Source organism: Clostridia bacterium (genome assembly GCA_024653205.1).
Taxonomy (GTDB): Bacteria; Bacillota; DSM-521; order Neomoorellales; family SLTJ01; genus JANLFO01.
On the sequence record JANLFO010000017.1, the window covers coordinates 1 to 56595 of the forward strand.

The window sequence follows — 56595 nt, forward strand, 5'->3', positions numbered from 1 at the left end:
CGGCCGCAGCGGCGCGGCGCCATGGACGGCGCCTGCGCCGGGAGCCCGCCGGAGCCCGTGGCCCGAGCCCTAGTTCGGTCGGCGAAGCGACCGGTACGAGGGGGAACCGGGCCTGCCGCCGGCGACCCGGGACTGTAGGGCGGTTGGGGTTGACAGGCACCCCGAATTGGCGGCAATATAGAATGGTCTGGGGTAGAAGTCGGGCCCGGCAGACGCCGGGCCCGGCGAGTCCGTACCCGGCAAAGGAGGGAAGCGGTCCGGCTCGCCCCGGCGGGCGGGGCAGGCCTGGATGACAAGCGGCGATGAAGGTTCTAATCTCTACCGAGCAACTCGCCCGGCGGGTGGAGGAACTGGCGCGCCAGATTGAGGCGGATTACCGCGGCCGGGAGCTGCTGGTGGTGGGCATTCTCAAGGGCTCGGTGGTGTTTCTGGCCGATCTCATCCGGCACCTGAACCTGCCTCTGGAAGTGGACTTCATGGCCGTGGCCAGCTACGGCTCGGCCACCACCAGTTCCGGGGTGGTAAGGGTGTTGAAGGATCTGGAAGGGCCGGTGCTCGGCCGCCACCTCCTGCTGGTAGAGGATATCGTGGACACGGGCCTGACCCTCCGCTACCTGCGGGATCTGCTGATCGGGCGGGGCCCGGCCACCCTCCGCACCTGCGTTTTGCTGGACAAGCGGGAGCAGCGCCGGGTGGAGGTAGCGGTGGAATACTGCGGCTTTGTCATCCCCAGCCTTTTCGTGGTGGGATACGGCCTGGACTACGCGGAGAAGTACCGGCATCTGCCCTACATTGCCGTGCTGGACTCGGAGGTAAACTCCCGGGAGGAATCCCGCCCTTAAAGGCGAACTACACTGCGGAAGGCAAGCCTTAAACGGCCGGGCAACCCGCCCGAGGGGAATGGACGGCGGGCAGGGTGAACCCGGGTGGACCCAGGCAGGGGAGAGGGAGAGATGGGCGTTGAAGGTGCGAACGCGGGAAACGGTGGTGCTGCTGGATTTTGGTGCCCAGTATAACCAGCTTATTGCCCGACGGGTTCGGGAGTGCCGGGTCTTCTGCGAGGTGCTCCCCTATAACACTTCCTGGGAAGAGATCGCCCAGCGCCAGCCGCGGGGCCTTATTTTTTCCGGGGGACCGGCCAGTGTGTACCGGCCGGATGCTCCGCGCTGCGACCCGCGGGTTTTCCAAAGCGGTCTCCCCATCCTGGGAATCTGTTACGGGATGCAGTTGATGACCCAGGAGTTGGGCGGGCAGGTTTCCCCCGCCCCCGGCCGGGAATTCGGACGGGCCCGGCTTAAGGTGCTGGTTCCGGACGATCCCTTGTTTTCCGGCCTGCCCGAGGAGCAGGAGGTGTGGATGAGCCACGGTGACCAGATCCACTCTCCTCCCCCGGGGTTCATCGTCACGGCCAGCACCGAATACGCGCCGGTGGCGGCCATGAGCCACCCCGAACGCCGCTGGTACGGGCTGCAGTTTCACCCCGAGGTGAAGCATACCCCCCTGGGCACGGAGATACTCAGGCGGTTTCTTTACGACGTCTGCGGCTGTCAGGGTACCTGGACCATGCGCTCCTTCATCGAGGAGCAGGTGAAGCAGATCCGGACGGCCGTGGGCGACGGCCGGGTGATTTGCGCCCTGAGCGGCGGGGTAGACTCCACGGTAGCGGCGGTGCTGGTGCACCGGGCGGTGGGGGACCGGCTGACCTGCGTGTTCGTGGATCACGGTCTTCTGCGCCAGGGCGAGGGCGAGGCGGTTTACCGCCGGCTCACCGCCCGGGGCCTAAAGGTGGTCTACGTACAGGCGGCGGAGCGCTTCCTTTCCAAGCTGGCCGGAGTTGCCGATCCCGAAACCAAGCGGCGCATAATCGGCCACGAGTTCATCCGGGTCTTCGAGGAGGAGGCGCGTAAGCTGGGGCGGGTGGACTACCTGGTGCAGGGAACCCTCTACCCGGACGTGATCGAATCCGGCACGGGAGCGGCGGCCCTCATCAAGAGCCACCACAACGTGGGCGGCCTGCCCCCGGACATGGAGCTCAAGCTCATCGAGCCCCTGCGCCTGCTATTCAAGGACGAGGTGCGCCAGGTGGGGCTGGAGCTGGGGTTGCCGGAAGAGGCGGTGTGGCGCCACCCCTTCCCCGGACCGGGCCTGGCGGTGCGCATCCTGGGCGAGGTAACTCAGGAGAAGCTGGAAATCCTGCGGCGGGCCGATGCCATCGTGATCGAAGAGATCCGGCGGGCCGGGCTGTACCGGCAGCTGTGGCAGGCCTTCGCCGTGCTGCCTTCGATCCGCAGCGTGGGGGTCATGGGCGACGAGCGCACCTACGCCTACCCCGTTATCCTTCGGGCGGTCACCAGCGAGGATGCCATGACCGCCGACTGGGCCCGCCTTCCCTATGAGGTACTGGAGAGGATCGCCTCCCGGGTGGTGAACGAAGTGCCCCATGTGAACCGGGTGGTCTACGATATAACCTCCAAACCGCCGGCCACCATTGAGTGGGAGTGAGGAGGCCGATCATGCCGAGCCCGGCCAAGGTAGCCCTAATCGTGGGCAGTCCCAACGACCTGCCCAAAGTACGGGCGGCCACCGAGGTGCTGGCCGAACTGGAAGTCGGCTACGAGGTGGTGGTGGCCAGCGCCCACCGCACCCCGGAGAAAGCGGCCGTCTTTGCTTCTGGCGCTGCCGAGCAGGGCATAGAGGTGATAATCGCCGGTGCGGGTCTGGCCGCCCACCTGCCCGGGGTGATCGCCGCCCGCACCACCCTGCCGGTGATCGGCGTGCCCTTAAGCGGGGGCAGCCTCGGGGGGCTGGATGCCTTGCTGTCGGTAGTGCAGATGCCTTCCGGCGTTCCGGTGGCCACGGTGGGCATCGACGCCTTTAAGAATGCCGCCCTGTTGGCCGCCTCCATCCTGGCCCTGAAAGACCGGGAACTCGCGGACCGCCTGCGGGATTACCGGCGGCGGACGGCGGAGAACGCGGAAGCGGAGGCGGAGCGCAAGATTCGGGAACTGTGGGGGGCTGAATCGTGATCTCCCGCTATACCTTGCCGGAGATGGGCCGGATATGGTCGGACAAGAACAAGTTCGACCTCTGGCTCACCATCGAGATTTACGCCTGCGAGGCGCAGGCCGAACTGGGTAACATTCCCCGGGAAGCCCTGGAGGAAATCAAGGCCCGGGCCGGGTACGAGATCGAGCGCGTGGCGGCTCTGGAGGAGACCACCCGGCACGATGTGCTGGCCTTCCTCACCGCGGTGGCGGAAAAGGTGGGCGAGGCCTCCAAGTACATCCACCTGGGCATGACCTCTTCCGATCTCCTGGATACCACCCTGGCGGTGCAGATGCGCCAGGCGGCGGATCTTATTCTGGCCAAGCTTCGTCGGCTGCGGGAAGTGGTGGCGGACCTGGCCCGCAAGCACAAGTACACGCCCATGATCGGCCGCACCCACGGTATTCACGCCGAGCCCGTAACCTTCGGCTTCAAGCTGGCCCTGTGGGTAAAGGAGATCGAGCGGCACATGGGGCGGCTGGAGAGGGCCAGGGAAGAAATCAGCGTGGGCAAGATCTCCGGAGCGGTAGGCACCTTTGCCCACGTGGACCCGCGGGTGGAAGCCTACGTGTGCGAAAAGCTGAGGCTCAAACCCGCCCCGGTTTCCAGCCAGATCATCCAGCGGGACCGTCACGCCCACTACCTGTGCGTGCTGGCCGGCATCGCCAGCTCCCTGGAGAAGTTTGCCACCGAGATCCGCAACCTCCAGCGCACCGACATCCTGGAGGTGGAGGAGCCATTCGCCAAGGGGCAGAAGGGGTCCTCGGCCATGCCCCACAAGCGGAACCCCATCCTCTGCGAGCGGGTGGCCGGGCTGGCCCGGGTGGTGCGGGCCAACGCCCTGGCGGGGCTGGAGAACGTGGCCCTGTGGCACGAGCGCGACCTGACCCATTCCTCGGTGGAACGGGTGATCATCCCGGACAGCACCATCCTGCTGGACTACATGCTGGCCAAGTTCATCCCCATCCTGGAGAACCTCCGGGTATATCCCGGGCGCATGCGGGCCAATCTGGACCGGACCGGCGGTCTCATCTACTCCCAGCGGCTGCTCCTGGCCCTGGTGGGCAAGGGAGTGGTCCGGGAGGAGGCCTACGCCTGGGTGCAGCGCCAGGCCATGCGCGCCTGGGAAGAAGGGCTCAACTTCCGGGAGCTGGTGGCCGCCGACCCGGACATCGGCCGCCACCTTACCCGGGAGGAACTGGACCAGCTTTTCGATTACGGCTATTACCTGCGCCGGATTGACGAGATTTTCGCCCGGGCGGGGCTATAGGGCCGGTGACCGGGGGGAAGGAGGCAGATATGGCAATCAAGGGCGAGCTGCTCTACGAGGGCAAGGCCAAGAAGATCTACCGCACCGAGGACCCCGACCTCTTCTGGATGGAGTTCAAAGACGATGCCACCGCCTTCGACGGCACCAAGAGGGCGGTCATCGCCGGCAAGGGGTACTACAACGCCCAGATCAGCGCCTTCTTCTTCCGCCTGCTGGCGCAAAAGGGCGTGCCCTCGCACTTCGTGGAAATGGCCGGGGAAAGGGAGATGCTGGTGCGGGCCGGGGAGATCATCCCGGTGGAGGTAATAGTGCGCAACCTTGCCGCCGGGAGCATGTCGCAGAGGCTGGGGGTGGAGGAAGGCACGGAGCTCAGGCAGCCGGTGCTGGAGTTCTGCTACAAGTCCGACCCCCTGCACGACCCCCAGGTGAACGAATACCACATCCTGGCCCTGGGCTGGGCCACCGCCGAAGAAGTGGCGGCCATGAAGGAGCAGGCCCTCGAGGTCAACCGGGTGCTTTCCGCCTTCCTGCGCGAGGTGGGCATTATCCTGGTGGACTTCAAGCTGGAGTTCGCCCGTCACCGGGGCGGGGTGCTGCTGGCGGACGAGATTTCCCCGGACACCTGCCGCTTCTGGGACGCGCAGACGCGGGACCGGCTGGACAAGGACCGCTTCCGCCGGGACCTGGGCGACCTGGTGGAGGGCTACGCCGAGGTCTGGCGGCGCCTGCAGCGGCGCTAGGGTTGGGTCGACATCCGGCCAGTTGCCGGTCATTTGGTATTAGGGGCATAAGGATCAACGTTGTAGGGCGGTTCCGGGTCTCCCCTGAGTACATTGGCACCTCGCCGGGCGCCGAACTTGGCGAGAGCGAGCACGGAGGCGGGCCGGAGGCCACGGACGGCCGAAGCGGCGGGGCGCCACGGACGGCGCCTCCGCCGGGTGCCCGCCGGAGCGCGAAGCTCGAGCCCCAGCTTGGCCGGCGAGGTGACGGTACGAACGGGGAGCACCCGGAACCGCCCGAAGAGAACCAGGATCCGCCAGAAACGGAAAGAGTGGGTGAAAATGTACCTGGTCAAAGTGCAGATCATGCTCAAGCCGGGCGTGCTCGATCCCCAGGGAAACACCGTGCGCGAGGCCCTGCACAGCCTGAACTACTCCGGGGTGGAAGAGGTGCGCCTGGGCAAGTACCTGGAGATCCGGCTGGCGGCGGACGGCGAGGAGGCGGCCCGGGAGCAGGTGGAAGAGATGTGCCGCCGTCTCCTGGCCAACCCGGTAATCGAGGAGTACCGGCTGCTGGAAGTGTCCGCGACAGGGGGCCGGTAAGGTGCGCTTCGGAGTAGTGGTCTTCCCCGGCTCCAACTGTGACGCCGACGTCTATCACGTACTGGGGCAGGTGCTGGGCCAGGAGGCAGCCTACGTGTGGCACCGGGAGGAGAGGCTCTCCGGCTTCGACTGCGTGGTGCTGCCGGGCGGGTTTTCCTACGGCGACTACCTGCGCACGGGCGCCATCGCCCGCTTCTCGCCGGTAATGCAGGCGGTAACCGAGTTCGCCGAACAGGGCGGGCTGGTGCTGGGCATCTGCAACGGCTTCCAGATTCTCCTGGAGGCGGGCCTCCTGCCCGGAGCCATGCGGGTGAACAAGACCGTGCAGTTCATCTGCCGGGACGTCTGGGTGCGGGTGGAGAACGCCGGCACTCCTTACACGTGTCTCGCCCGACCGGGACAGGTGCTGCGGCTGCCCATCGCCCACAAGGAGGGCAACTACTACTGCGACCCCCAAACCCTGGGGGAGCTGGAGGCCAACGGGCAGATAGCGTTCCGCTACTGCGAGCCCTCGGGGGGGATTACCGAGGAGGCCAACCCCAACGGCTCCCTGGCCAACATCGCCGGCATTGTCAACCGCCGGGGCAACGTACTGGGCCTCATGCCCCATCCCGAGCGCTGCGCCGAAGCGGTGCTGGGCAACCGGGACGGGCTGGTTATCTGGCAGTCAATCCTGGAGTGGTGGAAGAGCGGCAAGGCCCCGGCCGTGTGAGCCGGGCCGGCGTTCATCACCGGAATAGGCGTCGGTGGCCCTGGTTGCTCCGAGTACCTAAAGCGTGCCGGGTACCGAACTTGGTGAGAGCGAGCGTGCAGGCGGGCCGGAGGCCACGGATGGCCGAAGCGGCGGGGCGCCACGGACGGCGCCTCCGCCGGGTGCCCGCCGGAACGCGAAGCTCGAACCCTAGTTGGGTCGGCTAAGCGACCGGTACGAGGGGGAATCAGGGCCACCGTAAGCGCCCGGCAGGATGAAACTAGCTAGCAGGAGAATGCCTCGTTTGGAGGTCAGTGCAGGTGGCTACTCAAGGAGCTCCGTGGCGCGAAATGGCTCTTAGCGACGAAGAGTACGAGCGGATCTGTCAGCTTCTGGGCCGGGAGCCCACCTACGTGGAACTGGGCATGTTCGCGGTCATGTGGTCGGAGCACTGCGGCTACAAGAACTCGCGGCCGGTGTTGCGCCAGTTTCCCACCCGGGCGCCCTGGGTCCTCCAGGGGCCGGGGGAGAACGCCGGGGTGGTGGATATCGGCGACGGCCTGGCCGTGGCCTTCAAAATGGAGAGCCATAACCATCCCTCGGCGGTAGAGCCCTTCCAGGGCGCGGCCACCGGGGTGGGAGGCATTGTGCGCGACATCTTCGCCATGGGCGCGCGGCCCATAGCCCTGCTGGATTCTCTGCGGTTCGGCGAGCTTGCCTCCCCCCGCAACCGCTACCTGTTCAGCGGCGTGGTGGCCGGCATTGCCTGGTACGGCAACTGCATCGGCGTGCCCACCGTGGGCGGCGAAGTCTACTTCGACGAATCGTACTCCGGCAATCCCCTGGTGAACGTCATGTGCGTGGGCCTGCTCCCCCGGGAGCACCTGCAGCGGGGAGCGGCCGCCGGTCCGGGCAACGCGGTGATGCTGGTGGGAGCGCGCACCGGCCGGGACGGCATCCACGGCGCTACCTTTGCCTCTGAGGAGCTGAGCGAGGCCTCGGAGCAGCGCCGGCCCTCGGTGCAGGTGGGCGACCCCTTCAAGGAGAAGCTGCTCATCGAGGCCTGCCTGGAGCTGGTGCAGCGGGATCTCCTGGTGGGCATCCAGGACCTGGGAGCGGCCGGTATCACCGGCGCCACCTCGGAGACCGCCGGCCGCGCGGGTACGGGCATGGAGCTGGACCTGGACCGGGTGCTGTTGCGGGAAACCGGTATGACGCCGTACGAGATCATGATTTCCGAGTCGCAGGAGCGGATGCTGGTGGTGCCCCGGCCGGGGCGGGAGGCAGAAGTGCGGGCGGTGCTGGAGAAGTGGGGCCTGGAGGCCAGCGTCATCGGCCGGGTCACGAACGACGGCATCCTGCGGGTGCGCCACCGGGGTGAGACGGTGGCCGAGGTGCCGGTGTCCGCGCTCATCGACGAGTGCCCCGTGTACTACCCGCCCTCGCGGGTGCCCGACTACCTCGTAGAACTCTGGGAGCGGGAGGCCGGGCCGGTTCCCGAACCCCGCGACTACCGGGAGGTTTTCGCCCGGCTGCTGTCCCGTCCCACCATTGCCAGTAAGCAGTGGGTATACCGGCAGTACGACCACATGGTGCAGATCAACACCGTGGTACCCCCCGGGCTGGGCGCGGCCGTGCTGCGGGTAAAGGGCACCTGCAAAGGCCTTGCGCTCACTACCGACGGTAACGGCCGCTACTGCTACCTGGACCCCTACCGCGGCGGGGCTATTGCCGTGGCCGAGGCGGCGCGCAACGCGGCCTGCGTGGGCGCCAGGCCCCTGGCCATAACCGATTGCCTCAACTTCGGCAATCCCCAGAAGCCGGAGGTCTTCTGGCAGTTCACCCAGGCGGTGACCGGCATGGCCGAAGCCTGCCGGATCCTGGGCATACCGGTGGTCAGCGGGAACGTAAGCTTCTATAACGAGAGCAAGGCCGACGGCACCGCCGTGTATCCCACGCCGGTGGTGGGCCTGGTGGGCCTGCTGGAGGACGTGGAAAGGCGGGTGGTGCCGGGCTGGCGTATGGAGGGAGAGGTAGTGGCCCTGGTGGGCCCGCCGGCGGGAGAGCTTAACGCCAGCGAATACCTCTGGGTGTGCCACCGCCGGCTGGGGCTGTCGGCGCCGCAAGTGGATCTGGAGCTGGAATCCCGCCTCGTCCGCTTCCTGCTGGAGGCCGCGGCTTCCGGATTGCTATCGTCTGCCCACGATTGCTCCGAAGGAGGGCTGGCCGTGACCCTGGCCGAGTGCTGCCTGGCCGCCGGTCTGGGGGCCGCGGTGGATCTGGCCCCGGACGACCGGCCCGACGTGCTGCTCTTCGGCGAGAGCCAGGGCCGGGTGGTGATTTCCTTCCCCGAGGAAAAGCGGCAGAGGGTAGAAGAACTGGCGGCCTCCCTGAACCTGCCCCTGGCGGTGCTGGGTCGTACCGGCGGTGCAGGCCTGGAGGTGAGGATCGGCGGCCGCACCTGCCTGGGGGTTTCCGTAGACGAGATGGAGCGGTGGTGGCGGGGAGGTCTGGTCAGGGCGCTTACGGCGTAGTACAATGCAGGTGGCGACCGGGAAAGCGAGGAACCGTCTCATGCATCTGTTTGAGGACAAACCGCGGGAAGAGTGCGGGCTCTTCGGCATTTACGCTCCCGGGCAGGAGGTGGCGCGTCTCACCTTTTTCGGCCTTTTTGCCCTGCAGCACCGGGGAGAGGAGAGCGCGGGCATTGCCGTGGCCGACGGCCGGGAGGTGAGCCACTACAAGAACCTGGGGCTGGTCACCGAGGTGTTTAGCGACGAATTGCTGGCCCGCTACCAGGGGCACGCGGCGGTGGGACACGTCCGCTATTCTACCATGGGTTCTTCTACCGTGGTCAACGCCCAGCCCCTGGTTTTCCGGTACTTTCACGGCACGGTGGCCCTGGCCCACAACGGCAGCCTCACCAATGCCCTGGCGCTGCGGCAGATGCTGGCGGCCACGGGCTCGGTCTTTCAGTCCACTACCGACAGCGAGATAATTGTCAACCTCCTGGCCCGCTACGGTCAGAGTCCGCTGGAAGAGGCCTTGATGAAGTGCCTCATCGATCTCAAAGGCGCCTACTCGCTGTTGCTCATGACCGAGGATAAGCTGATCGGCCTCCGGGATCCCCACGGCATCCGTCCCCTGTGCCTGGGAGAGATCGCCGGCGGATACGTCCTGGCCTCGGAGTCCTGCGCCCTGGACACGGTGGGAGCCAGGATGGTGCGGGAGCTGGAGCCGGGAGAAATCGTTATAATCGACCGGGACGGCCTGCGCAGCATAAAGTCTCTGGCCGCACCCGAGCCGGCGTTTTGCATTTTCGAGTTCGTATATTTTGCCCGGCCGGACAGCGTGCTCTGCGGCCGCACCGTGAACCTGGTACGCTGGGAGATGGGCCGGCAGCTCGCGCGGGAGGCGGCGGCGGAGGCCGACATAGTCATGCCGGTCCCGGATTCGGGCACCGCCGCCGCCCTGGGCTACGCCGAGGCCAGCGGCGTCCCCTTTCAGCAGGCCCTGATCAAGAACCGCTACGTGGGCCGGACCTTCATCCAGCCCTCCCAGTCCCTGCGCGACCTGGGGGTTAGGCTCAAGCTCAACCCCCTGCCGCAGGTGCTGACCGGCAAGAGCGTGGTCCTGGTGGACGATTCTATCGTGAGAGGCACCACCAGCCGGGCCATTGTGCAGATGCTTCGGGGAGCAGGGGCCAGGGAAGTCCATTTCCGGGTGAGCTCGCCGCCCGTACTCTATCCCTGCTTCTACGGCATCGACACCTCCAACCGGGGAGAGTTGATCGCCGCCAGCCACGAGATTGAGGAGATCCGGCGCTACATTGGTGCCGACACCCTCCATTACCTGAGCCTGGAAGGCCTGCTGGCGGCGGTGGGGGGGCAGCAGGGGTTCTGTACCGCCTGCTTCAGCGGTTCGTATCCCACCCCCATTCCTAACGGCGAGGAAGGCTCGAAGGACATCCTGGAACGGGCGACGGGTTCGTGGTAAGAGGGAGCGGGCGCGGCCCGGCCGTCGGGGGGTGGAGTGGTGGAGGGCCCGGAAGTTGTGGGGCTGGGGTCCCTTAACCTGGACCGGTTTTACCGTGTCTCCGATCCCCGCCTGCTGGTAGAAGCGGGATGGCCGGTGGTGCCGGGCGGAGAAGTTTTCCTGCCCGACGATAAGATGCCGGAGCTGGAGGAATTCCTGCGGCGGCACGGCGAGTATCTGGGCGCCAGCGGCGGAGGTTCCGCGGCCAATACCCTGTACGCCCTCGCGCGCCTGGGGTTTCGCTCTGCCCTCCTGGGGGTGGTGGGCGAGGACGAGACCGGCGACTGCCTGCGGCGTACCCTTGCCCCCGTTGACACGCGGGGAATCAGAACCGTTGCCGGCCGCAGCGGTACGGCCTTCATCCTGCTGGACGAGGCCGGGGATAGGACCATCCTGGTTTTTCCCCAGGCCAACGCCCGCGTGGCCGAGGCCGGTCTAGACCGGGAATTGCCGGGCCTGGGGCCGGGCGGGGGTTACCGGCCGCGCTTCCTGCACCTCTCCTCCTTTGTCTGCGCCGAGGCCCGGGCGGTCCAGGAACGGATGGTGGCCTCCCTGCCGGCCGGGGTAGAGGTGAGCCTGGACCCCGGAGAAATCTACGCCCGGGAAGGCCCGGCCGCCCTGGAAAGACTGCTCCGGCGCTCCCGGATAGTCTTTCTCACCCGGGCCGAGCTCGAGCTGCTCTTCCCGAGGGAACGCAGCGCGGTCGCGGCGCGAAGGCTCCTGGACCTGGGCCCGGAAGTGGTAGTGGTGAAGCGCGGAGCCCGGGGATCGGCAGTTTTTGCCGCCGAGCAGGAAATAGAGGTGCCGGCGGTGCCGGTCAGGGCGCTGGACACCACCGGTGCCGGGGACGTATACGATGCCGGCTTTCTGGCCGGGCTGCTGCTGGGACTTCCCTTGGAGGCCTGCGGCCGCCTGGCCTCGGCGGCGGCGGCGCAGAGCATCACCGGCCGGGGGCGGGAGGCCTACCCGGACGTGAGTTTCCTGCGCCGCTGGCTGGCCGGGGAAGGAGTGGGTTAGGCTTGCTGGATCTGGGCTGGTTTTCCACCGGCCGCGACCGGGCGGCGGCGGACCTTCTGGAGGTGGTGGCCGGCGAGATCGAGTCCGGCCGGCTGGCCTGCCGCCTGCGCTACGTATTCTGCAACCGGGCGCCGGGGGAAAGCCCGCCTAGCGACGCCTTCCAGGCCCTGGTACACCGCCTGGGACTTCCCCTGCTTACCCTGAGTTCCCGTGCCTTTGCCCCGGAGTTGTGGGACGAGGGCCGCCGTGAGCCCGAGGCGCGGCGGCGCTGGCGTCTGGCCTACGACCGCGAGGTGGAGCGTCTGATCGCTCCCTTTTCCTGCCCGGTGGTGGTGCTGGCCGGCTACATGCTGGTCCTGGGGGAGGAGCTGTGCCGGAGTCATCACTTCCTCAACCTCCACCCCGCCATGCCGGGCGGCCCGGTGGGCACCTGGCAGGAGGTGATCTGGGAGCTTCTCCTGACCCGGGCGGAGGAGGCCGGCGCCATGATGCATCTGGTCACGCCCGAGCTTGACCGGGGCCCGGCGGTGAGCTACTTCTCCTTCTCCCTCCGCGGCCCCGAGTGGGACGGGCTCTGGCGGGAATGGGAAGCGGACGAGGAGCGTACCCGGGCCTGGCTTGCCGTCCACGGTCGCGGGGCCACGCCGGGGCCGGAAGAGAGACTCTTCTGGGCGGTGCGGGAGCACCAGACCCGGCGGGAACTGCCCCTGCTGGTCCTCACGCTGGATTCCCTTGCCCGGGGAGAAGTGCGGCTGGAGAACGGCCGGGTGCTGGATCGCGGCGGCCGGGAACTCGCGCGGGGACGCTGCCTCAACCGGGAAGTGGAGGCCTGGCTGGCGCAGAGGGCTCCGACGGCGAGGCCCGAGCCGTAGCGCGGCCAGTATGAGGGCAAAACCGGGAGTGGCCCGGGGGTAAACTCAGGCGGCGGAACCGGGCGGGAAGTTCGCAGTAGGTGAAACCAGGAGGTGAAACCGGTGCCTAAATGGTGGCTGGCCACGGATTGCGAAGGCCCCCTTGCCCTGAACGACAACGCCTTTGAGCTCTGTACCGCCTACCTTCCCGCCGGGGAGCGGATTTTCAGGGTCCTGAGCCGGTACGACGACTACCTGGTAGAGGTGGAGCGGCGGGCCGGTCACCCCGCGGGTTCCACCCTGCGGTGGGTGGCCCCGTTTCTCAGGGCCTTCGGCCTCACCGAGGCCAGGGCCCGGGACTTTGCCGCCCGCACCCTGCTCTTCCTGCCCGAGGTGCCGCCCGTCCTCCGGGCGGTCAAGGACTTGCTGCCGGCCTTCGTGATCAGCACCAGCTATCGCCCTTACATAGAGGCCCTCTGCGACCGAGTCGGGCTTCCCGCCGACTGCACCTTTTCCACCCCCTTCCCTCTGGACGCCCACTCCCTGGCGCCTGGGGAGGCGGAGCGGCTTGCCGCCCTGGCCGCGGACCTGGCCGGGCTCTCTCCGCCGGAGTGGCCGGAGGGGGCGGCCGGGCCGGAGGACCTCGAGCCGGAGCACCGGGCAACCATCCGGGTGCTGGCGCGGGCCGTGGCCGAGCTGGAGGGACTTTCCCTTGCGCCCCTGCTGCGGGCGGTTGCGGTGGTGGGCGGGCCGGCCAAGGCCCGGGCACTGCGCGAGGCGGCGCAGCGCCTCTCCGCCTTGGTAGGCGAAGCCCTGTACCTGGGAGACAGCATCACCGACGCGGAGGCGCTCTCCCTGGTGCGGACGGCCGGTGGGGTGGCGGTGGCCTTCAACGGCAACCGTTACGCCCTGGCGGCGGCGGAAATAGCCGTTCTTTCCCCTCACGCCGGCCCCATCCTGGCCCTGGCCGCCGTGCACGCCCGGGGCGGGCCCCAGGCGGTGCGGGATCTGGTGGCCTCCTGGCCGGAAGCGGCCCGGGATCGAAATTTCGCTCCCGGGTGGAAACCGGAATACGCCCGGGCGGAAATGCTGTTTGTAGAGGAGCAGGATTTTGAAACCCTGGTAGCCCGCAGCGAAGCCGTGCGCCGCCGGGTGCGGGGCGAGGCCGTGGGCAGCCTGGGCTGAGCCCATTGGGTCTCTATCCCAGCTCGGGCCGGCTGTCCTGGTTTCCGCGAGTACCTAAAGCGTGCCGGGTACCGAACTCCGCCAACCCCAGTTCGGTCGGCTAAGCGACCGGTACGAGGGGGAACCAGGACAGCCGGCGCCGGCCGGGACAAACCCGAGGTGAATCGAATCGATTAAGGAAGGGGAGAACAAAGTGGCCAGACGAGCTCTGATCAGCGTTTCGGACAAGCGGGGCCTGGACGTTTTCGCCCGGGGATTAAAGGAGCTGGGATTCGAGATCATCTCCACCGGCGGCACGGCCAGGTCCCTGGAAGGCTGGGGAGTCGCGGTTACGCCGGTAAGCCGGGTCACCGGTTTCCCCGAAATCCTCGAGGGCCGGCTCAAGACCCTTCATCCCCTGATCCACGGCGGCATTCTGGCCAAACGGGTGCCGGAGCACCTGGAGCAACTCGCGGTCCAGGGCATCGAGCTTATCGACCTGGTGGTGGTGAACCTCTATCCCTTCCGCGAGACGGTAAGCCGGCCGGGGGTAACCCTGGAGGAGGCCATAGAGAACATCGACATCGGCGGGCCCAGCCTGGTCCGCGCCGCGGCCAAGAACCACGCCTACGTTACCGTGGTGGTAAACCCGGAGCGCTATCCCCTGGTGCTGGAGCAGTTACGCAGCAAGGGCGAGGTGGATGCCGAGACCCGTTTCGCGCTGGCGGTGGAGGCCTTTGCCCACACCGCCGCCTACGACGCCGCCATCGCCCAGTACCTCTCCAACGTCCGGGTGGGCTCTCCCTTCCCGCCCGTGGTGGCCCTGGTGGGCGAGAAGGTGCAGGATCTGCGGTACGGCGAGAACCCCCACCAGCGGGCGGCCTTCTACCGCGAGGTGGGCGCCACCGGAGGGCTGGCCTTTGCCCGGCAGCTTCAGGGCAAGGAGCTGTCCTTCAACAACCTGATGGATACCCAGGCCGCCTGGGCCCTGGTGCGCGAGCTTCCCGCTCCGGCCGCGGTGGTGATCAAACACAACAATCCCTGCGGGGCGGCCGTGGCCGGCTCCCTGAGCGAGGCCTACCGCAAGGCCTTCGAGGCCGATCCCACCTCGGCCTTCGGCGGCATCGTGGGGCTGAACGCGCCCGTAGATGAGGCCACGGCCCGGGAACTGGCCAAGATCTTCCTGGAAGTGGTGGTGGCTCCGGGTTACAGCCCCGAGGCCCTGGAGGTGCTCCGCCAGAAGGAGGCGCTGCGGCTGCTGGAAATCCCGGCCGCGCCCGAAGGCCGGCAGTGGGACGTAAAGGCCCTGGGCGGAGGCTTCCTGGTACAGGAGGCCGACGTGGTAGACGCCGCTCCGGAAGAGTGGCGGGTGGTAACCAGGCGGGCCCCCACCGAGGCGGAAAAGCAGGAGCTGGCCTTTGCCTGGAAGGTGGTCAAGCACGTCAAGTCCAACGCCATCGTGGTCACCAAGAACCGGGTCACCCTGGGTGTGGGTGCCGGCCAGATGAACCGGGTGGGCGCGGCCAAGATCGCCCTGGAGCAGGCGGGAGAGGCGGCCAGGGGCGCGGTGCTGGGCTCGGACGCCTTCTTCCCCTTCCCGGACACGGTGGAAGTGGCGGCCAAGGCGGGAATCACGGCCATCATCCAGCCCGGCGGTTCGGTGCGGGACCAGGAGTCCATCGACGCCTGCGACCGCTACGGCCTGGCCATGGTTTTCACCGGCAAGCGCCATTTCAAGCACTAAAAGAAAGATCGAGGTGCCGAGCGTGGAGGAGCCTAAACCGGCCTGGACCTATCGCGACGCCGGCGTGGACATCGACGCCGGCGAGCGGGCGGTGGAACTGATGCGGCCGGCGGTGGAGAGCACCCGGCGGCCGGAGGTGCTGGGAGGTATCGGCGGGTTCGGCGGCTTCTTCGCCCTGGAGATCGGCCGCTACCGGCGGCCGGTGCTGGTGGCCGGAACGGACGGGGTGGGCACCAAGCTGCGCCTGGCCATTGAACTCGGCCGGCACCGCAGCGTGGGCGTAGACGTGGTGGCCATGTGCGTCAACGACATCCTGGTGCACGGCGCCGAACCCCTGTTCTTCCTCGATTATTTGGCCATGGGCCGGCTGGTGCCCGAGAAGGCGGCGGAGATCGTGGCCGGGGTGGCCGAAGGCTGCCGCCTGGCCGGGTGTGCCCTTCTGGGCGGGGAGACGGCGGAGATGCCCGGCTTCTACCCGGCCGAGGACTACGACCTGGCCGGCTTTGCCGTGGGCATCGTGGAGCGGGAGGCTCTGATCGACGGCTCGGCCATCCGGCCGGGTGACCGGCTGCTGGGCCTGGCCTCCAGCGGCCTGCATTCCAACGGGTTCTCCCTGGCCCGCAAGGTGCTGCTGGAGGTGGCCGGATACTCCCTGCGGGACCGCGTGCCCGCCCTGGGGTGCGAGCTGGGCGAGGAACTGCTGCGGCCCACCCGCATCTACGTGCGCTCCGTGCTGCCCCTGGCCCGGGAAGGCCGCCTCCGGGGGATGGCCCACATTACCGGCGGCGGCCTGCTGGACAACCTGGCCCGCATCCTTCCGCCCGGAACCAAGGCGGTGCTGGAGCCGGGAAGCTGGCCGGTGCCGCCCATCTTCGAGCTCATCCGGGAGGCGGGCAACGTGCCGCCTCGGGAAATGGCCCGCACCTTTAACCTGGGCCTGGGCCTGGTGCTGGCAGTGGCTCCCGAGGAGGCGGAGACCGTACGCCAGAGGCTCATGGCCGCCGGCGAGCAGTGCTACCTGGTGGGCCGGGTCGAGGCGGGCAACCGCGAAGTAGAGGTGGTTACGGCTCGGTAGCGCACCGGGCCGCTTCAGGCCATATTTCCTTGGTCCCGGGCGGTCGCGGGTTCTTCCCGTTCGTACTGTCACCTCGCCGGCCTAACTAAGGCTTGGGCTTCGCGCTCCGGCGGGCTGCCGGCGCAGGCGCCATCCATGGCGCCGCGCCGCTCCGGCCGTCCTGAGGCCTGGCGCCCGCCTCCGCGCTCGCCCTCGCCAAGTTCGGCGCCCGGCGAGGTGCCAATGTACTCAGGGAAGAACTCGCGACCGCCCGCCAACTACTTGTATTGACGCGGGAGCGGAGGATAGATTATGAAGGTACTGGTAGTAGGAAGCGGCGGCCGGGAGCACGCCCTGGCCTGGAAACTGGCTCAGAGCCCGGAGGTTACGGAGCTCTTCTGCGCCCCGGGCAACGCCGGCATCGCCGAGATCGCCCGCTGCGTGCCCCTCAAGGCCGAGGACGTGGAAGGTCTGGCGGCCTTCGTGCGGCAGGAGGCAATCGACTTAACCGTGGTGGGCCCGGAGGCACCCCTGGTGGCCGGGCTGGCGGATGCCCTATCGGCGGCCGGCAAGGCGGTATTCGGCCCCACCCGGGCGGCCGCGGCGATCGAGGGGAGCAAGGTCTGGGCCAAGCGCCTCATGGCCAGGCACGGCCTGCCCACCGCCCGCTTTGAGGTCTTTTCGGACCTGGCGGCGGCGCGGGGCTACCTGTCCGCCACTTCCGGGCCCTGGGTGATCAAGGCCGACGGGCTGGCCGCCGGCAAGGGAGTGGTGGTGGCCGAGGAAAGGGACGAGGCGGAGCGGGCGCTGGTGTCCCTCATGTCCGAGCGGGTCTTCGGGTCCGCGGGAGAGCGGGTGGTGATCGAGGAAAGGCTCGAGGGCGAGGAGGTAAGCGTGCTGGCCGTAACCGACGGCCGGGAGCTGCTGGTACTTCCCTCCGCCCAGGACCACAAGCGCGCCTTCGACGGTGATGCCGGCCCCAACACCGGCGGCATGGGCGCCTACGCCCCCTGTCCCTTCCTCACCCCCGAGGCGGCCCGTCAGGTAGAAGAGAGAATCCTGCGGCCGCTTCTGGCCGGCCTGGAGGCGGAAGGCATCACCTACCGGGGCGTTATCTACGCCGGGCTGATGCTCACCTCCCGGGGGCCGCAGGTGCTGGAGTTCAACTGCCGCTTCGGCGACCCCGAGGCCCAGCCCCTGCTGCTGGGCCTGGAAGGCGATTTCCTGGGGGCGCTTTACGGCGCGGCCCGGGGCCGGCTGGAACGAGTGAACTTGCGCTGGCGCGGAGGCAGCGCCGCCTGCGTGGTGCTGGCCTCGGAGGGCTATCCCGGGTCGTACCGGACCGGCGAGGAGATCACGCTGCCCTCCGGGTTGCCCCCGGAAACGGTCATCTTTCACGCCGGGACCGCCCGGCGGGACGGGAAGCTGGTTACCTCGGGCGGACGGGTCATGGGAGTTACCGCCCGGGGGGAGACCCTGCCGGCCGCCCTGGAAAAGTGCTACCGGGTGGCGGAGGAAGTGCGTTTTTCCGGCAAGTTCTACCGCCGGGACATCGGCCGCCGGGCCCTGGCCCGCAGCGAGGCGTTAAGAACCTCTTGTCATGGGAGCCAAAAGGCACTAGAATAATACCCAGAATTGACCACAACCGAACAGGGCAGTCGAGCAGAGACGAGGGGAGTTCGAGCCAGAAGAGCTGAGACGAGGCTGGTCATTGCCGGCGCTCGGTCTGGGCGCCGGTTTAATTTTTCCGGGAAGGGGAAGCAGGACGTGAAAGAAGTCCTCCGCAAGCTTAGCCAGAGGCAGGAACTGAGCCAGGAAGATATCGACGGGGTGGTTGACGGCCTTCTGGAAGACCGTTTCACCTCCGCGCAGGTGGCGGGCTTTCTCATGGGTCTGCTCATGAAGGGGCCGACCACGGCGGAAATAGCCGCCATTGCCCGGGCCATGCGGCGGGTGTGCGTGGTGATCCGGCCCCGGGTGGAGGGAGAACTGACCGACACCTGCGGGACCGGCGGCGGGCTCACCACCTTCAACGTGAGCACGGCCAACGCCCTGCTCTCGGCCGCCGCCGGGGTGAGAATTGCCAAGCACGGCTCGCGATCCATATCCGCCTCCTCGGGAAGCGCCGACGTTCTGGAAGCCCTGGGCATACCGGTGGAGCTAGAACCGCACCAGGCGGAACGGCTCATCGAAGACGTGGGCTTTTCCTTTCTCTACGCTCCCAACTTTCACCCGGTAATGATGAAGGTCTTCGGGCCCGAGAGCGACCTGGGGATCAAGACCGTGTTCTTCACCGTCATCGGCCCTCTGATCAACCCGGCCGGGGCCAGGTGTCACGTGCTGGGCGTGTACCGGCCGGATCTGGTGGAGCAGGTGGCAGAGGTGGCGCTGGAGGTGGGACTGAGCCACGCCATGGTGGTGCACGGCCTGGACGGGGTGGACGAGATTTCGCTGCTGGGCGAAACCCGGGTGGCGGAGGTCAGGAACGGGCGGATAGAGCACTATACCGTGTGCCCCGAGGACTTCGGGTTCTCCCGCTGCCACCTGGATGAAGTTCGCGGCGGCCCGCCGGAGTACAACGCCCGGGTTATCCTGGACGTGTTCACCGGCCGGGATTCCGGTCCCAGGCGGGACATGATACTGCTCAACGCCGCCGCCACCCTGGTGGTGGCGGGCAAGGCGGAATCCCTGGAGAAAGGCGTGGCCCTGGCGCGCCGGACGCTGGAGTCGGGCGAGGCCCTGGCCAAGCTGGAGGAGATAAGAGCCCGGGCCCAGGAACTGAGGAGAGATGCGGCTTGAACCTGCCCGACGCCATTCTGCGTACCCGGGGACGGGGAGCGGTGCCGGTAATCGCCGAGGTCAAGCGGCTGATACCCAAGCTGGCCGCCGAGGCCGGGCGGGGCCCGGACGGGCGGGACGCCGGCCGTCTTGCGGAATGTTACCGCCGGGGCGGGGCCTGCGGGATCTCCCTGGTCACCGAGCGCCGCCACTTCGGAGGCCGGCCGGAAGAGGACGTTCCTTTGGTTCTCCGGTCCACGCCCCTGCCGCTCCTGATTAAGGACTTCATCTCCGAAGCCGCGCAGGTAGACTGCTATGCCCGCCTGGTGACCTCGGTCGACCCGGCCTGCCTGGGCCGGGTGAGCCTGCTGCTCATAGCCCACCGGGTGGGAGACGATTTGCCGGAACTGCTGGAGCGCGTCCACTCCTGGGGCATGCTGGCCCTGGTGGAAACCAGGGGGCCGGAAGACCTGCCCCTGATTGCCGGCGCCGAACCGTGGCTGGTGGGGATAAACAACAAGGACATAGACCGGTTGGAGGTGGGAGAAGACGGGGTGCGGATCGACAGGGAGATGCTGGCTCCCTACCGGGAACTCCTGCCTCGAAGTTTGATCGTGAGCGAGAGCGGTCACCGCACTCCGGAGGACGTGCGGTGCTCCCTGAAAGCCGGGGCGGATGCGGTGCTGGCCGGCACCGCCTTCATGCTGGCCGAAGACCCGGCGGAGGCGGTGGCCGCCTTTGTGACCGCCGGGGAGGTGGCGCCGTGGTCCGGGTGATGGTGTGCGGCCCGCGCACCGAGGCCGAAATAGACATGCTGGCGGAGGCCGGGGTAGACGCCGTGGGGCTGATCACCGAGGTGTGGCAGCCCCTGGCCTGTAACCTGAGCCGGGAGGAGGCCCGCCGGCTGGCTGCGCGCCTGCCGCCTTTTGTGGCCGCGATCCTGGTCCTTACCGAGGAGCGGCCGGACGAGGTATGCCGGCTGGTGGAGCGCGTGCGCCCCGCCGCGGTCCAGCTCCACGGGTTCAATTCGCCCTCCCAGGTGGCGTTGCTCCGCGAGAGGCTGCCGGTGAAGATCATCAAGACCCTGCACCTCGACGGAGACCGCCTGCTGGGCGACAAGCCTCCGGAGCAGGCGGCGGCCGAGTACCTGGAGGCCGGTGCGGATGCCCTGCTCCTGGACCGCTTTCACCGGGGAAAGGTCGGCGCCACGGGTTTGGTGGTGGATTTCGTCCTGGCCCGGCGGCTGCGGCAGGCGGCGCAGCCCCGGCCCCTCATTCTCGCCGGAGGCCTGAACGCCGCCAACGTCGCCCGCGCCGTCCGCACCGTGCGCCCCTTTGGCGTAGACGTCTTCAGCGGCGTCACCACCGCGGGCCGGCTCAATCCGCGCAAGGTGCGTGCCTTCCTGCAGGCTGCCCGGCGCGCCTGATGCCCGCCCGGCCGGCAGAGCCATCGGCACGAGGGGGAACCGGAAGCCGAACGGCGCCGGAGCGAGCCATGGCCGCCGCTAGTCAAGGGTTTTTCGGAAGCGCAGTGCGGCCAGGAGGAGGGTGCCGCAGCCGAAGACCACCAGCACGGTCGCCTGGGTAAGGAGCAAGTCCAGGCCGGCGCCCTTGAGGATGATGCCGCGCAGGATCTCAAGGAAATAGGTTAGCGGTATGAGATTGCCCAGCCATCGGATCACCGCAGGCATGGCCTCCCGGGGAAAGACAAAGCCCGAGAGGAGCACGCTGGGCAGGACCAGAGCCATGGTGGCCTGCATTGCCTGGAGTTGGGTGCGCGCCACCGTGGAAATGAGCAGGCCCAACCCCAAGGCCCCCAGGAGAAAGAAAAGTGATAGTGCGGCCAGGAGGCTGACGCTGCCGGCCATTCCCATTCCGAACCAAAAGGCGCCCACCAGAAAGATCAGGGTGACGTCCACGAAGGCTATGACCACGTAGGGGATGAGCTTGCCGATCACCAGCTCCGCGGGCCGCACCGGGGTCACGATCAGCTGCTCGAGCGTGCCCCGCTCCCGCTCGCGCACCATGGCGAAGGCGGTCAGCATCACGGTAATGTTCTGCATGATCAGGCCGATGAGCCCGGGAATGAAGAACCGGGCGCTCTCCATGTTCGGGTTGTACCAGACCTGAGGCCGCAACTCCAGGCCGCCGAGGGGGAGGCTCTTCCCGCTCCGCTCGAGCGCGGCCGCTATCGCCTTGGTCGAATGGACTCGGGCAATGAGTTCTCCGGCCTGCAGCGCGGCGCGCGCGGTGGTGGGGTCGGTTCCGTCCACGATGAACTGCACGACCGCCGTCTCCCCTCTGGCCAGGGCGCGGCCGTAGCCGGGCGGAACGACCAGGGCCGCCTTGACCTCTCCGCCGATAATCAGCCGCTCCAGTTCCGGCCGGCTTAGAGGATAGGCGGTAAAATGGAAGTACCCGGAGGCCGCGAAGGCAGAGACCAGTTCCCGGCTGGCCCGGGTCCGGTCGCCGTCCAGTACCGCGGTTTGAATCTCGTCCACGTCCATGGTCACGGTGTAGCCGAAGACAAGGAGCATCAACAGCGGGAGGGCAAAGCTGATCACCAGGCTCGGGCGGTCCCTTCTGATGTGCAGGACCTCTTTTTTGATCACCGCCCACAGTCGCGTGACCCGCATTATTCTCCGCCTCCGTGGGTCCCGAGCTCCATGGCCCTGCCCCGCCGGGTCAGTGCGATGAAAACGTCTTCCAGCAACAGTACGCCTTCGGCGGCCTTGAGTTCCCGGGGAGGCCCCGCGGCCAGGAATCGCCCGCGGTACATGAAGGCCACCCGGCTACATTGTTCCGCCTCGTCCATGTAGTGGGTGGTCACCACTACCGTAACCCCTTGCGCCGCCAGGCCGTGAAGGATTGCCCAGAACTCGCGCCTGGAAACCGGATCTACACCCGCGGTCGGTTCGTCCAGAAAGAGCAGCGGCGGGCGGTGCACCAGCGCGCAGGCCAGGGCCACCCGCTGTTTCCAGCCGCCGGAAAGAGTATGGACCGGGGTGCGGGTTTGCGGTTCCAGACCGGTGGCGGTGACGGCCGAGGCAATCGCCTCCCCCCGCGCCTTTACGGGAACACCGTAAGCGGCGGCGTAGAACTCCAGATTCTCCCTTACCGTTAGGTCCTCATAAAGGCTGAAACGCTGTGAGACGTACCCGATGCTTTCCTTTATGCGCTCCGGCTCCCGGGCAATGTCGTAGCCCAGTACCTCGCCCCTTCCGGCGGAGGGGCGGAGGAGGCCGCACAGCATCCTGACGGTGGTGGACTTGCCCGAGCCGTTCGGCCCGAGAAGGCCGAATATCTCGCCCTCGTCCACCCGGAAGCTGATGTTATCTACCGCCGTCAAGTTGCCGAACCGCCGCGTCAGGCCCTCAACTACAATGGCCGCCATATCCGCTACTCCTCGAGCCTCACGTCTGCGGGCATGCCCGGCTTCAGCAGGCCCGCGCCTTCCTCCACCGCCACCCGCACGGCGAAGACGGTCTCGGCCCTCCCCTCGGGAGTCTGGACGTTGCGGGGGGTGAACTCCGCCTCCGCCGCGATGTGCACCACCCGTCCGGAAAACTCCTTGTCCGGGAAGGAGTCAACGGCGATTGCCGCACGTTGGTCCAGGCGGACCCGGCCGATATCCGGCTCGGGCACAAAGATCCTGACCCACAGGTCGTCCAGCCGGGAAATGGTGAAGGCCGGAGTTCCCTGGGCCACCGTTTCGCCCTGCTCAACCAGTCGTCCGGTTACCGTGCCCTCAACCGGCGCCCGGAGCACCGTTCGGTCCAGGTTAAGCTGCGCCAGATCCCGCGCCGCCCTCGCCTGGGCCACGGCGGCTTCCAGACTGCGTATGGTTTCTCCGGTCGTGCCGGCCCTTATCAGGTCAAGGTTGGCGCGGGCGGCTTCCGTGGCCGCCTGCCGCGCCGCCAGTTGCTCGGCCGCGCCGTCCCGCGCGTCTCGGGCGGTGTCAACCTGCTGCTGCGGAACCGCTCCCTGGGCGTGAAGCTCTTCCAGGCGCCTCAACTCCCGTTCCGCCGCGGCCAGCGCCACTTCCGCCTGCTTCTCCGCCGCCTCTGCCTGCTTCACGGCGGCCTCCGCCGCCCGAATCTGCTGCTCGCGCGATCCGGCCCGCGCCTCCGCCAGTCGGGCCTCGGCCGCCTTCAGCGCGGCCTCGGCCTGGGCCAGTTGCAGGCGGGCAGTGGAAGCGTCCAGCCGTGCCAGCACCGTACCGGGCTTTACGCGCTCCCCCTCCGCCACCGCGACGTGCTCCACCCGGCCTGCCGCCTCAAAGGCTACCCGGACCTCGGTGGCCTCAATGTAGCCCGAAAACGTCAGCTGCCGGTGGTCGCGGCCGCCGATCGAACGGTAAAAATGGCCGAGGGCGGCGACCGCCGCCAGTACCAGGACGATCAGGACCGTCCGCGTTACCTTCCTACCGGCCACGGTTTCTCACCCCGTCCAGGAAGATGGTGGTGATGGTCTCCAGCACTTCCTCTTCATCAAATCGGACGTATCTATCCCCGTCCAGAAACTCTTTCCAGATGACGAAAATGCCCAGCATGCCCACCAGACACCGCACGGCAATCTGGGGGTTCAGGGGACGCAGGCGGCCCTGTTCCTGCTGCTGACGGTAGAAGGCCTCGGCCTGGGCCGTGGCCCGCAGAATTATCTCCCTGATGAACTGGTCGCGCAGGTCGTCCCGAAAAAGCGCCTCGGCGAGGAAGACCTTCAGAAGCGGCGCGCTCTTCTTGATTACGTCCAGACGGTCGCGAAGGGCGTCCTTGAGGGCGTCCTCCTGGCTTTTGCCTTCGATACGCTCCAGAAGTGGGGGCAGCGTCTCCATTACCAGGGAGACGACGAGATTGAGCAGCAGCTCCTTCTTGGTGGGAAAGTAGCGGAAGATCGTGCCCTCGGCCACCCCCGCCTCCCGGGCGATTTCTGCGGTAGTGCTTCGCTCAAAACCCTTGCGGGCAAAGACCCGCCCCGCCGCAGCCAGGATTTCCGCACGGCGATCGGTGGACGGCTTCCTGGGGACCACCATTATACCCTCTTTCAAGTGAGTACTCACTCATCAATACTATAGAGCACTCCTCCCGGCCCGTCAAGACCGATTCGGGTCGAATCGGGATCCACGTCGCATTCTACGCGCTGGCAATAGCATTGTTACTGTCTTCCCTTTTTGTATCAGCTGGTACGCATTTCCGGCTTCTTCAATGGTATTGGTCTTGCCGGGTATTGGTCTGCTGCTGTTTCTAATACTGAACATGCGCCGCCTGCTTGGGCCTGACACCGACCCGGTTGCCGTAGGCCTTGCGGTGAGCGCCGGCTTGGTGTTATCATAAGTAAGAATTCCTACGAGAGGAAGCCGTTTCTGCCATGAGCACGGAGCTCTTCTGTCGCCTGCCGGCCGGCATGAGGGACTGCCTCCCTCCCGAGGCGGAGCGGCGCCGCCGCCTTACCCAGCTTCTGGCCGACCTCTTCGACCGCTGGGCCTATCAGGAGATACTTACCCCCACTCTCGAGCGCCAGGAAGTGTTCGCCGAGGAAGGGAGACGGGTTTTCCAATTCGCCGACGAGGGCGAGCTGGTGGTCCTGCGGCCGGAGATAACCGCCGCCGTGGCCCGGGTAGTGGCCACCTATTACCGCGATGCACCCAGACCCCTGCGCTTTTTTTATGCCGGCAACGTTTTTCGCCGGGACCCGCCCCAGGCGGGCCGCCTGCGGGAATTCGGTCAGGCCGGAGTGGAACTCCTGGGAGTGCGCAACCCCTGGGCCGACGCCGAGGTCATAGCCCTGGCCATCGAGGCCCTGCGGGAGAGCGGGCTTAAGGAATTCCGGCTGGGCATGGGTCAGGTTCAGGTTACCCTGGGAATGCTGAAGGAGTTGGGCCTGAGCCCCGAAGCGGAGGAGGAGCTGAAGCAGGCCCTGGCCGCACGGGACTATGTGGCTCTGGAGACCTCGGCCTCCCGCTACCGTGTCGTGGATAAGGTGGAAGCTCTGATGGCCCTGCGCGGGGGCCGCGAGGTGCTGGAGCGGGCGCGCTCCCTGGCCGCGAGTTCCGAGGCGAGGTTTGGCCTGGAGGGCCTGGCCCAGGTGTGGGAGGCCCTGGAGGCCGCCGGGCTGGCCGAGTATCTCTTCCTGGACCTGGCACTGCTCCGGGACTTCCAGTATTATACGGGTGTGGTCTTCGAAGGCTACGCCGCCGGTCTGGGCTTCCCGGTTCTGGGCGGGGGCCGCTACGACCAGCTCCTGTACCGCTACGGGCTGGACCTGCCGGCCACGGGTTTTGCCCTGGGGCTGGAACGGCTGCTGAGCGCCCTGCCCGAAGCGGCCGGACCCGGCCCCCAGGATCAAGCGGTGCTGGTGGCGGGCCGGAGGCTGGACCTGGTTCTGGCCCGGGCGCAGGAACTGCGCCGGGAGGGCCGGCGGGTGGAGATGGACCTGGAGCACCGCACCCGGGAAGAGGCGGAGGCTTACGCCGCCGGCCGGGGACGGTTGCCGCTTGAATGGGTAGGATGAAGCCGGCCGGGGTGCCGAATACCCTGGCATGTGGGAAGGGATGATATTGCTTACCATTGCTCTATCCAAGGGCCGCCTGGCCCCGGAAACCCTGGCGCTTCTGGCCCGGGCCGGGCTGCCGGTGGGGGACCTCTCGGAGGACGACCGCCGGCTGCTCATCGAGTACCCGGGCGCCGGCATCCGCTATCTCTGGTGCCGGCCGACGGACGTGCCGGTTTACGTGGAGTACGGGGCCGCCGACCTGGGCGTCGCCGGAAAGGACAGTCTCCTGGAAAGCGGAGCGGAGGTAGTGGAACTGGCCGACCTGCGGTTCGGCTTCTGCCGCCTGGTGGTGGCCGTGCCGCGGCGGCTGTGGGAAGAAGCCGGGGGAGAAGAGGGGTTCAGCCTGCGCCTGCTGCAGGGGCGGCGGGCGGCCACCAAGTTCCCGCGGGTGGCGGAAACCTACTTTCGTTCTCTGGGCCTGCAGGTAGAGATCATACGGCTGCACGGCAACATAGAGCTGGCTCCCCAGGTGGGCCTGGCGGACCTGATCGTGGATCTGGTATCCTCGGGCAAGACCCTGGCCGCCAACGACCTCCTGGCCGTGGCCGAGATAGCCGCCTGCACGGCCAGGCTGGTGGCCAACCGGGCCAGCTTCCACCTGCAGCACGAGCAGCTTCGGCAGGTGGTGGCCGGCCTCAAGGCGAGTACCCAAACAGGGTAACCGGTCCGCAGTTCTTGAAGGGTGTGCTGGTTTTCCCCGAGTTTAAGGTTGCACCTCGCGGCCAGGAGCAGGGAGGAAGCGGCGTCATGAAGATAATCGAGGCCGGGGCCAGAGAGGCGCTGCAGGAAGTGGCGGCGGGCCGCCGTCTGGTTCTGGAGCAGTACGAAGATGAGGTCAGGCCTATATTGGCCGCGGTCCGGACCGAGGGAGACGCGGCCCTGTGCCGCTTCACCGCCCGCTTCGACGGGGTGGAGCTCGAGCCCTCGCGCCTGCGGGTCACGGAGGAAGAGGTTCGGCAGGCCTGCGAGCGGGTCGACGAGGGCTTTCTGGCCGCGCTGCTCGAAGCCAAGAAGAACATAGAAACGTACCAGCGCGCCCGCCTGCCCCGGGGAGGGCTGGAGGTAGTGGGCGCCGGCAACCTGGTGGGCCACCTGGTACGGCCCCTGTCGCGGGTGGGCATCTACGTGCCCGGCGGAACCGCCGCCTACCCCTCTTCGGTGCTCATGAACGCCCTGCCGGCGCGGGTGGCCGGGGTAAGGGAGGTCGCCATGGTGACCCCCCCGGCCCCGGACGGAAGCGTCAATCCCTACACCCTGGTGGCCGCGGCCGAAGCCGGGGTCACGGAGATCTACCGGGTGGGCGGGGCCCAGGCCGTGGCCGCCCTGGCCTACGGGACCGAAACGGTGCCGGCGGTGAACAAGATCACCGGGCCGGGCAACGCCTACGTGGCCGCGGCCAAGCGGCTGGTATACGGCCGGGTGGACATCGACATGGTGGCCGGCCCCAGTGAGATCGTCGTAATAGCCGACGGCTCGGCACCGGCGGCGTACGTGGCGGCCGACCTCCTGTCACAGGCCGAGCACGACGCCCGGGCTCTGGCGGTGCTGCTGACTCCCGAGCCGGATCTGGCCCGGGCCGTAGCCCGCGAGGTCGAGGTCCAGTTGGCCGAACTGCCGCGGGAGGCCATCGCCCGGCGGGCGGTGGAGGAGAACGGCTGGCTCATGGTCACCGCCGACCTGGAAGAAGCCCTGGAGCTGGCCAACCTCCTGGCGCCCGAGCACCTGGAACTCCTGGTGGCCGAACCGTGGCGCTGGCTGGACCGGGTGCAGAACGCCGGCGCCGTATTCCTGGGCCCTTACAGCCCCGAACCGGTGGGGGACTACTGGGCCGGCCCCAATCATGTGCTGCCCACGGGCGGAGCCGCCCGGTACGCCTCGGCGCTGGGGGTGGAGGACTTCGTGAAGCGGATCAGCGTCATCGGCTACTCGGCGGCGGGACTGGCGCAGGCCGGGCCGGGGATAGTGAGGCTGGCCGAGGCCGAGGGCTTGGGCGCCCACGCGCGGGCGGTGAGAAAGCGGTTGGAGGGAGGAGACCGATGGAACGCCGGGCCACGGTGAGCCGCACCACGGCCGAAACCGACATCGCCGTTACCCTGAACCTGGACGGTCAGGGCAGATTTCAGGGCACCAGTTCCCTGGGCTTTCTCGATCACATGCTCCACCTCTGGACGGTGCACGGCGGCTTCGATCTGGAGCTCTTTGTGCAGGGAGACCTGAAGGTGGACGCCCACCACACGGTGGAGGATCTGGGCCTCTGCCTGGGCCGGGCCTGGCGGCAGGCTCTGGGCGAAGCCCGGGGAATCCGGCGCTACGGAAGCATCGTGCTGCCCATGGACGAAGCCCTGGTACTGGCGGCGGTGGATCTCAGCGGCCGCCCCTACCTGGCCTACGAGGTGGACGTGCCTGCCTGCCGCCTGGGAGACCTGGACGCCGAGCTGATCCCCGAGTTCCTCCGCGCCTTCGTGCAGGAGGCGGGTCTCACCCTGCACCTGCGCCGGCTGGCGGGGAAAAACGGGCACCACCTGATCGAGGCGGTGTTCAAGGGCCTGGCCCGGGCCCTGGCCGAGGCCGCCGAACCGGACCCGCGCCGAACGGACGTGCCCTCTACTAAAGGCCGGCTGGGGTGGTAGGAGTGCTGGCGGTAGTCGACTACGGCATGGGCAACCTGCGCAGCGTACATAAGGCTCTGGAGAAGCTGGGCTACGCCGCGGCCGTCACTTCCGATCCCCGCACCGTTGAGCGGGCGCAGGGTATTGTGCTTCCCGGCGTGGGGGCCTTCGCCGACGCCGCCCGCCGTCTGCGAGAACTGGGCCTGGACGAGGTTATCCGCCGGGCGGTGGCCGCGGGCCGGCCCTTCCTGGGCATCTGCCTGGGCCTCCAGCTTCTGTTTGAGGTCAGCGAGGAAAACGGCCCGCATCAGGGCCTGGGGATCTTCCCCGGCCGGGTGCGGCGGCTGGGCCCGGAGCTCAAGGTGCCCCACATGGGCTGGAACCAGGTGGAGCGGGTGCGGCCCTCGCCCCTGTTTTCCGGCGTTCCCGACGGCGTGCCCTTCTACTTCGTTCACTCCTACTACGCCGATCCCGCCGACCCGGAGCTGGTGCTGGCCGCCACCGATTACGGCCGGTCCTTTCCCTGCGTGGTGGGCAGGGGAGTGGTTTTCGGCGTGCAGTTCCACCCTGAAAAAAGCAGCCGCTGGGGGCTGAAGCTCCTATCTAACTTCGGGGAGATGGTGGCCCGATGCTGGTGATACCGGCCATCGACCTGCGTTCCGGCCGCTGCGTGCGCCTGTTTCAGGGCCGTGCCGACCGGGAAACCGTATACTCGGACGACCCCGTGGCCGTGGCCCGGCGCTGGGAGGCTCTGGGCGCGGCCTGGCTCCACGTGGTGGATCTGGACGGTGCCTTTGCCGGCCGGCCGCAGAACCGGGAGATAGTGCGCCGAATCGTAGGGGCGGTAAGCATTCCGGTGCAGCTCGGCGGTGGCATCCGCACCTGGGAGGACCTGGAGTCGACCCTGGACCTGGGAGTGAAGCGGGTCATCCTGGGCACGGCGGCGGTCACCCGGCCGGATCTGGTCAGGCGGGCCTGCGCGGTTTTCGGCGAGGCCGTGGCGGTGAGCCTGGACGCCAGGGAAGGCCGGGCGGCGGTTGCCGGGTGGGAAGCGGCCGCCGAAGCCTCGGTGTTGGACCTGGCCGCCTCCCTGCGGGAGTGGGGCCTGGCCCGCATAATCTATACCGACGTGTGGCGGGACGGCACCCTGGCCGGTCCCAATCTGGAGGCCACCCGCGAGGTGGCCCGGGCCAGCGGCCTCAAGGTAATCGCCGCGGGCGGGGTATCTTCTCTAGAGGACATCCAGGCCCTCAAGGAGCTCGAGCCCTTGGGCGTGGAGGGCGTGATCGTGGGCCAGGCCCTGTACACCGGGGCGGTGGATCTAAAGGCGGCCTTGACCCTGGCCGCCGGCTAAGCGAGCAACCTACGCCTGAGCTATCCTCAGTCGCCGGCGGCAGTCACGGTTGGGCCGAGTAACTAAAGCGTGCCGGGCACCGAACTCCCCTTTCCTTAGTTCGGTCGGCTAAGCGGTCGGTACGAGGGGGAACCGGGACTGCCGGCGTGAAAGTGAAGACCCGTCATACCTGACGTGAGAGGAGGCCTGCCCGGGCCATGCTTACCAAGCGTATAATCCCCTGCCTCGACGTGCACCGCGGCCGGGTGGTGAAGGGTACCCGGTTTGTGAACCTCCGGGACGCCGGCGACCCGGTAGAGCTGGCCGCCTACTACGACCGCGAAGGCGCGGACGAGCTGGTGTTCCTGGACATCAGCGCCTCCGCCGAAGACCGGCCCATCTTGCGGGACCTGGTGTGGCGCACCGCCGGAGAGGTGTTCATCCCCTTCACCGTGGGCGGAGGCCTGCGGAGCCTGGAGGACATCCGCATGATCCTGGAGGCGGGAGCGGACAAGGTTTCCCTTAACACCGCCGCGGTGCAGAACCCCGACCTGGTGGCCGAGGCGGCGCGCCGCTTCGGGACCCAGTGCATCGTGGTGGCGATTGATGCCCGCCGCTGCGGGCCCGACCGCTGGGAAGTATACACCCACGGCGGCCGCCAGCCGACCGGCCTCGACGCCGTGGAGTGGGCCCGGCGGGTGGAAGACTTGGGCGCGGGTGAAATCCTGCTGACCAGCATGGACCGGGACGGCACCAAGGACGGCTACGACCTGGAGCTGACCCGGGCCATCAGCCGGGCGGTGAAGATCCCGGTAATCGCCTCCGGCGGCGCGGGCACCCTGGAGCACCTGTGGGAGGGCCTGGTGCTGGGAGAGGCAGACGCGGTCCTGGCCGCCTCCATCTTCCACTACGGCGAGTACACCATCCGCCAGGCCAAGGAATACCTGGCCCAGAAAGGGGTGCCGGTGCGGCCGTGGGAGTAGACCTTTCTGTCCTCAAGTTCGACGAGCGCGGGCTCATCCCCGCCGTAATACAGGACGAGAACGGCCGGGTGCTCATGCTGGCCTACATGAACCGGGAAGCGCTGGAGAAAACCCTGGCCGAAGGCCGCACCTGGTTCTTCAGCCGCAGCCGGGGCCGGCTGTGGCTTAAGGGCGAGACCTCCGGCCACTACCAGTACGTTCGCTCCATCGCCTACGACTGCGACGCCGACGCCCTCCTGGTCCGGGTGCGGCAGGAAGGGGTGGCCTGCCACGAGGGCCGCTACTCCTGCTTCCACAACTCCCTGAGCCGGGAAGGAAAGGAGCCGGAAGGGGGGCACCCCAATCCCCTGGCCCGGGCCCTGGAGGAACTGGTGGCGGTAATCGCCGAGCGGGACGAGCACCGGCCCGAAGGCGCCTACACCACCTACCTCTTCGAGCGCGGGGTGGACAAGATCGGCAAGAAGGTGGTCGAAGAGGCGGCGGAAACCATCATCGCCGCCAAGAACGCCGACCGGGAAGAAGTCGCCAGTGAAGCGGCCGACCTTCTCTACCACCTGCTGGTGCTGCTCAGGGCTTCGGGCGTGAGCCCGTCGGAAGTGGGGGAGGAACTATTAAGGCGTCGGCGGTGAAGGGCATGGACCCCGCGGACGATCTCCTGCGCGGCCTTAACCCCCGCCAGCGCGAGGCGGTAGAACACCCCGGCGGGCCGGTGCTGGTGCTGGCCGGAGCCGGCAGCGGCAAGACGCGGGTGCTCACCCACCGGGTGGCCTACCTGATACGCCGCCACCGGGTTCCTGCCGGCCGCATCCTGGCCATCACCTTCACCAATAAGGCGGCCAACGAAATGAAGGAGAGGCTCGAGGTCCTGCTGGGGGGCCAGGTGCGGGACCTGTGGGTCAGCACCTTTCACGCGGCCTGCGTGCGCATCCTGCGGCGGGACATTCCCGCCCTGGGCTATCCGAGGAGTTTTGTCATCTACGACGAGGCCGACCAGCAGGCGCTTCTGCGCCGGGGTCTCAAGGAGCTGAACCTGGACGAAAAGCGCTACCCGCCGCGCAGCCTGGCTGCAGCCATCGGCCAGCTCAAGAACCAGCTGTGGACCCCGGAGCGGGCGCAGCACGAGGCCCGCGACCTCTACGCCCGCCAGGTGGCCCGGGTCTACGCCTGGTACCAGGAGAAGCTGAAAGAGAACTTCGCCCTGGATTTCGACGACCTCATCATGCAGACCGTCATCCTTTTCCGGGAGCATCCGGAAATCCTCCGCTACTACCAGGAAAAGTTCCTGCACATACTGGTAGACGAGTACCAGGACACCAACCACGCCCAGTACGTGCTGGTCAGCCTCCTGGGGGCCCGGCACCGGAACGTCTACGTGGTGGGCGATCCCGACCAGTCCATTTACCGCTGGCGGGGGGCAGACATAAGAAACATCCTGGAATTCGAGCGCGACTACCCCGAGGCCCGGGTCATTCTTCTGGAGCAGAACTACCGCTCCACCCAGGCCATCCTGGAGGCGGCCAACGCCCTGATCCGTCAGAACCGGGAGCGGCCGGACAAGGCCCTGTGGACGGAAAACGACTACGGGCTGCCTCCGGTGGGCTACGAGGCGCTGGACGAGAGCGACGAGGCGCGGTTCGTGGCCCGGGAGATACTCCGGCTGCGCCAGGAAGAGGGCCGGCCCTTCAGCCATTTCGCCGTGCTCTACCGCACCCACGCCCAGTCCCGGGTCCTGGAAGAGTGCTTCCTCCGGCTGGGGCTGCCCTACGAGGTCTTCGGGGGGGTGCGCTTCTACGAGCGCAAGGAGATCAAGGACCTTCTGGCCTACCTCCGGGTGCTGGTCAACCCCGCGGACACGGTAAGCCTGGAGCGGATAATCAACGTGCCCCGGCGCGGGGTGGGAGACGTGACCTGGAGCCGCATCCTGGCCGAGGCGGCGGCGGGCGGCCGCACCGCCTGGGAGGTTCTGGCGGACGCCGGCCGCCTGGAAGGGGTGAGCCGGCGGGTGAAGAACAACCTTTCCCGGCTGGTGGAATTCATGGAGGCCCTGCGGGCGGAGAAAGACGCCCTTCCCGTAACCCGCTTGGTGGAAAGGCTGCTGGAGGACAGCGGCTATTTGGCCGAACTGCGGGCGGACGCCACTCCCGAGGGCCAGGCGCGGCTGGAAAACGTGGAGGAGTTCCTCTCCGTGGCCCTGGCCTACGACCGCGAGCCCGAACCGGAAAAGAGCCTGGAGGACTTCCTGGCCCGGCTGTCCCTGGTAACCGATATCGACCAGTTGCGGGAGGCCGACCGGGTGGTGCTGCTCACCCTGCACATGGCCAAAGGGCTGGAGTTTCCGGTAGTCTTCCTGGTGGGGCTGGAAGAAGGGGTCTTCCCCCACGTCCGCTCCCTGGGCGAGCGGGCGGAACTGGAGGAGGAGCGCCGCCTCTGCTACGTGGGCATGACCCGCGCGCGCGAGCGGCTCTACCTCACCTGGGCGCGGGTGCGGACCCTCTACGGCTACACCGAGGCCCACCCGGTCTCGCGCTTCGTGCAGGAGATCCCTCCCTCGCTTATAATGCTGGAGGAAGCGGTGGAAGCGGAGCCGTCCCCGCCCGCCGCCGACGGGTTCCGCCTGGGCGAGGTGGTGGAGCACGCCCGCTGGGGCCGGGGCGTGGTGGTGCAGGTGTCGCCCGGCCAGGTGACCGTGGCCTTCCCCGAGGCCGGGATCAAGCACCTGCTGCTGGAGTACGCGCCCCTGCGCAAGGTGGAGGACGGCTGAGGCGAAGCCGGGACCGGCAACGCCAAGCCGCTGGTGCTGCTGGGTGTACGCGCGGGCAAAGTCAACGATGGTTTATGGATGACGATCATGCTAGTTAGCGCTGGCCGTTCCGGGTCTCCCGTGCGTACTGTCACCATCGCCGGCCGAACTAGGGCTCGGGCCTTCGCCCTCCGGCGGGCTCCCGACGCAGGCGCCGTCCGTGGCGCCGCGTCGCTGCGGCCGTCCGTGGCCTCCGGCCCGCCTCCGGGCTCGCCCTTGCCGAGTTCGGCACCCGGCGAGTTGCCAATGTACTCACGGGAGACCAGGAACGCCCGGCAACCCGGAACCCAGGATAACTCGGGGTCGAGCCGGGTTACGCGCCCAACCCGAAAACTTAGCCCGGCGTTGGGGGTGAAATATGTGAGCGGAAAGCCCGAGAAGCTAACCCCGGAGCAGGCCCGGGCGCGGGCCGAGGAACTCAGGCGCCAGATCGAAGAGCACAACTACTACTATTACGTTCTGGACGCCCCCCGCATCAGCGACGCCGAGTACGACGCCCTGGTGCGGGAGCTGGAAGAGCTGGAGGGGCGCTTCCCGGAGCTGGTCACCCCGGACTCGCCCACGCAGCGGGTGGGCGGCCGCCCCCTGGAGGCCTTCGGCACGGTAAGCCACCCGGTGCCCCTGTTGAGCCTGGCCAACGCCTTCAACGAGGGAGAACTGGCCGACTTCGACCGCCGGGTGCGCCAGGCCGTGGGGCCGGTGGACTACGTGGTGGAACTCAAGATCGACGGCCTTTCCGTTTCCGTAACCTACCGGGACGGGCTGTTCGTCACCGGCGCCACCCGGGGCGACGGCCTGGTGGGCGAGGACATAACCCAGAACCTCCGCACCGTGGTTACCCTGCCCCTGCGGCTGCGCCGGCCGGTGCCCTACCTGGTGGCCCGGGGCGAGGCCTACCTGCCCAAGGAGGCCTTCGCCAGGCTGAACCGGGAGCGGGAGGAGGCGGGCGAGCCCACCTTCGCCAACCCCCGCAACGCCGCCGCCGGCAGCCTGCGCCAGCTCGACCCCAGGGTAACCGCCTCCCGGCCGCTGCGGCTCTTCTTCTACGACCTCCTGGTACTGGAAGGCGAGGACGAGCCGCCCACGCACTACCAGGTGCTGGAATACCTGCAAGAACTGGGCTTTCCGGTCAACCCCCACCGCTACCTCTGCCGGAGCCTGGAAGAGATCAAAGAGCGGTGTCGGGAGTGGGAGGAGCGGCGTCACGAACTCCCCTACGAGATCGACGGCCTGGTGGTCAAGGTCGACCCCCGGGGCCTGCAGCGCCGGCTGGGCAACACCAGCAAGAACCCCCGCTGGGCGGTGGCCTACAAGTTTCCGCCCGAGGAGGCGGTCACCACCGTGGAGGACATAATCGTGCGCGTGGGCCGCACCGGCGTGCTCACGCCCACCGCGGTACTAACCCCGGTGCGGCTGGCCGGCTCCACCGTCGGCCGGGCCACCCTGCACAACGAGGACTACATACGCGAGAAGGACGTGCGCCTGGGGGATCAGGTAGTGATTCACAAGGCCGGGGACGTCATCCCGGAGGTGGTGCGGGTGCTGACCGAGCGCCGCACCGGACGGGAGCGCCCTTATACCATGCCGCGGCGCTGCCCGGAGTGCGGCTCGGAAGCTGTCCGCCCGCCCGGGGAGGCGGCGGTGCGCTGCACCGGGGGCCTGGCCTGCCCGGCGCAGGTGCGGGAGCGGATCATCCATTTCGCTTCCCGGGAGGCCATGGACATCGAGCACCTGGGCCCGGCGGTGGTGACGCAGCTGCTGGAGGCCGGGCTCATCGGCGACGCCGGCGACCTCTACTACCTGCACCAACGCTACGACGACCTGGTGAAGCTGGAGCGTTTCGGCCCCCAGTCGGCGAAGAACCTCCTGTCCGCCATAGAAAAGAGCAAGCAGAACCGCCTGAGCCAGCTTATTTTCGGCCTGGGCATCCGCTACGTGGGCGGCCGCGCCGCCCAGGTGCTGAGCCGCCACTTCGGCTCCCTGGAGCGGCTGATACAGGCCACCGAGGAAGAATTGGTGCAGGTGCCGGAGATCGGCCCCAAGATCGCCTCCAGTGTGGTAGAATTCTTCCGGCAGGAGGGCAACCTGCGGGTACTGGAGAAGATAGTGCGGGCCGGGGTGAACACCCGGGAACTCCGCGAGGAACAGGGTACCGGGCCCCTGGCCGGCAGGACCTTCGTGCTCACCGGCACCCTCGCCTCCTTCACCCGCAAGGAGGCGCAGGAGCTCATCGAGAGCCTGGGCGGCCGGGTGACGGGCAGCGTCAGCCGGAACACCGACTACGTGGTGGTGGGCGAAAACCCCGGCTCCAAGTACGACCGGGCGGTGGCCCTGGGGATCACCCTCTTGGACGAGGCCGCCTTCAAGGACCTGATCTCCCGCCACTCGGGCGTGAGGGAAGGAGGCGGCCCCGCCGTCGGCGACAGCGGAGCGGACAATAGATAGGCTTGGGCAACTCGCCTGCTCGCCTGGAGGTGATCCCGGGTCTTCCCTGAGTACATTGGCACCTCGCCGGGTGCCGAGCCTGGCGAGGACGAGCCCGCAGGCGGGCCGGAGGCCATGGACGGCCGAAGCGGCGGGGCGCCACGGACGGCGCCTCCGCCGTGTGCCCGCCGGAGGGCGAAGCCCGAGCCCTAGCTCGGCCGGCGAAGGTGACAGTACGAACGGGAAGACCCGGGATCACCCGGGACAGACATGCATATTTAGCCACAGGCTCAAGGGGAATAGGGCTGGTTGGAGAAAGCGAAGGCTGTGACAATGCTAAACGGTAAAGGAGTGGACGGTAGTGATACTTTCCCGCGAAGAAGTGGAGCACGTGGCCTACCTGGCCCGGCTGGAGCTGAGCGAGGAGGAAAAGGAGGCCTACACCCGCCAGCTCAACAGCATCCTGGACTTCATGCAGCAGCTGAACGAGCTGGACACGCGAGAAGTGGAGCCCATGGCCCACGTCCTGCCCCTGGTGAACGTGCTGCGGGAGGACGAGGCGCGTCCCGGGCTTTCCCGGGAAGAGGCCCTCTCCGGCGCCCCGGACCGGGACCAGGGCCAGTTCCGCGTGCCGAAGATCGTATAGTGCCGACATGTGGCGCACATCTGGGTTGTCCGTGATTCTGCATTGGCGGGCGGTCCCGGGACCGCGCGGAGCAAATTGGCGTAAAGGCAGGTGTCGGGTTTGGATCTTCTCTACCGGCCGGCGCACGAGCTGCACCGGCTCCTGACCGAGAGAGAAATAAGCGCCCGCGAGCTGGCGGAAGCCTTCCTGGCCCGCCTGGAGGCGGTGGAAGGGCAGGTGAAGGCCTTCGTCACCATCACCCGCAAGCTGGCGCTGGAGCAGGCGAAAGCGGTGGACGAGAAGCTGGCCCGGGGGGAAAAGATCGGCCCCCTGGAAGGAATACCCGCCGCCCTGAAGGACAACCTCTGCACCCGCGGCCTGCGCACCACCTGCTCTTCCCGTATGCTGGCGGAGTGGGTGCCGCCCTATTCGGCCACGGTGGTGGAGAGGCTGGAGCGCGCCGGCCTGGTGCTGGTGGGCAAGACCAACATGGACGAGTTCGCCATGGGCTCCTCTACGGAGAACTCCGCCTTCTTCCCCACCCGCAATCCCTGGGACCCGGAGCGGGTGCCGGGCGGTTCCAGCGGCGGCTCGGCGGCGGCGGTGGCGGCGGCCGAGGCGGTCTACGCCCTGGGCTCGGACACCGGCGGCTCCATAAGGCAGCCGGCCGCCTTCTGCGGCGTGGTGGGCCTGAAGCCCACTTACGGCCGGGTCTCCCGCTACGGGCTGGTGGCCTTCGCCTCCTCCCTGGACCAGATCGGCCCCCTCACCCGGGACGTGACCGACTGCGCCCTGGTGCTGGCGGCCATAGCCGGCCACGACCTCCGGGACAGCACCTCGGCGCCGGTGGAGGTGCCGGACTACCTCGCCGGCCTGGGCGACGGCCGGCTGGAGGGCCTCAGGATCGGCGTGCCCCGGGAGTACTTCGGCCCCGGCATAGAGGAAGGGGTCAAGGAGGCGGTGCAGAACGCCCTGAACCGGCTGGAGGAGGCCGGAGCCCGCTGCGAGGAAACCTCCCTGCCCCACACCGCCTACGCCCTTCCCGCCTACTACCTGGTGGCTCCGGCCGAGGCCAGCTCCAACCTGGCCCGCTACGACGGGGTCCAGTACGGCTTCCGCAGCCAGGCGGACAACGTGGTGGACATGTACCGCCGGACCCGGCGGCTGGGCTTCGGCCCGGAGGTAAAGCGCCGCATCATGCTGGGCACCTACGCCCTGAGCGCCGGCTACTACGACGCCTACTACCTCAAGGCCCTCAAGGTGCGCCGGCTCATCAAGGAGGACTTCGACCGGGCCTTTTCCCGCTACGACGTGCTCGTCACCCCCACCGCCCCCACCGTGGCCTTCCGCCTGGGAGAGAAGGTGGGCGACCCCCTGGCCATGTACCTCTCCGACCTCTGCACCATCCCGGTGAACATGGCCGGGCTCCCCGGGCTCTCCCTGCCCTGCGGGCTGAGCAACGGCCTGCCGGTGGGCCTGCAGATAATCGGGCCGCCCTTCAGCGAGGGGCTCCTGCTCAGGGTGGGCTACGCGGTGGAAAAAGCCTGCAATCCGGGGCCGCTGGTTCCGGCGCTGGAGGTGAAAGCCGTTGGCTGATCATGCCGACTACGAAGCGGTAATCGGGCTGGAGGTGCACGTGGAGCTCAAGACCGCCTCCAAGGCCTTTTGCTCCTGCTCCACCGCCTTCGGGGCCGAGCCCAATACCCAGGTCTGCCCGGTCTGCCTGGGCCTGCCCGGCGTGCTGCCGGTGATAAACCGCAGGATGGTGGACTACGCCCTCAAGGTGGCCCTGGCCCTCAACTGCAGCATTGCTCCCCGCTGCAAGTTCGACCGCAAGAACTACTACTACCCGGACCTGCCCAAGAACTACCAGATCTCCCAGTACGACCTGCCCCTGGCCGCCGGCGGGTACCTGGAAATCGAGGTGGACGGTCAGGCCCGGCGCATCGGCATCACCCGGGTGCACATGGAGGAGGACGCGGGCAAGCTCATCCACCAAGGCGAGGCCCTGGGGCCCGGTGCCTACTCCCTGGTGGACCTGAACCGCACGGGCGTGCCCCTCCTGGAGATCGTCTCCGAGCCGGACCTGCGCTCGCCCGAGGAGGCCTACGCCTACCTCACCGCGCTTAAGGCCGTGCTCCAGTACCTGGACGTCTCCGACTGCAAGATGGAAGAGGGCTCGCTGCGCTGCGACGCCAATGTTTCCGTCCGGCCCCGGGGCAGTACGGCCTTCGGCACCAAGACCGAGCTCAAGAACATGAACTCTTTCCGGGCCCTGCAGCGGGCCCTGGCCTACGAGATCGGGCGCCAGATTGAGGTGTTGCTCCACGGCGGGGAGGTGGACCAGGAGACCCGGATGTGGGACGAGGCCCGGGGCGTGACCGTCACCATGCGGGGCAAGGAGGAGGCGCACGACTACCGCTACTTCCCCGACCCGGACCTGGTGCCCCTGGAGATCGACCCCGCCTGGATCGAGCGCGTCCGCGCCGAGCTGCCGGAGCTGCCGGCCGAGCGGCGCCGCCGCTTCGCGGAGCAGTACGGCCTTCCCGCCTACGACGCCGGCGTGCTTACCGCCACCCGGGCCATGGCCGATTACTTCGAGGCCTGCGTGGCCCTCTATCCCCAGGCCAAGACGGTGAGCAACTGGCTCATGGGCGACTTCTCCCGGCTGCTGAACGCTTCGGGCCTGGAGGTGGAGCAGGCGCCGATCAGGCCCGAGGGCCTGGTGGAGCTGCTGAAGCTCATCGACGAGGGCACCATCAGCGGCAAGATCGCCAAGACCGTCTTCGAGGAGATGTTCGCCACCGGCCGCCCCGCCCGGGCCATAGTGGAGGAAAAGGGCCTGGTGCAGATCAGCGACGAGGCCGCCCTGGCGGCGATAGTGGACAGGGTGCTGGCCGAGCACCCGGGCCCGGCGGCGGACTTCCGTGCCGGCAAGGAAAAGGCCCTGGGCTTCCTGGTGGGCCAGGTAATGAAGGCCACCCGTGGCCAGGCCAACCCCGCCCTGGTGAACCGGCTGCTGCGGGAGCGGCTGCAAGGCCCGTAGGAGTGGCCTCCTGCGGCTCTGCCCGGGGTGGCCCTGGTGTCACCGCGTTGCCTAGGGCAGAAAGCGTTGGCGCGCACCCCACTCGGCGACGGCTGGAGTGTGTATACACACACTCATCCCGGGTTTGAGCAGGAGATAGGGGGAGAGGAGGTGAACTTTGTACTTTTAAGTTTCGCACGCAGGGGAGGGACGACCGAAATGACCAACCCGGTCTACATCTGCGACACCACGCTGCGCGACGGCGAACAGACCGCAGGGGTGGTCTTCTCCAATCACGAGAAAATCCGCATTGCCCGCATGCTGGCCGAAGTCGGGGTGCACCAGATAGAGGCCGGTATACCGGTCATGGGCGGGGACGAGAAAGAGGCCATAAAGCAGATAGTGGATGCGGGCCTCAACGCCAGCATCATGGGGTGGAACCGGCCGGTAATCGAGGACATCAAGCATTCGCTGGACTGCGGTGTGGACGCGGTGGCCATCTCCATCTCCACCTCGGACATCCACATTGAGCACAAGCTGCGCAGCACGCGCGAGCGGGTCCTGTCGGACATGGCTGCGGCCTGCGAGTTTGCCAAAAAGCACAACCTGTACGTTTCCGTGAACGCCGAGGACGCCTCCCGCTCGGACATGGACTTCCTGCTCAAATTTGCCCGCATGGCCAAGGAAGCCGGCGCCGACCGGCTGCGTTTCTGCGACACCGTGGGGTGTCTGGAGCCCTTCACCAGCTACGAGAAAGTCAAGGCCATCATCGACGAGGTAGGCATCGAAATCGAGATGCACATGCACAACGACTTCGGCATGGCCACGGCCAACACCCTGGCGGGGCTAAAAGCGGGCGCCACCTACGCCGGGGTCACGGTCATGGGCCTGGGCGAGCGGGCGGGCAACGCCGCCCTGGAGGAAGTGGTCATGGCCCTGAAGCACCTGTATGGCGTCGATCTGGGCTTCAAGACCGAGCGTTTTAGGGAGATCGCCGAATACGTGGCCATGGCCTCCGGCCGCGAGCTGCCGGCCTGGAAGGCCATCGTGGGCACCAACATGTTCGCCCACGAGTCCGGCATCCACGCCGACGGGGCCCTCAAGGATCCGCGCACCTACGAAGTCTTCTCGCCCGAAGAAGTGGGCCTGGAGCGCCAGATCGTCATCGGCAAGCACTCGGGCACTGCGGCCCTAAAAGCCAAGTTTACCGAGTACGGCATCACCCTTACCGATGAGGACGCCGCCGCCCTGCTGCAGCGTGTGCGGGAGGCGGCGGTGGAGCTCAAGCGCTCGCTGTTCGACAAGGAGCTGATCTACATCTACGAAGACTACCTCCTGCACCTGGCCCGCAAGGGCGCGCTGAAGAGCGCCGGCCGGTCGGAGGTTTAGAAAACCCGAAAGGGAGGTGCGGAGCCGGCCGTTTCGACAGGCGGCCGGCCTTAACTTTGCCCACGGTAACGCTGATTCCCGGAGACGGCATCGGCCCGGAGGTAACCGAGGCGGCCCGGAGGGTCATCGAGGCCGCCGGCGCGGACATCACCTGGGAAGTGGTGGAGGCGGGAGAGAAGACCCTGGCCGCCCGGGGCACGGTCCTGCCGCCGGAAGTCCTGGAATCCATTCGCAAGAACCGCGTGGCCCTGAAGGGCCCGCTCACCACCCCGGTGGGCACGGGCTTCAGGAGCGTGAACGTGGCCCTGCGCCAGGAGCTGGGGCTTTACGCCAACCTCAGGCCCGCCCGCACCTGGCCCGGCGTGCCCTCCCGCTACCAGAACGTGGACCTGGTGGTGGTGCGGGAGAACACCGAGGACCTGTACGCCGGCGTGGAGCACATGGTGGGCGAGGACGCGGCGGAGAGCATCAAGATCATCACCCGGCGGGCCTCGGAGCGCATCGTGCGCTTTGCCTTCGAGTACGCCCGCGCCCACGGCCGCCGCAAGGTGACCGCCGTGCACAAGGCCAACATCATGAAGTGCACCGACGGGCTCTTCCTGAACTGCGCGCGCCGGGTGGCCCAGGACTACCCGGACGTGGAGTTCGAGGAGCGCATCGTGGACAACATGTGCATGCAGCTGGTGCAGAAGCCGGAGCTTTACGACGTGCTGGTCATGCCCAACCTCTACGGGGACATAATCTCCGACCTTTGCGCCGGGCTGGTGGGCGGCCTGGGCCTGGCGCCCAGCGCCAACCTGGGAGATGAGGCGGCGGTGTTCGAGCCGGTGCACGGCAGCGCGCCCAAGTACGCCGGCCAGAACAAGGTGAACCCCCTGGCCTGCATCCTCTCCGGGGTAATGATGCTCGAGCACCTGGGGCGGAAGGAGCCGGCGGAGCGCATCCGCCGCGCGGTGGAGCGGGTGCTGGCCGAGGGCCGCCACCTCACCTACGACCTGGGGGGCCAGGCAGGGACGCAGGAAACGGCCGAGGCCATCATCGCCGCGCTCGGACCATGATCTTTTTCAACGTGGTGGCTAGCGCTCCCACGAGTCTCTTTCCCCCCGGACGTAGGAATCCGGGTCAACCCCGGCCCAGACGTCACGGTGCAGGCCCATGAGCCGGTCGGCGTAGCTTTTCGGCTTGGGCACCACGACCACGGCGTTGCCGCTCACCGTCACCAACACTTCGTCGCCTTCCGAAAGGGAGAGGGCCTTCCTGATCTTGGCCGGCAGGACCATCTGACACCGGGAGCCGAGCTTCACCGTGGTGATGATGGCGTCTGTCATTTTCGACCGACCTCCGATGTAAGGGTGATCCTGCATACACATTATACCCTAACGTCGTGAGATCAGCCAGACGGCAGAAAACCCTGCCACGCTTCAGGGAAGCCCAGACGCGGGTTGCCAGCGCTGCCCTGTTTCCCGCTTGTACCGGCTGGGGGAGCGCAACGCAGATCGGTAGACCGCGTTGCCTAGGGCCCCGCTTGAGTTCTGGACATGACCTTAGTTGCTAGGTGCTGATAGATTTCTCTTGCCTTGCTAACGGTGTATTGGTGTTGCCCTAAGGCCTCCGTGGCGTCGAGCTCGAAGATAGCCTTATGATTCCGCTGGGCGTTGGGAGCGAGGCTGTGGAAGTTTTGTATATCAGCTAGCTTTAGATCAGTTGCGTCACCAACTTCGACAAGTCCGACGGCGCCTAGTGGGGCCGTGATCCCTTCCTGTATGGCGGGTTCAAGCCGATCATGCCAATGGCGATACGCGGATGCGGGCCGCCCCCCGTAAATGCCAAACTGTTGAATAATGTAGCCTAGGAATCGGGGCGACCCGTGAGGTATCTCGAACGGGAGGCTACGGGGGACGCCTTGCCTGGCTCTAAGCCATTCATTGTGCCAAAGGACTATTGACTGCCCTACAGTATCGATGGCTCGCAAAGAGAACAAATCTGAGCTAACGGGAACGATAAGGTAGTCCGTACTTGTAATGATCGCGCGATTAAGAGCACCGATATTAGGACCTACGTCACAGATGGTATACCTACACTCTTTGGAGGAGGAGGCTTCTTTCAATAACCTGTAGATAGCTGACGTAATTCGGAATCCTCTCTCCTGGCCTGCCAAAGACTCGGTCCAGGAAACTGGCAGTAAACTTTCAAACTCTGCTAATCGAATGTCGCCAGGTATCAGATAGACGTTATCTCTGATCTTTACCGGCTCTCTGGCTTCATAATCCCCGCTACCGGATACCAGCGGTCTAAATGCCGCAGCAATAGTCCATGCCTCATCCCGAGTATAAAGTGATTCGAACCTCTGCTCGTCAAGTGCTAGAGCGGTCAGATTGGCCTGCGGATCAAGATCTACCAGCAATACCTTATTTTGTAGTTCTCCAAGCATAAGTCCAAGGTTAAACGCTACCGTCGTTTTCCCTACTCCACCCTTGTGATTGAATACGGTAACGATAGCCATATGTGTCCCTCCTTGCTTTTGAAACGCCCGAGAACCTCATTGGTAGTCTTATCCATTATGAACACCAATACCCACCCTAAACAGGTTATATTAAATTTTTCTGCATATGTCCCTCGTTTTCCTGCCATCGTAAGCCAGTTTTCCGGCCATTGATATTGACTGGCCCCGCGGTTACAGCCCGCAGGTGCCAACCGTACCCCAAAGGCGCAAGGATCGGAGGAAGAGGTCGCACTCTAACGGGCAAACCATGGGAAGCTACGCGTTAGCTGCCTGATGCAACGTGCAACAGTGAGGAGGGCGCCAGTGTTCCGGGTAGGTGGAGGGTGAAACGGCACGACGACTAAGAAACGAGGCTACACCCTTTGCGTCGTTGGTGGTCCGCTGGTCCAGCCGGGGCGGCGGGCCGCCACCGCCTACAGCGCCATCCGCCTCCGCTTCACGGCTAGGCGGTAAAGGCGCAGGTACTCCTCCGCCGAGCGCTCCCAGGAGAAGTCGGCGCGCATGGCGTTCTCCTGCAGGCGCCGCCACAGGGCCGGATCCCGCTGCCACACCTCCAGGGCGCGCCGCAGGGCCTCCCAGAAAGCCTCGGCCTCGTAGGGGCCGAAAACGAAGCCCGTGGCCCGCTCGGGCCCGGCGGCCAGGTCCACCACCGTGTCCTCGAGGCCCCCGGTAGCCCGCACCAGGGGCAGGGTGCCGTAGCGCATGCTGATGAGCTGGCCCAGGCCGCAGGGCTCAAAGCGCGAGGGCATAAGGAACAGGTCGGCGGCGGCGTAGATGCGCTGGGCCAGCACCGGGTCGAAGCCGATCTTCACCGATACCCTGTCCCGGCGGGCGAGCTGCAGCTCGGAAAAGAAGCGCTGGTAGCGGTCCTCGCCGCTGCCCAGGATCACCAGCTGCACCTCTTCGGCCAGAAGCCGCGGGGCCACTTCGGACAGGAGGTCGAACCCCTTCTGGTCCACCAGCCGGCTCACCACGCCCAGGAGCAGCGCATCCCTCACCGGCAGCCCCAGCTCCTTCTGCAGGGCGGCCTTGTTTTCCTTCTTGCGGTCCAGGCTTTCCCGGTTGTAGTTTACATAAATCGCCGGGTCGGTGGCCGGATCGAACTGCTGATAGTCCACGCCGTTGGGTACGCCGAACAGGTCCGAGGCCCGGCGCCGCAAAAGCCCGTCCAGCCCCTCCCCCAGCTCCGGGGTCTGGATCTCCAGGGCGTACTTCTTGCTCACGGTGCTGATCAGGTCGGCGTAGACCAGCCCGCCTTTGAGGAAGTTCACCCTGCCCCAGAATTCCAGCTCGTCGGGGTTGAAGTGCTTGGTATCCAGGCCCAGAAGCCGCATGGCCTCGGGCGGGAACAGGCCCTGGTACTGCAGGTTGTGCACGGTCATGAGAGTGGCCATGCAGCGGTAGTAGGGGTCATCGGCGAACTTGAGCTTCAGGAACACGGGCACCAGGGCGGTTTGCCAGTCGTTGCAGTGGATCACCTGGGGCCGGAAGTTGAGCCGCGGCAGCATGGTGAGCACCGCCTTGCAGAAGAAGTTGAAGCGGGCGCCGTCGTCGGCAAAGCCGTAGAGGGCGTCGCGGTAGAAGTAGCGGTAGTTGTCGATGAGGTAAACGGGCAGGCCGCTTTCTCCCTCCGCCTGCGGGGCGAGCGCGGTTTTGCGGACGATGGCGGTCTCCAGCTGCCCGTCCATCTCCACCGGCAGGTCGGCCAGGTAGTCGCCGGAGTGCACGCACTTGTAGCGGGGCATGGCCACCCGCACGTCGTGCCCCCGCGCCGCCAGCACCCGGGGGAGGCTGCCGGAAACGTCCGCCAGGCCACCGGTCTTGGCCAGGGGCGCCACCTCGGAGGATAGGAACAGCACCGCCAGTTTTTCCTTCATGGCTGCCTCCCGATCAGGCCCGGTAGAACTCCGCCGCCATCTCCGGCGGCGTGGGATTGATGAACATGCCCGCGCCCAGCTCGAACCCCGCCAGCACGGTAAGGCGGGGGGCTAGCTCCAGGTGCCAGTGAAAGCTGTCCCTGTAGCCGGTCTCGCGGTAGGGAAGGGAGTGAAGCATGAGGTTGAAGGGCGGGTCCCGCATCCCCTCCAGGAGGCGGCGGGCCACCGCCTTAAGGGCTCCGGCCAGGGAGCGCAGCTCCCCGCGGTCGGCCTCGGCGAAGCTCGCCGCATGCCGCCGGGGCACCAGCCACACCTCCAGGGGAAAGCGCGAGGCGAAGGGGCAGAAGGCGAGCAGGCTCCCGTCTGCGTAGACCACCCGGTCTGCCTCGCGCTCCTCGGCGGCCAGGGTATCGCAGTAGTAGCAGCGGCCGCGCTCCCGGTGGTAGGCGCGGGTGCTCTCCAGCCTGCTCCTCACCGCCGCCGGCACCAGAGGAGTGGCGATGAGCTGGGAGTGAGGGTGCTCCAGCGACGCCCCCGCCACCACGCCGTGGTTCTTGAAGATCTGGGTGTGGGCGATCCCCGGATCCTGCCCCAGCCGGCGGTAGCGCTCCTGCCAGGCCGCCAGCGCCAGCAGGATCTCCTCCGGTTCCTGCCGGGCCAGGGACCGGTCGTGGTCGGGAGTCTCTATTATTACCTCGTGCCTGCCCGCCGCCGGCCCGGAAAGAAAAAAATCGCGCCGGGGCGGATCCGCAGCGGCGTCGTCCAGGGCCGGGTACTTGTTGGGCACCACCCGCACCTGCCAGCCGGGCGTGTCGGGCGCCGATCCTCCCGGCCGGTAGGCCATCACCTCCGGCGGGGTCTGGTCCTCGTTACCCGGGCAGAAGGGGCAGTTCTGGCCCTCCTTCTTGGCGGCCATTACCAGGGGAACGAAGTCCTTGGGCCGCTTGGCCCTCTCGGTGGCGATAATCACCCAGGTATCGGTGACCGGTTCGTAGCGCAGCTCGGGCATGCTCTCGGCTCCTCGCGCGAACTAGCATTCATAGCGTGGCCGGGCGCCGGGGCCTATATGTCCGCCATGTTTTTCCTCACCCCGGGGGCATAAAGCCCCGAGGGCTCTCAAAGACTAAGCCCGGAGTAAAATTTGACCAGGGAGTGAGGGCCTTTGCGCGTACTGGTGCTTACCTGGGAATACCCCCCGCACCAGGTAGGCGGCCTGGGGAGGCACGTGGCCGGCTTGAGCCGGGCCCTGGCCGACCTGGGCCCGGAGGTGCACGTGCTCACCCGGGGGGAGGACGGCGAGGAGCGGGACGGCAAGGTGTGGGTGCACCGGGTGCGGCCTTACGACGTGGAAAGCCTGGACTTCCCCACCTGGGTGCTGCACATGAACCTGGCCCTGCTGGAGCGGGCGATTCGGCTGTGGCCCCGGCAGGGGCACTTCGACCTGCTGCACGCCCACGACTGGCTGGTGGCCTTCTGCGCCCGGGCCCTGAAGCACGCCTGGCGCCGGCCCCTGGTGGCCACCGTCCACGCCACCGAGGCGGGCCGCAACCAGGGCCTGCACAACCCGCTGCAGCGGTACATCTCCGGCGTGGAGTGGTGGCTCACCTACGAGGCCTGGCGGGTCATCGTCTGCAGCCGGCACATGCGGCGGGAGGTGCAGGGCCTGTTCCAGCTTCCGGAGGACAAGATCAAGGTCATACCCAACGCCGTGGAGGAGGAAACCCCGCCGGCGGTAGGGCCCGGCTTTAAGGCGCGCTTCGCCCACCCGGCGGAAGACATAGTGTTCTTCGTGGGCCGCCTGGTGCGGGAAAAGGGAGCCCAGGTGCTGCTGGAAGCGGCCCCCCAGGTGCTCTCCGCCTGCCCCCAGGCCAAGTTCGTGCTGGCCGGCGAGGGGCCGCTCAAGGACGAGCTGGCCCGCCAGGCCCAGGGCCTGGGCATCGGTCCCAAGGTCTACCTTACCGGCTACATCGACGACGAGACCCTGCGCAAGCTCTACGCCTGCGCCGCGGCAAGCGTGTTCCCCAGCCTTTACGAGCCCTTCGGCATCGTGGCTCTGGAGGCCATGGCCGCGGGCTGCCCGGTGGTGGTGAGCGACACCGGCGGCCTGGGAGAGATCGTGCGCCACTGCGAAACCGGGCTCAAGGCCCTTCCGGGCAACGCCTTCTCCCTGGCCAACCAGATCACCTACCTCCTGCAGCACCCGGACCGGGCGCGGGAGATGGCCGCCCGGGCCCGGGAGACCGTGCGCCGCCTCTACAACTGGCCCCTGGTGGCCGGCCTCACCCTGCAGGTCTACCGGGAGGTCCTGCGCTCCTACCGGGCCAGCGATTGGGGCCGCGCGGCGGCTCGGCCGGCGCCGGCCCCCCTGCGCCGGTTCTCGAGCCCCGTGGCCGCCCGCCTGGCCCTGGCGGGAGGCCGCTACGCCTCCACCGGGAGGGAAAGCGGGCTGTGAAGGCGGTGATCATGGCCGGGGGCGAGGGAACGCGGCTGCGTCCCCTCACCTGCACCCGGCCCAAGCCCATGGTGCCGGTGGCCAACCGGCCGGTCATGGCCTACGCGCTCGAGCTGCTCTCCCGGCACGGCCTGCGCGAGGCCGCGGTTACCCTGCAGTACCTCCCCCGGCACATCACCGACTACTTCGGGGAGGGCGAGGACTGGGGCATCAGGCTCCACTACTTCCTGGAGAGTTCCCCCCTGGGCACCGCCGGCAGCGTCAAGAACGCCGCCGCCTTTCTCGATGAGACCTTCCTGGTGGTGAGCGGCGATGCCCTCACCGACTTCTCCCTGGAGGAAGCGGTGCGCTTCCACCGGGAGCGCAAGGCCCTGGCCACCCTGGTGCTCACCACCGTGGACAATCCGCTGGAATACGGGGTGGTCATCACCGATTCCGACGGCCGCATCCGCCGCTTCCTGGAAAAGCCCGGGTGGGGCGAGGTGTTCAGCGACCGGGTCAACACCGGCATCTACGTGCTGGAGCCGGAGGTGCTGCAGTACGTCCCCTCCGACCGGCCCTTCGACTTCAGCAGGGACCTCTTCCCGCTCCTGCTGCGCGAGGGCCTGCCTCTCTACGGATGCCTCCTGCGCGGTTTCTGGTGCGACATCGGCAGGTTGAAAACAGATCTTCTCGGGCCGCAGCGTCTTGCCTCCAGCCTGGGCAAGGTGGATCTGGCCCTCGACGACGCTACCCTTGACGAGCTGCGCCGGGATAAATGACCCAACCGCCAAGGCGGGCCGCGTAGGGAGTCGGTCTTGACTTTCCGTAACATTATTCATATTATCTTCCATAGAAGGAGGTATCGCCCTATGGAGGTAAGCCTCGAGAACCTGGCCAGCGCCACGGCGGTTTCCAAGTCTTTTGGTCGCTTTCTGTCGCGCTCCAAGAAGGAGCCGGTTTTTATCCTCAGGAACAATGAGGTGGAGGCGGTCTTGGTGGGCATCAAACACTACCGGCGGCTGGCCGAGGCTTACGAAGTTCTGCAGGACCTGAGCCTGGCTCGGGAAGTCTTTGAGCAGCCCACCGATAACCCCGAGGGCAAGACCGTCTTTGACATCCTGGCCGAATTCGAAAGCTAGGGAGCCACGAGGGGTGTACGAGGTTCGGCCTAAGAACGCGAACCGTCTTCGGCACGATATTGCCCGGTTAACCCCCGATGAGCGTGAGCGCGTACGAGAGGCCCTTCTGGCCCTGGCCGAAAACCCGCGGCCCCGAGGGGCCCTGTGTCTAGAGAAGAACTACTATCGGATCAGAGTTGGCCCCATGCGGATCCTATACCAGGTTCTCGACGAGGAACGTCTGATCCTGGTAGGCGCAATCGTCAGGCGTAGCGAAGCTACCTACAGGCGCTGGCGGTCGCTTTTCAAGTAAGGTCCTAAGATCAATCCTGAGGCAAGCCGGTGTGACCGCGGAAGAGTTCAGCAAACTTCTGTTGTAGTCCTTTTCGATGGCGCACGGTACTACCTGCCCGCTTTTACCCGCCGGCAGGTAAGCGCCGCCCCCGCGTCGAACATAGGATAGACAGACGGAAGCGGCACCCACCGTAACCGGGCCGGCCGCAAACCGGCCGGGCCCGAGTGGTGCCCGGCGCGAGGGGGCGTCCCGCATGGCCGACCCGTCCGACCTCATGGACCGCCTGCGGCAGGGCGACGCCTCGGCCTTCGAGGAGTTCGCCGCCGCTTATTGGCGCAAAATCTACGCCCTGGCCCTGAGCCTTTCCGGCAACCGCGCCGACGCCGAAGACCTCACCCAGGAAGTGCTGCTCAAGGTCTACCAGGGCTTCTCCCAATACGTGCAGAAGGCCGGAAACCTGGAGGCCTTCGTGCACCGCATGACCGTCAACCTCTGGATCGACTGGGTGCGCCGCCGCCGGCGCGCCCCGGAGTTTTCCCTGGACGGCGCCCTGGACCGGCAGGAAGGCAGCGCCGGTCTGGACCTGCCCGACCCGGAGGCGGGTGTGGAAGAGGTGCACCGGAAGGAGTTCTGGTCGGCGGTCTGGCAGGCCTTCGGCGAGCTGCCGGAATCCTACCGGGTGCTGCTCAAGCTGCGGGCCGTGGACCGGATGTCCTACAAGGAAATCGCCGCCGCCCTGGGCGAGAGCGAGGCGGCGGTTAGGGCCAAGCTCAACCGCAGCCGGGCCCTGCTCCGGGAGAAGCTGCGCCGCCGCGGCTTCGACCCCCGGCAGTGACCCCGTGCCGACCGGTATTCTGTCTCTTTTCGCCTGGGAGTCTGCTATAATGTTACCGGCAGACCGCGCCAGAAGGACCATACGCGGTCCCGGAAGGAAGGTGCAGCCGTGAACCTCGATCGCATCACGGTGGACCCCCAGGTGTGTATGGGTCAGCCCACCATTCGCGGCACGCGAATAACCGTCGCCTTTGTCCTGAAGCTCCTGGCCTCGGGCATGGACGTGCCCTCGCTGCTTTCCGCCTACCCCGAACTGGCGGAGGAAGATGTGTGCCAGGCTCTGGCGTACGCCGCCTGGCTGGCCGCCGAGCAGACCCGTACGGTTCCCCGTATTTAGTCCTGCGGAATGGGCGTGCCCGCGTGCCAGCGCGCCCACAGGTTACCGGCCCGGCAACACTTCCAGGTCCACGGCGCGCAAGGCTTCCCAGAGCCGCTCGTCGAAACAACCCGCCACTACCCGGTCCTTTACCCGCACCTTCAAGGTTAGCGCCGATGCAAGGTGAATGGCGTCAAAGCCCCTCAAGCGGTGTTTTTCTGCCAGCTCGCCGGCGAACCTGGCAAGGGAGTCTGACACTTCCAGGGCCAGATACCGCGGCCAATCGCTTTCCAGTGCCGCCACTACCTGGCGGTAGTCCTTCTCGTCCAAAAGACCGTCTCGTAAGCCCCGGGCCAGCGCAGCCCGCGCCTCGGGATAGGCCACTATGCTGGTGGCCGCAACCGCAGCTTCGCCCACCAACCGGCGGACCGCCTCCGAGCCCGGCTCCAGGACGTAGAGCTTCACCAGGGCGCTGGTGTCCAGGTAGCAGATCACCGGCGGTCCTCCGCGACCAGCGACGCGATTGACGCCTCGCCGCGGACCGGTGCCGGCGCTGCCATACCCTGCGGTTTCCCCCCGCGCCAGGAGGCCATCCCCTGCTCCACTAGGGCCAGGACGGGGAGTTGCTCGTTTCCCGGAACCGGCACCAGCTTGGCAACCGGGACGTTGCGCTCCGTAATTAGGACCGTCTCCCCCTGTTTGACGCGCCTCAGATACATGCTGAAGCGGTTTTTGACTTCTCTGATACCCGCCTCCACAGAACCACCTCCAGTGGCTACATTATAGCCCGTAAGAGGCCACATTTCAACAGGCCCCAACCTTTCGAGGGCACGGCTGGTCCTGTGCGAGCACCTAAGATGCCGTGACCAAACCTCCCCAAGAAATTTCTTAGTGCCCCGCGAAACTTTTCCCCGTTTCCATCGTGATTCCTAACAGAGCCCGCAAAGCGCCGGGCTGCGGAGAGGAGTCAGTACCGTGAACTGCCGGCAGGCCGAAAACCTAATATCCGCCTACCTGGACGGGGAGCTTGAAGGCGGGTACCGCGCCGAGATCGAGGCACACCTGGCCTCCTGCCCGGCCTGCCGCCAATACGCGGAGGAGCTGGAGGCGGCCCAGGCCGCCCTGGCCGGCATCTTCGCCGCGGCCGAGCCCCCGGCGGACCTGCTGGAGCGGGTGATGGCCCGTGTCCGCAGCGCCGGGGCCGAAACCCCGGTATCCCGGCAGGCGGCCGCTTTTTCGGGCTGGCGCCGGACCTTCGCGGTCGCGGGCCTGGCGGCCGCCGTGGTGCTGGCCTGCCTGCAGTTCGGCGAGGCGCGGCTGAACCCGTTCTCGCGGCCCGTGGCCCCGGTGCCCCAGGTGGCGGTGAACGAGCCGGCCCAGCCGCAGCCGGTCGGGCCGGGCAGGCCCGCAGCTCCGGAGGTCGATACCTCCCCTGAGGTTGAGACCTCCACGCCGGCGGCGGAAAGTCCCGCGCCGGAGGCGGGCGCTCCCGAAGCGTCCCCCTCCGGGGAGACGGCCACGCCTGAGGCCATTCAAGGCGGCGAGGCTCCGGCGGCCGGGGAGAAGCGGGGCGAACCGTCCGGCAGCATCCTCACGGACAAAGAGGTCCGGGCCGCGGCCGGCGAAGTGCGGGTGGCGTTAGCCGATACCGCCGCCGGGCCGGCCAAGACCTTCCTCAGCCATGCCCGGCACCTGCGAACCACCGTGGTGCGGCTGGGCGTGGAGGACCTTGAGGCGGCGCGGGCCGGGGTAACGGAGACGGCGGTTGCGTGCGGCGCGGTTTCGGTCGACGAGGCCTGGACCTACCAGGACCGCCAGATGATCCTGAGGGTGCTCCTGCCCGTGGGCAGCGCGGCCCGATTCGCGGCCCAGGTTTCCACCCTGGGCGAGGTCCTGGGCCGGAGCACGGAAACCGCGAACGTAACCAACGAGTTCGAGCGGCGCCTGGCCGAATACCGGGAACTCTCGGCCAAAGAGGATCCGCAGAGCAAAACGCTGGCCGAGGCGGCCGAAAAGGTCCTGGAGGCCCTGGACCGGGAGAGCCTGGAGGCGGGCCGGGAAGTGGTCAACGTGTGGCTCCAACTCCGCTAGCCCCATCGGGCGGGCGGGGTGGGCATAGAACTTTCCGGAAAAGGGGGTATGCGGTCCCGGAGGGCGCGGGCAGGCGCAGCTCCGCCGGCGGTGGGCGCCTACATAGGAGCCGCCGGACGGGAGGCGCGGGCGGCGCGGTCCGGGAAAAAGGGAAGTGAAACGCGGAGGAATTCTCAGCCTGCAATGTGGACGCAGCTCGAGGGGTGAAGAGGGCCGCAAGGCTCGGAGCAAACCGATCAATTCCAAATTTCGGGAGGGAGAATTGAGTGAGGAAGACGCGCAGTAAAGCGGTATCCATCCTGGTCGCGCTGACCTTCCTGCTGACCATGGTCTTCGCCTTCGCCGGCCCGGCCGCGGCGGGCACGACCTACTCCGTTAGCAGCGCGCCGACGGTGTCGGACACGACTAACCAGCAGGCCGGTACCATTTATGTTAACATGTCTCCCCTTGCTGAATACAGTACGGCGCTGCTGTCGTTGCCTACAGGCGTCACGCTTGACAATGTCAACGACGTTCAAGTAGCGACGAGCAGTTCCGTAGTAGCCAATGTATATCCCGTGGCGACCACACCAACCGGCGCCATTAAGAGCGTGAGGCTTGAGGTCGCCCCAAGTTCTGGTATTGTAGACACGGCATGGGTTACCTTGGCATTTGCCGATGTAGATGTGGACACGGGCTACACCGGAGACATCACCGTGACCATCACAGGCCTTAGCGGCCAACTTCCGGATGGGGACGTCGTGATAGCCACGGTCGGGCCGGGCCAGGTGACGCTTGCCGCGGATGGCATGCCCACCCTTGGCGAGAGCGGAGGTACGGTCAAGATCAAGCTTCGGGAGAGCACCGCAGGTGCTCTGGTAACGGGCGCTTCCCTGAAGTTGAAGCTACCAGCGGGATTCGAGTGGGATGATACGACACTGGTGGTCAAGGACGTGACCACCGAGAATTCCGTATCAACCATTACAGGTACAGCCTCTGGCCGGGACCTGACCCTTAACGTTAGCGACACTAGTGGTAAAGGGTACTACCGTGTCGAGGTGAAGGTAGTTCCCACCTCGACCGCCAAACAGGGCGACATCACCGTGACCGTGCTAGCGGGTACCACTAAGAACTTCTCGCCCTCCTCCCTGGTGGTGGCCAAATACGGCGACTACGGCGTGACCGTCAGCGTTGACAGCACGCCGGAGCTCATCGCCGGCCGGTACGCGGCGAAGATCGGCACCTTTACTATTCAGGAGACCCTCGACGGCAGCCTGGTTGCTGGTCGTGCCGTCACCATGACCCTGCCGGAGGGCGCCAAGTGGGTAGGCTCCAGCCCCGCGAGTGCATACTCCAGCACCAACGGACTCAGCCTGATCCCGAGTTCTATATCTAAGGATGGCCGCACCGCGAAGTACACGGTCGCCCAAGGCACGGACACCAGGGCCGGCAAGGTGACCTTTAAGGACGTAGAGGTAGCGCTTGCAGTAGACTTTGCCGGCGATCTCACGATCGAATTCGGCGGCAGCGCGGGTCTGGACGAGGTGACCGCGACGGTAGCGAAGGTGATTGCGCCCATCAGCGCATCCTGCCCCGACAAGCCGGCCGAACTAATCATCGGGTTGGCGGACCAGCCGGCGGGAGAAATCCTGATCAAGGAGAGCAAGGCCGGAGCCCTTCTGTATAACAAGAGACTCGTGGTCGATCCGGGCGAAGACGTGAGGTTTGATGGGAAGCCCACGGTTACGGTCACCGAGGGCGATCTCGAGGTCAAGGCCGTCGAGGTGAGCGGCGGCGTTTTAAGCTTCACGATTTCCAGCGATAGCAGCGAGCCGAGCACCATTCGCATCAGCAACATTAAGTACAAGGTGGACCGCACGGTGGTCTACGGGGATGTCGAGGTAGCAATCAAGGGAGACGCGCTGGACGAGGTCAATGACCTAGACGTGGTTGGTGACACAAACGGCGACGGCACAACCGACGAAGACGACATGCTATTCCCGGACAATACCAAGGCTGCTACTGTAGTGAACGCTACGGTGGTTACGCCCGCGCCCACCGAGGCCGCAGTAGCCTCCACCTTCACCGTGGGTAGCACCGGCTACACCGTGGGCGGCGAGACCAAGACCATGGATGTGGCTCCGTTCATCGAGAACGGCCGCACCTACCTGCCGGTCCGCTACGCGGCCTACGCCGTGGGCGTATCGGAGGACCAGATTCTGTGGGATGCCGCCACCGCTACCGCGACCTTCATGAAGGGCGACCGGGTGGTGCAGTTCGTGGCCAACACCAACAAGATGATCGTGAACGGCTCGGCGATCACCATCGACGTGCCCATCAAGTCGGTGAGCGGCCGCCTGGTGGTGCCCATTCGCTGGGTCGGCGTGGCCTTCGGCTGCACGGTTGACTGGAACGCGGAGACTCAGACGGTGACCGTAACGCAGTAGGTTGCAAGGCAGTTTTGGGGTACCGGGCCCGGGAGGCTCCTCCCGGGCCCGGTCCGCGTTATGCAGTTCTCATCTTCTTTTCAGCCGGAGCAGGTAGAATACAGTGAGACTCAGGTTGTGCGGCGCGGGCAACTCCCGCAGCCGCGAGGGGGGGAGCGCGGTTGGTCAACAGGGCGCGCAGCATCACCCGCCGGGCGGGCGCGCTGACGGCGGTAGTCCTGTGGGTCGCACTGGCGGTCCTGGGGCAGGGGCCCGGCATGGCCCGGGCGGAGGAAGCAGCAGAGCGGGAACTCCGGCTGGAGGAAGCCATCACCAGGGCGCTGCAGGTGGATCTGGCGCTGCGATCGGCAGAGCTGTCGGTAGAGGAGAACGAACTGGCGAGGGAGGATGCGGCGGAGGCAGTGACATTCACCCCAGTGCTGGGCGAGAGTTATAGCCCCGCCTACGAAACCGCCTGGTACGGGTTGCTAACCGCCGACCTGCAGTGGCAGATGAGCAAGAAGAGCTATGCTGCTCAGGAGGACGCGGTGGTGCTGGAGACCTGCCAGAAGTACTGGGCGGTGCAGGGCGCAGAGGAAGCGGTGGAGGCAGCCAGATTGGGCCTGGAGGCGGCGGAGCTTGGTCTGCGGCGCGCCCGGGCTATGCAGGCGGTCGGGCTCATCACCGATGCGGATCTCCAGGCGGCGGAGTCCCAGGCCAAACAGGCCGAGGCTGGACGGGCCGCGGCGGAGCGGGCTCTGGAGGCGGCCTGGGAGGAACTGGCGGAGCAGGTGGGCCTGGGGTCGGGCGAGCGGCCGGTGCTGGTGGACCGTCCGGAATTCGCGCCACTGGGTGAGGTATCCCTGGGGCACGAGATCAGCCGGGTGCTGGAAACCAGCCCCCAGGTGTGGCAGGCCGAGCAGGCCCGCACCCTGGCCGAGTGGAGCCTCTCCATGGCCTACGCCACCGGCGGCTACGAGTCCTACGAAGCCCGGCAGATACAGCAGGAGCAGGTGGAACTGACCATCCAGACCACCCGCCAGGCGGTAGAGAGCGGGGTGCGGAACCTCTACCGCGCCATCCGGGCCCTGGAGGACCAGTACGCCCAGCAGGAGCGCGAGGTGGCGGCGGCTGAGGCCAGTCTGAAGGTCGCGGAGGCCAAGTTCTCTGTAGGGATGATAACCCGGTCTGAGCTGCTGGCTGCAGAGCTGGAGCTGGCCCAGGCGCGGGTGAACCTGGCGGCCACGGTGCGCCAGCACGCCTACTACCGCCTGGCCTTCCAGAAGCCCTGGGCGGTCAGCAGTTCGGGGGGCGGATCGTGACCCGATGGTGCCGGCCCGGCGGTCATGGGTGGCCGTGGCCACGCGGAGGCACCATGACGGCGCGAGAACGGTGCGGGCCGGGAAACAGAGCGAGTTAGGGGAGTCATATCGAGGCGACCATGTCCGGGTCTGGTCCCCAGCCGTACCGACGAGGGGACGGCCCTGGCAGAAGGGAGGCGCTGAAGTGCAGCGGTGGTGTCGGAACCTCGTGAGCTGGATTGCGTTGCTTGCCCTGGTTGTACCGGCGGGATGGGGCGGGGCACGCGCGGCCGTGGCCGCGGACGCGGACGTGAGCGCGTACATAACCTCGCCCACCCGGTCCGACCCGGCAAGCGTGGAGCCCGGCGACTCGGTGAGAGTCACCTTCCGCTACGAGGCGGACGAGGACGCCTGGGTGGAGGTGGCGCTGATAGACGCCGAGGGCGAGGAACTGGCGGTGGAGGAGCTGGAGTTAGTGGAAACCAGTACCACCCGCTCCAAGTCCGTGACGCTGGAGGTGCCTTCCTACGCGGAGCCGGGCGCCTGCCGGGTGGTTCTGCGTCTGGCCGACGGCACGGTGCTGGACACCGAGAGGAACGCCGTGCTGGTGACCGAGGACGTTTCCGTGCGCATAGTTTCGCCTACCGAGGACGACCCGGCCGCGGTTGAGGCGGGCGACGTGCTGGAAGTGGAGCTGCGCTACACCGCGGG

General features: G+C 67.2%; 51 protein-coding genes and 3 pseudogenes. 43 read left to right on the top strand and 11 right to left on the bottom strand.

Going from position 1 to position 56595, the window contains the following annotated elements:
- Nucleotides 1-302: 302 nt before the first annotated feature.
- The 18 genes from hpt (at nucleotide 303) to NUV99_08910 (ending at nucleotide 20397) form a co-directional block, all read left to right on the top strand.
- Complete coding sequence (gene hpt, locus NUV99_08825) at nucleotides 303-842, top strand: hypoxanthine phosphoribosyltransferase (GenBank protein ID MCR4420207.1); 540 nt, start codon at nucleotides 303-305, stop codon at nucleotides 840-842.
- A gap of 118 nt (nucleotides 843-960) precedes the next feature.
- Nucleotides 961-2502 carry a glutamine-hydrolyzing GMP synthase gene (guaA, locus tag NUV99_08830; GenBank protein MCR4420208.1) on the top strand — a complete coding sequence of 514 codons (1542 nt, stop codon included), beginning with the start codon at nucleotides 961-963 and terminating at the stop codon, nucleotides 2500-2502.
- An 11-nt stretch (nucleotides 2503-2513) separates the two neighbouring features.
- The gene (purE, locus tag NUV99_08835; protein ID MCR4420209.1) at nucleotides 2514-3026 is read left to right on the top strand and encodes a 5-(carboxyamino)imidazole ribonucleotide mutase; all 513 of its coding nucleotides are present in this window, start codon (nucleotides 2514-2516) and stop codon (nucleotides 3024-3026) included.
- Entirely contained in the window at nucleotides 3023-4315 is a 1293-nt protein-coding gene (gene purB / locus NUV99_08840) for an adenylosuccinate lyase (GenBank protein ID MCR4420210.1), read from the top strand. The genes purE and purB overlap by 4 nt, the downstream gene beginning before the upstream one ends.
- Before the next feature lie 29 nt (nucleotides 4316-4344).
- Complete coding sequence (locus NUV99_08845; protein ID MCR4420211.1) at nucleotides 4345-5055, top strand: phosphoribosylaminoimidazolesuccinocarboxamide synthase; 711 nt, start codon at nucleotides 4345-4347, stop codon at nucleotides 5053-5055.
- 321 nt (nucleotides 5056-5376) lie between these two features.
- A complete protein-coding gene (gene purS, locus NUV99_08850; protein MCR4420212.1) occupies nucleotides 5377-5637 on the top strand; it encodes a phosphoribosylformylglycinamidine synthase subunit PurS in 261 nt (86 codons plus the stop codon).
- Between the two features lies 1 nt (nucleotide 5638).
- Nucleotides 5639-6349 carry a phosphoribosylformylglycinamidine synthase subunit PurQ gene (gene purQ / locus NUV99_08855; GenBank protein ID MCR4420213.1) on the top strand — a complete coding sequence of 237 codons (711 nt, stop codon included), beginning with the start codon at nucleotides 5639-5641 and terminating at the stop codon, nucleotides 6347-6349.
- Between the two features lie 329 nt (nucleotides 6350-6678).
- The gene (gene purL, locus NUV99_08860; GenBank protein ID MCR4420214.1) at nucleotides 6679-8862 is read left to right on the top strand and encodes a phosphoribosylformylglycinamidine synthase subunit PurL; all 2184 of its coding nucleotides are present in this window, start codon (nucleotides 6679-6681) and stop codon (nucleotides 8860-8862) included.
- Nucleotides 8863-8902: 40 nt separating this feature from the next.
- Entirely contained in the window at nucleotides 8903-10324 is a 1422-nt protein-coding gene (purF, locus tag NUV99_08865) for an amidophosphoribosyltransferase (GenBank protein MCR4420215.1), read from the top strand.
- Nucleotides 10325-10363: 39 nt separating this feature from the next.
- Nucleotides 10364-11380, top strand: coding sequence for a carbohydrate kinase family protein (locus NUV99_08870; GenBank protein MCR4420216.1), 1017 nt, complete (start codon nucleotides 10364-10366; stop codon nucleotides 11378-11380).
- Between the two features lie 2 nt (nucleotides 11381-11382).
- Nucleotides 11383-12252 (top strand): formyl transferase, encoded by an 870-nt coding sequence (locus NUV99_08875; protein ID MCR4420217.1) that lies wholly within the window; start codon nucleotides 11383-11385, stop codon nucleotides 12250-12252.
- 102 nt (nucleotides 12253-12354) lie between these two features.
- A complete protein-coding gene (locus NUV99_08880; protein ID MCR4420218.1) occupies nucleotides 12355-13416 on the top strand; it encodes a hypothetical protein in 1062 nt (353 codons plus the stop codon).
- 193 nt (nucleotides 13417-13609) lie between these two features.
- Complete coding sequence (gene purH / locus NUV99_08885; GenBank protein ID MCR4420219.1) at nucleotides 13610-15139, top strand: bifunctional phosphoribosylaminoimidazolecarboxamide formyltransferase/IMP cyclohydrolase; 1530 nt, start codon at nucleotides 13610-13612, stop codon at nucleotides 15137-15139.
- Nucleotides 15140-15161: 22 nt separating this feature from the next.
- The gene (gene purM, locus NUV99_08890) at nucleotides 15162-16214 is read left to right on the top strand and encodes a phosphoribosylformylglycinamidine cyclo-ligase (protein MCR4420220.1); all 1053 of its coding nucleotides are present in this window, start codon (nucleotides 15162-15164) and stop codon (nucleotides 16212-16214) included.
- 291 nt (nucleotides 16215-16505) lie between these two features.
- Complete coding sequence (gene purD, locus NUV99_08895) at nucleotides 16506-17819, top strand: phosphoribosylamine--glycine ligase (GenBank protein MCR4420221.1); 1314 nt, start codon at nucleotides 16506-16508, stop codon at nucleotides 17817-17819.
- Between the two features lie 141 nt (nucleotides 17820-17960).
- Complete coding sequence (gene trpD, locus NUV99_08900; GenBank protein MCR4420222.1) at nucleotides 17961-18992, top strand: anthranilate phosphoribosyltransferase; 1032 nt, start codon at nucleotides 17961-17963, stop codon at nucleotides 18990-18992.
- Nucleotides 18989-19747 (top strand): indole-3-glycerol-phosphate synthase TrpC, encoded by a 759-nt coding sequence (locus NUV99_08905; GenBank protein ID MCR4420223.1) that lies wholly within the window; start codon nucleotides 18989-18991, stop codon nucleotides 19745-19747. The genes trpD and NUV99_08905 overlap by 4 nt, the downstream gene beginning before the upstream one ends.
- Nucleotides 19735-20397 carry a phosphoribosylanthranilate isomerase gene (locus tag NUV99_08910; GenBank protein ID MCR4420224.1) on the top strand — a complete coding sequence of 221 codons (663 nt, stop codon included), beginning with the start codon at nucleotides 19735-19737 and terminating at the stop codon, nucleotides 20395-20397. The genes NUV99_08905 and NUV99_08910 overlap by 13 nt, the downstream gene beginning before the upstream one ends.
- A 78-nt stretch (nucleotides 20398-20475) precedes the next feature.
- On the opposite strand, the gene NUV99_08915 is transcribed toward NUV99_08910, so the two are convergent.
- From NUV99_08915 to NUV99_08930, 4 genes are read right to left on the bottom strand one after another with little or no spacing between them, the layout of a single operon-like run.
- The gene (locus NUV99_08915) at nucleotides 20476-21606 is read right to left on the bottom strand and encodes an ABC transporter permease (protein MCR4420225.1); all 1131 of its coding nucleotides are present in this window, start codon (nucleotides 21604-21606) and stop codon (nucleotides 20476-20478) included.
- Nucleotides 21606-22364, bottom strand: coding sequence for an ABC transporter ATP-binding protein (locus tag NUV99_08920; GenBank protein MCR4420226.1), 759 nt, complete (start codon nucleotides 22362-22364; stop codon nucleotides 21606-21608). Before NUV99_08920 ends, NUV99_08915 begins: the two co-directional genes overlap by 1 nt.
- 5 nt (nucleotides 22365-22369) lie before the next feature.
- On the bottom strand, nucleotides 22370-23404 hold the full coding sequence (locus tag NUV99_08925; protein MCR4420227.1) for an efflux RND transporter periplasmic adaptor subunit: 1035 nt from the start codon (nucleotides 23402-23404) through the stop codon (nucleotides 22370-22372).
- On the bottom strand, nucleotides 23394-23999 hold the full coding sequence (locus tag NUV99_08930) for a TetR/AcrR family transcriptional regulator (GenBank protein MCR4420228.1): 606 nt from the start codon (nucleotides 23997-23999) through the stop codon (nucleotides 23394-23396). The genes NUV99_08925 and NUV99_08930 overlap by 11 nt, the downstream gene beginning before the upstream one ends.
- Before the next feature lie 338 nt (nucleotides 24000-24337).
- Between NUV99_08930 and hisZ the strand changes: the two genes are divergently transcribed.
- From hisZ to NUV99_09005, 15 genes are all read left to right on the top strand, one after another.
- Complete coding sequence (hisZ, locus tag NUV99_08935; GenBank protein ID MCR4420229.1) at nucleotides 24338-25480, top strand: ATP phosphoribosyltransferase regulatory subunit; 1143 nt, start codon at nucleotides 24338-24340, stop codon at nucleotides 25478-25480.
- 40 nt (nucleotides 25481-25520) lie between these two features.
- Nucleotides 25521-26183 carry an ATP phosphoribosyltransferase gene (gene hisG, locus NUV99_08940; protein MCR4420230.1) on the top strand — a complete coding sequence of 221 codons (663 nt, stop codon included), beginning with the start codon at nucleotides 25521-25523 and terminating at the stop codon, nucleotides 26181-26183.
- 86 nt (nucleotides 26184-26269) lie between these two features.
- A complete protein-coding gene (hisD, locus tag NUV99_08945; protein ID MCR4420231.1) occupies nucleotides 26270-27580 on the top strand; it encodes a histidinol dehydrogenase in 1311 nt (436 codons plus the stop codon).
- A complete protein-coding gene (gene hisB, locus NUV99_08950) occupies nucleotides 27559-28152 on the top strand; it encodes an imidazoleglycerol-phosphate dehydratase HisB (protein MCR4420232.1) in 594 nt (197 codons plus the stop codon). The genes hisD and hisB overlap by 22 nt, the downstream gene beginning before the upstream one ends.
- Before the next feature lie 2 nt (nucleotides 28153-28154).
- Nucleotides 28155-28769, top strand: coding sequence for an imidazole glycerol phosphate synthase subunit HisH (hisH, locus tag NUV99_08955; GenBank protein ID MCR4420233.1), 615 nt, complete (start codon nucleotides 28155-28157; stop codon nucleotides 28767-28769).
- Nucleotides 28760-29485 (top strand): 1-(5-phosphoribosyl)-5-[(5-phosphoribosylamino)methylideneamino]imidazole-4-carboxamide isomerase, encoded by a 726-nt coding sequence (hisA, locus tag NUV99_08960; GenBank protein ID MCR4420234.1) that lies wholly within the window; start codon nucleotides 28760-28762, stop codon nucleotides 29483-29485. The genes hisH and hisA overlap by 10 nt, the downstream gene beginning before the upstream one ends.
- Nucleotides 29486-29682: 197 nt before the next feature.
- Nucleotides 29683-30447: an imidazole glycerol phosphate synthase subunit HisF gene (hisF, locus tag NUV99_08965; protein MCR4420235.1), complete on the top strand. Its 765-nt coding sequence runs from the start codon at nucleotides 29683-29685 to the stop codon at nucleotides 30445-30447.
- Nucleotides 30438-31076 (top strand): bifunctional phosphoribosyl-AMP cyclohydrolase/phosphoribosyl-ATP diphosphatase HisIE, encoded by a 639-nt coding sequence (gene hisIE, locus NUV99_08970; GenBank protein ID MCR4420236.1) that lies wholly within the window; start codon nucleotides 30438-30440, stop codon nucleotides 31074-31076. Before hisF ends, hisIE begins: the two co-directional genes overlap by 10 nt.
- 5 nt (nucleotides 31077-31081) lie before the next feature.
- A complete protein-coding gene (pcrA, locus tag NUV99_08975) occupies nucleotides 31082-33208 on the top strand; it encodes a DNA helicase PcrA (GenBank protein MCR4420237.1) in 2127 nt (708 codons plus the stop codon).
- A gap of 399 nt (nucleotides 33209-33607) precedes the next feature.
- Nucleotides 33608-35692 carry an NAD-dependent DNA ligase LigA gene (gene ligA, locus NUV99_08980; protein ID MCR4420238.1) on the top strand — a complete coding sequence of 695 codons (2085 nt, stop codon included), beginning with the start codon at nucleotides 33608-33610 and terminating at the stop codon, nucleotides 35690-35692.
- Nucleotides 35693-36032: 340 nt separating this feature from the next.
- Nucleotides 36033-36317, top strand: a complete 285-nt coding sequence (gene gatC / locus NUV99_08985) for an Asp-tRNA(Asn)/Glu-tRNA(Gln) amidotransferase subunit GatC (protein ID MCR4420239.1) — start codon at nucleotides 36033-36035, stop codon at nucleotides 36315-36317.
- A gap of 99 nt (nucleotides 36318-36416) precedes the next feature.
- Nucleotides 36417-37892, top strand: coding sequence for an Asp-tRNA(Asn)/Glu-tRNA(Gln) amidotransferase subunit GatA (gene gatA, locus NUV99_08990; GenBank protein ID MCR4420240.1), 1476 nt, complete (start codon nucleotides 36417-36419; stop codon nucleotides 37890-37892).
- Complete coding sequence (gatB, locus tag NUV99_08995) at nucleotides 37885-39342, top strand: Asp-tRNA(Asn)/Glu-tRNA(Gln) amidotransferase subunit GatB (GenBank protein MCR4420241.1); 1458 nt, start codon at nucleotides 37885-37887, stop codon at nucleotides 39340-39342. Before gatA ends, gatB begins: the two co-directional genes overlap by 8 nt.
- 198 nt (nucleotides 39343-39540) lie before the next feature.
- Nucleotides 39541-40710 (top strand): homocitrate synthase, encoded by a 1170-nt coding sequence (nifV, locus tag NUV99_09000; protein MCR4420242.1) that lies wholly within the window; start codon nucleotides 39541-39543, stop codon nucleotides 40708-40710.
- Nucleotides 40711-40766: 56 nt separating this feature from the next.
- The gene (locus NUV99_09005) at nucleotides 40767-41768 is read left to right on the top strand and encodes an isocitrate/isopropylmalate dehydrogenase family protein (GenBank protein ID MCR4420243.1); all 1002 of its coding nucleotides are present in this window, start codon (nucleotides 40767-40769) and stop codon (nucleotides 41766-41768) included.
- Nucleotides 41769-41786: 18 nt separating this feature from the next.
- On the opposite strand, the gene NUV99_09010 is transcribed toward NUV99_09005, so the two are convergent.
- From NUV99_09010 to galT, 4 genes are all read right to left on the bottom strand, one after another.
- Nucleotides 41787-42038, bottom strand: a complete 252-nt coding sequence (locus NUV99_09010) for an AbrB/MazE/SpoVT family DNA-binding domain-containing protein (GenBank protein MCR4420244.1) — start codon at nucleotides 42036-42038, stop codon at nucleotides 41787-41789.
- Between the two features lie 185 nt (nucleotides 42039-42223).
- Nucleotides 42224-43213, bottom strand: a complete 990-nt coding sequence (locus NUV99_09015; protein ID MCR4420245.1) for a ParA family protein — start codon at nucleotides 43211-43213, stop codon at nucleotides 42224-42226.
- 413 nt (nucleotides 43214-43626) lie between these two features.
- On the bottom strand, nucleotides 43627-45090 hold the full coding sequence (glgA, locus tag NUV99_09020) for a glycogen synthase GlgA (protein MCR4420246.1): 1464 nt from the start codon (nucleotides 45088-45090) through the stop codon (nucleotides 43627-43629).
- A gap of 13 nt (nucleotides 45091-45103) precedes the next feature.
- Nucleotides 45104-46099, bottom strand: coding sequence for a galactose-1-phosphate uridylyltransferase (galT, locus tag NUV99_09025; protein ID MCR4420247.1), 996 nt, complete (start codon nucleotides 46097-46099; stop codon nucleotides 45104-45106).
- Between the two features lie 216 nt (nucleotides 46100-46315).
- Here galT and NUV99_09030 point away from each other — a divergent pair.
- Nucleotides 46316-47296, top strand: a pseudogene (locus NUV99_09030) (glycosyltransferase family 4 protein).
- On the opposite strand, the pseudogene NUV99_09035 reads toward NUV99_09030, so the two are convergent.
- A pseudogene (locus tag NUV99_09035) lies at nucleotides 47286-47393 on the bottom strand (chitin-binding protein). The pseudogenes NUV99_09030 and NUV99_09035 overlap by 11 nt on opposite strands.
- Before the next feature lie 145 nt (nucleotides 47394-47538).
- Between NUV99_09035 and NUV99_09040 the strand changes: the two are divergent.
- The 5 genes and pseudogenes from NUV99_09040 to NUV99_09060 all read left to right on the top strand — a co-directional run bounded on the left by NUV99_09040 (nucleotide 47539) and on the right by NUV99_09060 (nucleotide 50108).
- Nucleotides 47539-48201: pseudogene (locus NUV99_09040) on the top strand (nucleotidyltransferase family protein).
- 192 nt (nucleotides 48202-48393) lie between these two features.
- Nucleotides 48394-48663: a type II toxin-antitoxin system Phd/YefM family antitoxin gene (locus tag NUV99_09045; protein MCR4420248.1), complete on the top strand. Its 270-nt coding sequence runs from the start codon at nucleotides 48394-48396 to the stop codon at nucleotides 48661-48663.
- 13 nt (nucleotides 48664-48676) lie between these two features.
- Entirely contained in the window at nucleotides 48677-48955 is a 279-nt protein-coding gene (locus NUV99_09050; protein ID MCR4420249.1) for a type II toxin-antitoxin system RelE/ParE family toxin, read from the top strand.
- 235 nt (nucleotides 48956-49190) lie between these two features.
- The gene (locus tag NUV99_09055) at nucleotides 49191-49772 is read left to right on the top strand and encodes a sigma-70 family RNA polymerase sigma factor (protein ID MCR4420250.1); all 582 of its coding nucleotides are present in this window, start codon (nucleotides 49191-49193) and stop codon (nucleotides 49770-49772) included.
- 108 nt (nucleotides 49773-49880) lie between these two features.
- Nucleotides 49881-50108, top strand: coding sequence for a DUF433 domain-containing protein (locus tag NUV99_09060; protein ID MCR4420251.1), 228 nt, complete (start codon nucleotides 49881-49883; stop codon nucleotides 50106-50108).
- A gap of 42 nt (nucleotides 50109-50150) precedes the next feature.
- Here the strand turns inward: NUV99_09060 and NUV99_09065 are convergent, their stop codons facing one another.
- The gene (locus tag NUV99_09065; protein ID MCR4420252.1) at nucleotides 50151-50582 is read right to left on the bottom strand and encodes a type II toxin-antitoxin system VapC family toxin; all 432 of its coding nucleotides are present in this window, start codon (nucleotides 50580-50582) and stop codon (nucleotides 50151-50153) included.
- Nucleotides 50579-50845 (bottom strand): type II toxin-antitoxin system prevent-host-death family antitoxin, encoded by a 267-nt coding sequence (locus NUV99_09070; protein MCR4420253.1) that lies wholly within the window; start codon nucleotides 50843-50845, stop codon nucleotides 50579-50581. The genes NUV99_09065 and NUV99_09070 overlap by 4 nt, the downstream gene beginning before the upstream one ends.
- A 217-nt stretch (nucleotides 50846-51062) precedes the next feature.
- On the opposite strand from NUV99_09070, the gene NUV99_09075 reads away from it, so the two are divergent.
- The 4 genes from NUV99_09075 to NUV99_09090 all read left to right on the top strand — a co-directional run.
- Complete coding sequence (locus tag NUV99_09075) at nucleotides 51063-52178, top strand: zf-HC2 domain-containing protein (protein MCR4420254.1); 1116 nt, start codon at nucleotides 51063-51065, stop codon at nucleotides 52176-52178.
- A 266-nt stretch (nucleotides 52179-52444) separates the two neighbouring features.
- Entirely contained in the window at nucleotides 52445-54604 is a 2160-nt protein-coding gene (locus NUV99_09080) for a copper amine oxidase N-terminal domain-containing protein (GenBank protein ID MCR4420255.1), read from the top strand.
- Nucleotides 54605-54765: 161 nt separating this feature from the next.
- The gene (locus tag NUV99_09085) at nucleotides 54766-55905 is read left to right on the top strand and encodes a TolC family protein (GenBank protein ID MCR4420256.1); all 1140 of its coding nucleotides are present in this window, start codon (nucleotides 54766-54768) and stop codon (nucleotides 55903-55905) included.
- Between the two features lie 184 nt (nucleotides 55906-56089).
- Nucleotides 56090-56595, top strand: a 506-nt coding sequence (locus tag NUV99_09090; GenBank protein ID MCR4420257.1) for a hypothetical protein, incomplete at its 3' end; no start/stop codon positions are given.

What these genes read in the sequence shown, in the direction of transcription:
- hpt (MCR4420207.1), top strand. Translation starts at nt 303, where the DNA reads ATGAAGGTTCTAATCTCTACCGAGCAACTCGCCCGGCGGGTGGAGGAA.
- purE (MCR4420209.1), top strand. Translation starts at nt 2,514, where the DNA reads ATGCCGAGCCCGGCCAAGGTAGCCCTAATCGTGGGCAGTCCCAACGAC.
- NUV99_08845 (MCR4420211.1), top strand. Translation starts at nt 4,345, where the DNA reads ATGGCAATCAAGGGCGAGCTGCTCTACGAGGGCAAGGCCAAGAAGATC.
- purS (MCR4420212.1), top strand. Translation starts at nt 5,377, where the DNA reads ATGTACCTGGTCAAAGTGCAGATCATGCTCAAGCCGGGCGTGCTCGAT.
- purL (MCR4420214.1), top strand. Translation starts at nt 6,679, where the DNA reads ATGGCTCTTAGCGACGAAGAGTACGAGCGGATCTGTCAGCTTCTGGGC.
- purF (MCR4420215.1), top strand. Translation starts at nt 8,903, where the DNA reads ATGCATCTGTTTGAGGACAAACCGCGGGAAGAGTGCGGGCTCTTCGGC.
- purD (MCR4420221.1), top strand. Translation starts at nt 16,506, where the DNA reads ATGAAGGTACTGGTAGTAGGAAGCGGCGGCCGGGAGCACGCCCTGGCC.
- NUV99_08915 (MCR4420225.1), bottom strand. Translation starts at nt 21,606, where the DNA reads ATGCGGGTCACGCGACTGTGGGCGGTGATCAAAAAAGAGGTCCTGCAC.
- NUV99_08920 (MCR4420226.1), bottom strand. Translation starts at nt 22,364, where the DNA reads ATGGCGGCCATTGTAGTTGAGGGCCTGACGCGGCGGTTCGGCAACTTG.
- hisZ (MCR4420229.1), top strand. Translation starts at nt 24,338, where the DNA reads ATGAGCACGGAGCTCTTCTGTCGCCTGCCGGCCGGCATGAGGGACTGC.
- hisG (MCR4420230.1), top strand. Translation starts at nt 25,521, where the DNA reads ATGATATTGCTTACCATTGCTCTATCCAAGGGCCGCCTGGCCCCGGAA.
- hisD (MCR4420231.1), top strand. Translation starts at nt 26,270, where the DNA reads ATGAAGATAATCGAGGCCGGGGCCAGAGAGGCGCTGCAGGAAGTGGCG.
- hisB (MCR4420232.1), top strand. Translation starts at nt 27,559, where the DNA reads ATGGAACGCCGGGCCACGGTGAGCCGCACCACGGCCGAAACCGACATC.
- hisA (MCR4420234.1), top strand. Translation starts at nt 28,760, where the DNA reads ATGCTGGTGATACCGGCCATCGACCTGCGTTCCGGCCGCTGCGTGCGC.
- hisF (MCR4420235.1), top strand. Translation starts at nt 29,683, where the DNA reads ATGCTTACCAAGCGTATAATCCCCTGCCTCGACGTGCACCGCGGCCGG.
- pcrA (MCR4420237.1), top strand. Translation starts at nt 31,082, where the DNA reads ATGGACCCCGCGGACGATCTCCTGCGCGGCCTTAACCCCCGCCAGCGC.
- nifV (MCR4420242.1), top strand. Translation starts at nt 39,541, where the DNA reads ATGACCAACCCGGTCTACATCTGCGACACCACGCTGCGCGACGGCGAA.
- NUV99_09010 (MCR4420244.1), bottom strand. Translation starts at nt 42,038, where the DNA reads ATGACAGACGCCATCATCACCACGGTGAAGCTCGGCTCCCGGTGTCAG.
- NUV99_09015 (MCR4420245.1), bottom strand. Translation starts at nt 43,213, where the DNA reads ATGGCTATCGTTACCGTATTCAATCACAAGGGTGGAGTAGGGAAAACG.
- glgA (MCR4420246.1), bottom strand. Translation starts at nt 45,090, where the DNA reads ATGAAGGAAAAACTGGCGGTGCTGTTCCTATCCTCCGAGGTGGCGCCC.
- galT (MCR4420247.1), bottom strand. Translation starts at nt 46,099, where the DNA reads ATGCCCGAGCTGCGCTACGAACCGGTCACCGATACCTGGGTGATTATC.
- NUV99_09045 (MCR4420248.1), top strand. Translation starts at nt 48,394, where the DNA reads ATGGAGGTAAGCCTCGAGAACCTGGCCAGCGCCACGGCGGTTTCCAAG.
- NUV99_09055 (MCR4420250.1), top strand. Translation starts at nt 49,191, where the DNA reads ATGGCCGACCCGTCCGACCTCATGGACCGCCTGCGGCAGGGCGACGCC.